Annotated in this window: 57 protein-coding genes and 1 other RNA gene (2 of these 58 cut by a window edge); 29 read left to right on the top strand and 29 right to left on the bottom strand. The window is 65.7% G+C overall.

What is annotated here, in order from left to right; all coding sequences use genetic code 11:
- The 8 genes from AC58D2_RS18165 to AC58D2_RS18130 all read right to left on the bottom strand — a co-directional run.
- Positions 1 to 407: the beginning of an aminotransferase class V-fold PLP-dependent enzyme gene (locus AC58D2_RS18165; RefSeq protein ID WP_497392516.1), read on the bottom strand. It extends 778 nt beyond the left edge of the window; only the first 407 of its 1185 coding nucleotides appear in the window; it begins with the start codon at positions 405 to 407; its stop codon lies beyond the left edge, outside the window.
- An 80-nt stretch (positions 408 to 487) separates the two neighbouring features.
- The gene (locus tag AC58D2_RS18160) at positions 488 to 1216 is read right to left on the bottom strand and encodes a SufD family Fe-S cluster assembly protein (protein ID WP_497392492.1); all 729 of its coding nucleotides are present in this window, start codon (positions 1214 to 1216) and stop codon (positions 488 to 490) included.
- Positions 1217 to 1394: 178 nt separating this feature from the next.
- Positions 1395 to 2231, bottom strand: coding sequence for a Fe-S cluster assembly ATPase SufC (sufC, locus tag AC58D2_RS18155; RefSeq protein ID WP_497392491.1), 837 nt, complete (start codon positions 2229 to 2231; stop codon positions 1395 to 1397).
- Positions 2218 to 2418: a hypothetical protein gene (locus AC58D2_RS18150; protein WP_497392490.1), complete on the bottom strand. Its 201-nt coding sequence runs from the start codon at positions 2416 to 2418 to the stop codon at positions 2218 to 2220. Before AC58D2_RS18150 ends, sufC begins: the two co-directional genes overlap by 14 nt.
- A complete protein-coding gene (gene sufB / locus AC58D2_RS18145) occupies positions 2418 to 3905 on the bottom strand; it encodes a Fe-S cluster assembly protein SufB (protein ID WP_497392489.1) in 1488 nt (495 codons plus the stop codon). Before sufB ends, AC58D2_RS18150 begins: the two co-directional genes overlap by 1 nt.
- Positions 3902 to 4411 (bottom strand): SUF system Fe-S cluster assembly regulator, encoded by a 510-nt coding sequence (locus tag AC58D2_RS18140; RefSeq protein WP_497392488.1) that lies wholly within the window; start codon positions 4409 to 4411, stop codon positions 3902 to 3904. The genes sufB and AC58D2_RS18140 overlap by 4 nt, the downstream gene beginning before the upstream one ends.
- Before the next feature lie 311 nt (positions 4412 to 4722).
- Complete coding sequence (locus AC58D2_RS18135) at positions 4723 to 5607, bottom strand: helix-turn-helix domain-containing protein (protein ID WP_497392487.1); 885 nt, start codon at positions 5605 to 5607, stop codon at positions 4723 to 4725.
- Between the two features lie 87 nt (positions 5608 to 5694).
- On the bottom strand, positions 5695 to 7515 hold the full coding sequence (locus AC58D2_RS18130) for a DUF885 domain-containing protein (RefSeq protein WP_497392486.1): 1821 nt from the start codon (positions 7513 to 7515) through the stop codon (positions 5695 to 5697).
- 85 nt (positions 7516 to 7600) lie between these two features.
- Between AC58D2_RS18130 and AC58D2_RS18125 the strand changes: the two genes are divergently transcribed.
- The 3 genes from AC58D2_RS18125 to AC58D2_RS18115 are packed head-to-tail and all read left to right on the top strand — an operon-like array spanning position 7601 to position 12296.
- Positions 7601 to 8671 (top strand): quinone-dependent dihydroorotate dehydrogenase, encoded by a 1071-nt coding sequence (locus AC58D2_RS18125; protein ID WP_497392485.1) that lies wholly within the window; start codon positions 7601 to 7603, stop codon positions 8669 to 8671.
- Between the two features lie 53 nt (positions 8672 to 8724).
- The gene (ggt, locus tag AC58D2_RS18120) at positions 8725 to 10419 is read left to right on the top strand and encodes a gamma-glutamyltransferase (protein WP_497392484.1); all 1695 of its coding nucleotides are present in this window, start codon (positions 8725 to 8727) and stop codon (positions 10417 to 10419) included.
- A gap of 47 nt (positions 10420 to 10466) precedes the next feature.
- On the top strand, positions 10467 to 12296 hold the full coding sequence (locus tag AC58D2_RS18115; protein ID WP_497392483.1) for an AMP-dependent synthetase/ligase: 1830 nt from the start codon (positions 10467 to 10469) through the stop codon (positions 12294 to 12296).
- 92 nt (positions 12297 to 12388) lie between these two features.
- On the opposite strand, the gene AC58D2_RS18110 is transcribed toward AC58D2_RS18115, so the two are convergent.
- The 11 genes from AC58D2_RS18110 to AC58D2_RS18060 form a co-directional block, all read right to left on the bottom strand.
- Positions 12389 to 12838, bottom strand: a complete 450-nt coding sequence (locus AC58D2_RS18110) for a hypothetical protein (RefSeq protein WP_497392482.1) — start codon at positions 12836 to 12838, stop codon at positions 12389 to 12391.
- A 67-nt stretch (positions 12839 to 12905) separates the two neighbouring features.
- Positions 12906 to 13634 carry a hydroxyacylglutathione hydrolase gene (gloB, locus tag AC58D2_RS18105; RefSeq protein ID WP_497392481.1) on the bottom strand — a complete coding sequence of 243 codons (729 nt, stop codon included), beginning with the start codon at positions 13632 to 13634 and terminating at the stop codon, positions 12906 to 12908.
- A gap of 89 nt (positions 13635 to 13723) precedes the next feature.
- Positions 13724 to 14161, bottom strand: a complete 438-nt coding sequence (locus tag AC58D2_RS18100) for a VOC family protein (RefSeq protein WP_497392480.1) — start codon at positions 14159 to 14161, stop codon at positions 13724 to 13726.
- A 9-nt stretch (positions 14162 to 14170) separates the two neighbouring features.
- On the bottom strand, positions 14171 to 14608 hold the full coding sequence (locus AC58D2_RS18095; protein ID WP_497392479.1) for an acyl-CoA thioesterase: 438 nt from the start codon (positions 14606 to 14608) through the stop codon (positions 14171 to 14173).
- A gap of 14 nt (positions 14609 to 14622) precedes the next feature.
- On the bottom strand, positions 14623 to 15390 hold the full coding sequence (locus AC58D2_RS18090; protein ID WP_497392478.1) for an alpha/beta fold hydrolase: 768 nt from the start codon (positions 15388 to 15390) through the stop codon (positions 14623 to 14625).
- A gap of 7 nt (positions 15391 to 15397) precedes the next feature.
- Positions 15398 to 15652: a DUF6356 family protein gene (locus AC58D2_RS18085; protein ID WP_497392477.1), complete on the bottom strand. Its 255-nt coding sequence runs from the start codon at positions 15650 to 15652 to the stop codon at positions 15398 to 15400.
- Positions 15653 to 15779: 127 nt separating this feature from the next.
- Positions 15780 to 16694 (bottom strand): alpha/beta fold hydrolase, encoded by a 915-nt coding sequence (locus tag AC58D2_RS18080; RefSeq protein ID WP_497392476.1) that lies wholly within the window; start codon positions 16692 to 16694, stop codon positions 15780 to 15782.
- Positions 16695 to 16698: 4 nt separating this feature from the next.
- The gene (locus AC58D2_RS18075) at positions 16699 to 16890 is read right to left on the bottom strand and encodes a helix-turn-helix transcriptional regulator (RefSeq protein WP_497392475.1); all 192 of its coding nucleotides are present in this window, start codon (positions 16888 to 16890) and stop codon (positions 16699 to 16701) included.
- The gene (locus AC58D2_RS18070; protein WP_497392474.1) at positions 16887 to 17480 is read right to left on the bottom strand and encodes a hypothetical protein; all 594 of its coding nucleotides are present in this window, start codon (positions 17478 to 17480) and stop codon (positions 16887 to 16889) included. Before AC58D2_RS18070 ends, AC58D2_RS18075 begins: the two co-directional genes overlap by 4 nt.
- 1 nt (position 17481) lies before the next feature.
- Positions 17482 to 17658 (bottom strand): hypothetical protein, encoded by a 177-nt coding sequence (locus AC58D2_RS18065; protein ID WP_497392473.1) that lies wholly within the window; start codon positions 17656 to 17658, stop codon positions 17482 to 17484.
- 105 nt (positions 17659 to 17763) lie between these two features.
- Entirely contained in the window at positions 17764 to 18195 is a 432-nt protein-coding gene (locus tag AC58D2_RS18060; RefSeq protein WP_497392472.1) for a MerC domain-containing protein, read from the bottom strand.
- A gap of 148 nt (positions 18196 to 18343) precedes the next feature.
- On the opposite strand from AC58D2_RS18060, the gene thrS reads away from it, so the two are divergent.
- From thrS to AC58D2_RS18045, 3 genes are read left to right on the top strand one after another with little or no spacing between them, the layout of a single operon-like run.
- Positions 18344 to 20347, top strand: coding sequence for a threonine--tRNA ligase (gene thrS, locus AC58D2_RS18055; RefSeq protein WP_497392471.1), 2004 nt, complete (start codon positions 18344 to 18346; stop codon positions 20345 to 20347).
- The gene (locus tag AC58D2_RS18050; protein ID WP_497392470.1) at positions 20344 to 21201 is read left to right on the top strand and encodes a metallophosphoesterase; all 858 of its coding nucleotides are present in this window, start codon (positions 20344 to 20346) and stop codon (positions 21199 to 21201) included. Before thrS ends, AC58D2_RS18050 begins: the two co-directional genes overlap by 4 nt.
- Positions 21198 to 21959, top strand: coding sequence for a sulfite exporter TauE/SafE family protein (locus AC58D2_RS18045; RefSeq protein WP_497392469.1), 762 nt, complete (start codon positions 21198 to 21200; stop codon positions 21957 to 21959). Before AC58D2_RS18050 ends, AC58D2_RS18045 begins: the two co-directional genes overlap by 4 nt.
- On the opposite strand, the gene AC58D2_RS18040 is transcribed toward AC58D2_RS18045, so the two are convergent.
- Both AC58D2_RS18040 and AC58D2_RS18035 read right to left on the bottom strand, forming a co-directional pair.
- Positions 21956 to 24457: an ABC transporter permease gene (locus AC58D2_RS18040; protein ID WP_497392468.1), complete on the bottom strand. Its 2502-nt coding sequence runs from the start codon at positions 24455 to 24457 to the stop codon at positions 21956 to 21958. The genes AC58D2_RS18045 and AC58D2_RS18040 overlap by 4 nt on opposite strands.
- Positions 24457 to 25161, bottom strand: coding sequence for an ABC transporter ATP-binding protein (locus AC58D2_RS18035; protein ID WP_497392467.1), 705 nt, complete (start codon positions 25159 to 25161; stop codon positions 24457 to 24459). The genes AC58D2_RS18040 and AC58D2_RS18035 overlap by 1 nt, the downstream gene beginning before the upstream one ends.
- Positions 25162 to 25178: 17 nt before the next feature.
- Between AC58D2_RS18035 and AC58D2_RS18030 the strand changes: the two genes are divergently transcribed.
- On the top strand, positions 25179 to 25883 hold the full coding sequence (locus AC58D2_RS18030) for an arylesterase (RefSeq protein WP_497392466.1): 705 nt from the start codon (positions 25179 to 25181) through the stop codon (positions 25881 to 25883).
- Between the two features lie 6 nt (positions 25884 to 25889).
- On the opposite strand, the gene AC58D2_RS18025 is transcribed toward AC58D2_RS18030, so the two are convergent.
- Entirely contained in the window at positions 25890 to 26789 is a 900-nt protein-coding gene (locus AC58D2_RS18025) for a LytTR family DNA-binding domain-containing protein (protein WP_497392465.1), read from the bottom strand.
- A 68-nt stretch (positions 26790 to 26857) separates the two neighbouring features.
- On the opposite strand from AC58D2_RS18025, the gene AC58D2_RS18020 reads away from it, so the two are divergent.
- The 3 genes from AC58D2_RS18020 (at position 26858) to AC58D2_RS18010 (ending at position 29555) form a co-directional block, all read left to right on the top strand.
- A complete protein-coding gene (locus AC58D2_RS18020) occupies positions 26858 to 27970 on the top strand; it encodes an acyltransferase family protein (RefSeq protein WP_497392515.1) in 1113 nt (370 codons plus the stop codon).
- Positions 27971 to 28022: 52 nt separating this feature from the next.
- Positions 28023 to 28220, top strand: coding sequence for a hypothetical protein (locus tag AC58D2_RS18015; RefSeq protein ID WP_497392464.1), 198 nt, complete (start codon positions 28023 to 28025; stop codon positions 28218 to 28220).
- Positions 28221 to 28313: 93 nt separating this feature from the next.
- Positions 28314 to 29555 (top strand): S41 family peptidase, encoded by a 1242-nt coding sequence (locus tag AC58D2_RS18010; RefSeq protein ID WP_497392463.1) that lies wholly within the window; start codon positions 28314 to 28316, stop codon positions 29553 to 29555.
- Here AC58D2_RS18010 and AC58D2_RS18005 read toward each other — a convergent pair.
- From AC58D2_RS18005 to AC58D2_RS17985, 5 genes are all read right to left on the bottom strand, one after another.
- Entirely contained in the window at positions 29509 to 29988 is a 480-nt protein-coding gene (locus AC58D2_RS18005; RefSeq protein WP_497392462.1) for a GNAT family N-acetyltransferase, read from the bottom strand. The genes AC58D2_RS18010 and AC58D2_RS18005 overlap by 47 nt on opposite strands.
- A gap of 57 nt (positions 29989 to 30045) precedes the next feature.
- The gene (gene mtgA / locus AC58D2_RS18000) at positions 30046 to 30753 is read right to left on the bottom strand and encodes a monofunctional biosynthetic peptidoglycan transglycosylase (RefSeq protein ID WP_497392461.1); all 708 of its coding nucleotides are present in this window, start codon (positions 30751 to 30753) and stop codon (positions 30046 to 30048) included.
- A gap of 42 nt (positions 30754 to 30795) precedes the next feature.
- Complete coding sequence (locus tag AC58D2_RS17995) at positions 30796 to 31911, bottom strand: M23 family metallopeptidase (RefSeq protein WP_497392460.1); 1116 nt, start codon at positions 31909 to 31911, stop codon at positions 30796 to 30798.
- 44 nt (positions 31912 to 31955) lie between these two features.
- The gene (gene rpoH, locus AC58D2_RS17990) at positions 31956 to 32858 is read right to left on the bottom strand and encodes an RNA polymerase sigma factor RpoH (RefSeq protein ID WP_497392459.1); all 903 of its coding nucleotides are present in this window, start codon (positions 32856 to 32858) and stop codon (positions 31956 to 31958) included.
- A gap of 80 nt (positions 32859 to 32938) precedes the next feature.
- On the bottom strand, positions 32939 to 33895 hold the full coding sequence (locus AC58D2_RS17985; protein ID WP_497392458.1) for an RluA family pseudouridine synthase: 957 nt from the start codon (positions 33893 to 33895) through the stop codon (positions 32939 to 32941).
- Positions 33896 to 34023: 128 nt separating this feature from the next.
- On the opposite strand from AC58D2_RS17985, the gene AC58D2_RS17980 reads away from it, so the two are divergent.
- The 9 genes from AC58D2_RS17980 to AC58D2_RS17940 all read left to right on the top strand — a co-directional run bounded on the left by AC58D2_RS17980 (position 34024) and on the right by AC58D2_RS17940 (position 41697).
- Positions 34024 to 34668 carry a histidine phosphotransferase family protein gene (locus AC58D2_RS17980; RefSeq protein ID WP_497392457.1) on the top strand — a complete coding sequence of 215 codons (645 nt, stop codon included), beginning with the start codon at positions 34024 to 34026 and terminating at the stop codon, positions 34666 to 34668.
- A gap of 60 nt (positions 34669 to 34728) precedes the next feature.
- Entirely contained in the window at positions 34729 to 37128 is a 2400-nt protein-coding gene (locus AC58D2_RS17975; RefSeq protein WP_497392456.1) for a chemotaxis protein CheA, read from the top strand.
- Positions 37125 to 37562, top strand: a complete 438-nt coding sequence (locus AC58D2_RS17970; protein ID WP_497392455.1) for a chemotaxis protein CheW — start codon at positions 37125 to 37127, stop codon at positions 37560 to 37562. Before AC58D2_RS17975 ends, AC58D2_RS17970 begins: the two co-directional genes overlap by 4 nt.
- Before the next feature lie 78 nt (positions 37563 to 37640).
- On the top strand, positions 37641 to 38015 hold the full coding sequence (locus AC58D2_RS17965; RefSeq protein WP_497392454.1) for a response regulator: 375 nt from the start codon (positions 37641 to 37643) through the stop codon (positions 38013 to 38015).
- An 8-nt stretch (positions 38016 to 38023) separates the two neighbouring features.
- Positions 38024 to 39133 carry a chemotaxis-specific protein-glutamate methyltransferase CheB gene (gene cheB, locus AC58D2_RS17960; protein WP_497392453.1) on the top strand — a complete coding sequence of 370 codons (1110 nt, stop codon included), beginning with the start codon at positions 38024 to 38026 and terminating at the stop codon, positions 39131 to 39133.
- On the top strand, positions 39130 to 39981 hold the full coding sequence (locus AC58D2_RS17955) for a CheR family methyltransferase (protein WP_497392452.1): 852 nt from the start codon (positions 39130 to 39132) through the stop codon (positions 39979 to 39981). The genes cheB and AC58D2_RS17955 overlap by 4 nt, the downstream gene beginning before the upstream one ends.
- Before the next feature lie 82 nt (positions 39982 to 40063).
- Positions 40064 to 40753 (top strand): N-acetylmuramoyl-L-alanine amidase, encoded by a 690-nt coding sequence (locus AC58D2_RS17950; RefSeq protein ID WP_497392451.1) that lies wholly within the window; start codon positions 40064 to 40066, stop codon positions 40751 to 40753.
- A gap of 326 nt (positions 40754 to 41079) precedes the next feature.
- An RNA gene (gene rnpB, locus AC58D2_RS17945) (RNase P RNA component class A) lies at positions 41080 to 41466 on the top strand.
- Positions 41467 to 41541: 75 nt separating this feature from the next.
- Positions 41542 to 41697 carry a hypothetical protein gene (locus tag AC58D2_RS17940; protein WP_497392450.1) on the top strand — a complete coding sequence of 52 codons (156 nt, stop codon included), beginning with the start codon at positions 41542 to 41544 and terminating at the stop codon, positions 41695 to 41697.
- A 4-nt stretch (positions 41698 to 41701) separates the two neighbouring features.
- Here the strand turns inward: AC58D2_RS17940 and greB are convergent, their stop codons facing one another.
- Positions 41702 to 42184, bottom strand: coding sequence for a transcription elongation factor GreB (gene greB, locus AC58D2_RS17935; protein ID WP_497392449.1), 483 nt, complete (start codon positions 42182 to 42184; stop codon positions 41702 to 41704).
- A gap of 5 nt (positions 42185 to 42189) precedes the next feature.
- Positions 42190 to 44223, bottom strand: coding sequence for a lytic transglycosylase domain-containing protein (locus tag AC58D2_RS17930; protein WP_497392448.1), 2034 nt, complete (start codon positions 44221 to 44223; stop codon positions 42190 to 42192).
- 101 nt (positions 44224 to 44324) lie between these two features.
- Between AC58D2_RS17930 and dapA the strand changes: the two genes are divergently transcribed.
- From dapA to alaS, 10 genes are all read left to right on the top strand, one after another.
- A complete protein-coding gene (gene dapA / locus AC58D2_RS17925) occupies positions 44325 to 45200 on the top strand; it encodes a 4-hydroxy-tetrahydrodipicolinate synthase (RefSeq protein WP_497392447.1) in 876 nt (291 codons plus the stop codon).
- Between the two features lie 11 nt (positions 45201 to 45211).
- Positions 45212 to 45697 (top strand): SsrA-binding protein SmpB, encoded by a 486-nt coding sequence (gene smpB / locus AC58D2_RS17920; protein WP_497392446.1) that lies wholly within the window; start codon positions 45212 to 45214, stop codon positions 45695 to 45697.
- A complete protein-coding gene (locus AC58D2_RS17915) occupies positions 45694 to 46278 on the top strand; it encodes a DUF2062 domain-containing protein (protein WP_497392445.1) in 585 nt (194 codons plus the stop codon). Before smpB ends, AC58D2_RS17915 begins: the two co-directional genes overlap by 4 nt.
- An 82-nt stretch (positions 46279 to 46360) precedes the next feature.
- Complete coding sequence (locus tag AC58D2_RS17910; RefSeq protein WP_497392444.1) at positions 46361 to 48421, top strand: M13 family metallopeptidase; 2061 nt, start codon at positions 46361 to 46363, stop codon at positions 48419 to 48421.
- Between the two features lie 90 nt (positions 48422 to 48511).
- Entirely contained in the window at positions 48512 to 50899 is a 2388-nt protein-coding gene (locus AC58D2_RS17905) for a hybrid sensor histidine kinase/response regulator (protein WP_497392443.1), read from the top strand.
- A complete protein-coding gene (locus AC58D2_RS17900) occupies positions 50889 to 51242 on the top strand; it encodes a response regulator (RefSeq protein WP_497392442.1) in 354 nt (117 codons plus the stop codon). Before AC58D2_RS17905 ends, AC58D2_RS17900 begins: the two co-directional genes overlap by 11 nt.
- Positions 51243 to 51368: 126 nt before the next feature.
- Positions 51369 to 52448 (top strand): recombinase RecA, encoded by a 1080-nt coding sequence (gene recA, locus AC58D2_RS17895; protein WP_497392441.1) that lies wholly within the window; start codon positions 51369 to 51371, stop codon positions 52446 to 52448.
- Between the two features lie 284 nt (positions 52449 to 52732).
- Positions 52733 to 53359, top strand: coding sequence for a glutathione S-transferase family protein (locus AC58D2_RS17890; protein ID WP_497392440.1), 627 nt, complete (start codon positions 52733 to 52735; stop codon positions 53357 to 53359).
- A complete protein-coding gene (locus AC58D2_RS17885) occupies positions 53349 to 53945 on the top strand; it encodes a hypothetical protein (protein WP_497392439.1) in 597 nt (198 codons plus the stop codon). The genes AC58D2_RS17890 and AC58D2_RS17885 overlap by 11 nt, the downstream gene beginning before the upstream one ends.
- A 71-nt stretch (positions 53946 to 54016) precedes the next feature.
- A protein-coding gene (gene alaS / locus AC58D2_RS17880) for an alanine--tRNA ligase (RefSeq protein WP_497392438.1) crosses the window boundary here: on the top strand, positions 54017 to 56074 show its 5' portion. The gene runs 588 nt beyond the window's last position; 2058 of the gene's 2646 nt are visible here — the first part of the coding sequence; the start codon lies at positions 54017 to 54019; its stop codon lies off the right edge, out of view.

Raw genomic sequence — 56074 nt, 5'->3', positions numbered from 1 at the left:
GGGCAGACGTCGACCTGCCATCCCGCGAGCTGCCAGGGCACGATATTGCTGTGATGTTCGAGCACCGACAGCAGCACGCGTCCCTTTTTCGGATGCGAGTAAGCGACGAGGTTGATCGCCTCGGTCGCGCCGCGCACGAAGGTGACCTGGTCCTCCTTCGCGCCGACGAAGGCGGCGATCCGCCGCCGCGCCGCTTCATACGCAAGCGTCATGTCGGCCGAGCGCGCATAGACGCCGCGGTGGACGGTCGCATAGTCGCGGCCCATCGCATTGACGGTGGCGTCGATCACCGCTTGCGGTTTTTGCGCGGTCGCCGCGGTATCGAGATAATGCCAGCCGGGGGTCAGGCCGGGGAAGTCAGCCCTGATATCCCCCTCCCGCAGGCGGGAGGGGTTAGGGGAGGGCATGTCGAGGTCGGGCGCTGACGAAACAGGCCCTCCCCCGATCCCTCCCGCCTGCGGGAGGGGAGAAGAGATGTCGGCATTCGTCACACCAGCTCTCCCAGCTTTGCGAGCGCCAACTCCTGCAATCGCGATTCCTCCTCGGCGCCCTCGAACACGCCGGCGACGAACGCTTGCAACATCAGCTTCTTCGCCTCCGCCGGCGGCATCCCGCGCGACTGGAGATAGAAAAGCGCCTCGGCATCGAGTTCGCCGATCGCGCAGCCGTGCGCGCATTTGACGTCGTCGGCGAAGATTTCGAGTTCGGGCTTGGCGTTCGCGGTCGCGCTGCGGTTCAGCAGCATCGCCTTCACATCCTGCTCGCTGTCGGTTGCCTGCGCGTCGCGCGCAACCGCGACCTTGCCCAGATAGGTGCCCGTCGCGGTGCCGCCGAGCACCGAGCGCACGACCTGCCGCGACGTCGCGCCGGGTTCGGCGTGGATCACCGTGGTGATAATCTCGAGCGTCTGTTCGCCGCCGCCGATCTGCGCCGCGCCGAGCGTGAAGTCGGCGCCTTCGTGCAGCGTCACGGTCAGCTCGATCCGGCCATAGGCGCCGCCGATGTTGAGGATGTGCAGCGCGGCCTTTGCGTCCTTGCCCACGCTTATCTCGATCTGCCGGATCGCGCCTTCATCCAGCACGATCGCCCGCTTGAAGTCGCCGCCCGCGGGCACGACGATGCTCTCGGGCGCGGGCAGCGGCCACGCCGCCGTTACCGCGTCGATGTCGGCATAGCGCCATGCTTCGTCGCGGCGGGTTGGGAGGGGGGTCACCATATTCCCTCTCCCATTGGGAGAGGGTTGCGATAGCTTGGCAACTTGTTGCCTAGCTGAAGCTGGGTGAGGGGATGTCTGCTGTCGGCGACAGACACCCTCATCCAACTACGCCTAGCCGGCAAGCCGGCAAGGCTCCGTATCCTTCTCCCACGGGGAGAAGGTTTGCGAAGCACCATCCTCACGCCGCAATCTCCGCATAACCGTGCGCTTCCAGTTCGCGCGCCAGTTCCGGCCCGCCCGACTTGACGATCCGCCCGTCCGCGAGGACGTGGACGAAATCGGGCTCCACATAGTCGAGCAGGCGCTGATAGTGCGTAATCAGCAGAACCGCCTTGTCGGGACGCCGCATGATCGCGTTGATCCCGTCGCCGACGACGCGCAGCGCGTCGATATCCAGCCCTGAGTCCGTTTCGTCGAGGATCGCGAGCCTGGGATCGAGGATGCCCATCTGCACCATCTCGTTGCGCTTCTTCTCGCCGCCCGAAAAGCCGACGTTCACGGGGCGCTTGAGCATGTCCATGTCGAGCTTCAAGAGCCCCGCCTTCTCGCGCGCCAGCTTCAGGAAATCGCCGCCCGACAGCGGCTCCTCACCGCGCGCCTTGCGCTGGGCGTTCAGGCTTTCGCGCAGGAACTGGACGTTCGACACGCCGGGAATTTCGACCGGATACTGGAAGCCGAGGAACAGGCCCGCCGCGGCGCGTTCGTGCGGCTCGAGGGCCAATAAATCCACCGTTTGCCCTGAACTTGTCGAAGGACTGTTCTTTCCTCCTTCCGTCGTCGAAGAAAAGGACGGGCCTTCGACAAGCTCAGCCCGAACGGGGGTGGAGGCAAAGGTCACCGACCCTTCGGTGATTTCATATCCAGGCCGCCCGCCGAGCACATAGGCGAGCGTCGACTTGCCCGCACCGTTGGGGCCCATGATCGCGTGGATTTCGCCCGCGTTTATGGCGAGCGACAGGCCTTTCAGGATCGGCTTGTCGGCGATGGTGGCGTGGAGGTTTTCAATTTTGAGCATGGGATTGGTCTATCTTATATTCATTGGATTCCAGCTGAACCGGACTGCCGTTGATGGAGAGGGACTGGTCCTGCGGGACGCGGACGAATTCGTGCGATCCGCCGGTCTGATTGGCCGCATTGGGCACCAGTTCGGGTTCGGACCCGAGCGGCCTCGCGGCGCGCTTTCCAAAGAGCCAGCGCAGCATCACCCCACGCTCCCCTCAAGGCTGATCCCCAGCAATTTCTGCGCCTCGACCGCAAACTCCATCGGCAGTTGCTGCAGCACTTCCTTGGCAAAGCCGTTGACGATCAACGCCACCGCCTCTTCCTGCCCCAGCCCGCGCTGCATCGCGTAGAACAGCTGGTCGTCGCTGATCTTGCTCGTCGTTGCTTCATGCTCGACGGTCGCGCTGGGATTACGGACTTCGATATAGGGGACGGTGTGTGCACCGCAGTTGCTGCCGAGGAGCAGGCTATCGCACTGGGTGAAGTTGCGCACCCCTTCGGCATTGGGCGCGACGCGGACGATGCCGCGATAAGTGTTGTTCGATTGGCCCGCGCTGATCCCCTTGCTGACGATGGTCGAGCGCGTGCGCTTGCCATTGTGGATCATCTTGGTGCCGGTGTCGGCCTGCTGGTAATTGTTCGTCACCGCGACCGAATAAAATTCGCCGACGCTGTCGTCGCCATTGAGGACGCAGCTCGGATATTTCCAGGTGATCGCGCTGCCGGTCTCGACCTGCGTCCACGATACCTTGCTGCGCTTGCCTTGGCACAGCGCGCGCTTGGTCACGAAATTATAGATGCCGCCCAGCCCCTCGGCATTGCCAGGATACCAGTTCTGCACCGTCGAATATTTGATTTCGGCATCGTCCAATGCGACGAGTTCGACCACGGCGGCGTGAAGCTGGTTTTCGTCGCGCATCGGCGCGGTGCAGCCTTCGAGGTAGGAGACGTACGCGCCCTTGTCGGCGACGATCAAAGTGCGCTCGAACTGCCCCGTATTTTCGGCATTGATGCGGAAATAGGTGCTCAGTTCCATCGGGCAGCGCACGCCTTCGGGCACATAGACGAACGTCCCGTCCGAAAAGACCGCGCAGTTGAGCGCCGCGAAATAATTGTCGTGCTGCGGCACCACCTTGCCGAGCCACTTCTTCACCAGCTCGGGATATTCGCGGATCGCCTCGCTGATCGACAGGAAGATGACGCCCGCCTTTTTCAGCTCCTCGCGAAAGGTCGTCGCGACCGAAACGCTGTCGAAGACCGCGTCGACCGCGACCTTGCGCGCACCCTCGACGCCGGCGAGCACCTTTTGCTCCTCGATCGGGATGCCGAGCTTTTCATAGACCTTCAGGATTTCGGGATCGACCTCGTCGAGGCTCTTGAGCGCCTCCTTCTTTCTGGGCGCCGCATAATAATAGGCGTCCTGGTAATCGATCGGCGGGACGTTGAGCTTCGCCCAGTCGGGCGGGGTCATCGTCAGCCAGTGGCGATAGGCCTTCAGTCGCCAGTCGAGCATCCATTCGGGCTCGTTTTTCTTGGCGCTGATGAAGCGCACTGTGTCTTCGCTCAGCCCCTTGGGCGCAAAGTCGGTCTCGATGTCGGCCGACCAGCCATGCTCATAGTCGGCAACCCTGGCGGCGGCATCGTGCGCGGCTTGGTCCTTGATGCGGGTTTCGGTGTTGTCGGTCATTGCAAAATTCCGTTCGCCTCGAGCGAGGTCGAGAGGCCCGTCGGCCGTGCGCTGTCGAGGGGGGTCTCGACTGCGCTCGACAGGAACGGGGATGGTGTCTTCGGTGTGGTTGCAAGGCTCGCCAGGCTGATCTGCGCCAGGGCGCCGCGCACCGCGCCGTTGACGACGCTCCAGTGCGGCTGGACCTTGCAATTGCCTTCGAGCGCGCAATCATGGCGCCCCTCTTCGACGCAACTGGTCAGCGCGATCGGTCCTTCGACCGCTTCGATGATATCGGCAACGCTGATCGCCGCCGCGGGGCGCGCAAGCCGCACACCGCCCCCGGTGCCGCGCGTCGACACGAGCAGTCCGGCGCGCGCGAGGCCGCTCACCAGCTTTTGCGCGGTCGGCCCCGGAATGCCCGTTTGCTCGGCGAGCAGCCCCGCGTGCAGCGGCACCGACCCGCATTGGCGCGCCGCGGCGCTCATCAGCACCACGGCATAATCGGCAAGGTTGGACAGGCGCATGGCTGGGTCCGGGCTCTTTCCCGTTCGAATTGCGAACGATTCTTAACTGGAGTAAATTACTCCACTTATATAGAGAAGGGCCTCCCGCGGTGCAACCCGTGCGGCGTCGTATGCAGCTGCAAAAAAAATGGCACCCATCCGGCCGAAACCGAATGAGTGCCAAGATGAAGGTCTCGATCCTCGTCAAGAGGAAGAGCTCTTCTGGGTCGCGGGGTTCGAATATTCCTGCGCGGCGATTCGCGATTGGACGAAAACGCCAAATCGGCATTTTGCGCAATTTTAATTGGTTAACGAACGCTTGCGCTTTTGTTTCAAGTTTCTGACACGAGCGGGCTGACCTTGCCCGCAAGCTGCTTGCGGCCCTTGGTCGTCGCCTCGGTATAGCGCGTGGGGTGCGACAGCTGGCCGGGGGTCGCCCCCGCGAAGCGCTTGACCTCGCGGATCAGGTGCGACTGGTCGTAAAAGGCTTCGCCCAGCATCGCTTCGTCGAGCGTTTCGCCCCGCGCCAGGGCCGCGGCGGCGCGTACCGCGCGATATTTGCGCGCGAGCATGCGTGGAGGCAGCCCGTAATAATGTTTGGTCATGCGCTCGACCGAGCGGATCGACATGCCGGTCGCTTCGACGAGGTCGGAAACCTGGGGCGAGATCGATTCGCTCAGCCACCGATCGACGGTATGGATGAACCACATCGGCGCCGCGTCGTTGCTCTTCAGCACTTCGCGCACGAAATTGTTGAGGATGACGAGCCGCTCCTCGGCGCTGGCCGCGCGTTCCAGCGTCGCCGCGACATCCTCGACCCACGGACCGAACAGGTCGGCCGCGTTGATCGCATCGTCGGTGAGCCGTTCGGCTTCGTCGCCTATCAGGGCCGCCCAGCCCGCGGGCAGCATGCCGAAGCCGAACAGGCCCGTCGGGCGCCGGCTGATCGCGCGCACGCGGCCGCTGGTCGGGCCGATGATATTGGCACGGCACGCGTCGGCGCGATGCCCGTTCGTAAAGACATATTCGCCGTCGGCATCGGTCATGAAGCGAAACTGCGGCCGGTCGGCGCGTTCATATTCGTCGAACGACGCCATGTTGATCCGCGCGATATAGAAGCTCGAGACCATCTCCGCCAAATCGGAATCGGGCGGGTAATAATGCAGCTCGAATGGCGTATCGCCGTCCCCCGACGGCGGCGGTGTATTTTGCGTCATGACGAGACCGACCCCGACAGCCTGATGCTGCCTTGTTGATATGTAACAAAGCATTTGCTTTTCAGGGCGGCGCGTCAAGAGGCAATTTTATGGCGCGGACCGGCCCTTTTCGGCATTGATCCATGCGTCGACGCGCCGTTCGAGGATGTCGAGCGGCACCGGCCCCGATTTCAGCACGACGTCGTGAAAGGCGCGGATGTCGAAGCGATCGCCGAGCGCCGCCCGCGACCGTTCGCGCAGTTCCATGATCTTGAGCTTGCCGATCAGATAGGCGGTCGCCTGACCGGGATAGACGATATAGCGCTCGATGGCCTTTTCGATGTCGCCGTCGGGGTTCGGGGTATTCTGCTTCAGATAGGCGATCGCCTTTTCGCGGCTCCAGCGCCGGTCATGGATGCCGGTGTCGACGACGAGCCGGCAGGCGCGCCACAACTCCATGCCGAGGCGCCCGAAATCGCTATAGGGGTCGGTATAGGCGCCCATGTCCTTGGCCAGTTCCTCGGAATAGAGGCCCCAGCCTTCGGTATAGGCGGTGAAGCCTCCGAAGCGGCGGAACGCCGGCAGGTCGTCAAGCTCGGTCTGCACTGCGCGCTGCAGGTGATGGCCGGGAATACCCTCGTGATAGACGAGCGCTTCAAGCTCGGTCTTCGACATGTCGCGCAGGTCGTAAAGGTTCACATAATAGGTGCCCGGACGCGAGCCGTCGGGCGAGGGCGATTGGTAAAAGGCCTTGCCCGCCGACTTCTCGCGAAACGCCTCGACCGCTTTCACTTGCAGATGCGCCTTGGGCAGCGTGTTGAAAAAGGCGGGGAGGCGGGCCTCCATCGTCTTCACCTTCGCATCGACGTCGGCCAGATAGGCTTCGCGGCTGGTGTAATAATATTGCGGGCTGGTGCGCAGATGCTCGAAAAACGCCTGCAAATCGCCCTTGAAACCGACCTTGCGTTTGATCGCCTCCATCTCTTTGTGGATCCGCGCGACTTCGCGAAGACCCAGTTCGTGAATCTGGTCCGCGGTCATGTCGGTCGTGGTGTAATTGGCCAGCAACGCCTGATAATAGGCGGCGCCGTCGGGGAGGCGCCACACCCCGTCCTCGGTCGGGGCGACCGCTTCCTGCCGCTTCATTTCTTCGAGAAGGCGTGTATAGGCGGGGCGGGCGCTGTCGGCCCAGGCCGACCTGGCCTCCGCCATGATGCGCGCCTTTTCTGCGGGCGTGACGTCGAGCTTCGCCGTCTTCGCCGCGATATCCTCGATCACCGCATTATCGTCGCGCAGCAGGTTTTCGATGTCCGAGATGACATAGGGATAGACCCATTTGGGCGGCTGAATCCCCTTGGCCGCGCGCGCGGCCGATTGCGCCGACAGCGCGTCGATCACCGGACCCATGCCCCGGATGCGCGACACATAGGCTTCGGCCTCGGTCGGGTTCGACACGCGGTGGATGTTGATCAGGAAGGCGGGCATGCGGCTTTGCGCGCCGTTCATCTGGTCGAAGATATAGCCGTGGTCGCGAAAGGCGAACAGCCGGTCGTCGCGCGCCGCTTGCGCGTTGAACAATTCGAACGAAAGCGCGTCTTCCTTCGACAGCCTTTCCGGATCGAAGCTGCTGCGCATTGCGGCCGCCGCGGCTTGTTGCAGCGTGTGTTCGGCGACTTCGGCTTCGTCGCTGACGTCGTTCCATTTGCCGTAATCATCGTCGCGAATGCCGCGATAGGCCTTGCCGAGCGGGCTCAGCGACAATTGGGCCTGGTCGTATTTTTCGAAGAATTCGGCGAGTCCGGCACCGGCGGGCGCGGGGGCTGGCGAAGCGACATCGCGTGGCGCGTCGACCGCGGCGAACGTGCATCCGGCGGCGGCCAGAAGGACAAGGCAGCTCGACAAGCTGACGGCAAGGCGACGACGTGACACGATTTACTCCCCGTTTTGCTATGTTTTTTTGCTGGCCCGCCGCGGGGCTTGCCATAGCGTCCGGCGCGGCGCAATGGCAGGCCCCATGTCGCTGTTCGCTTCCGCCGCCGATACCGCTTATGCGCTCGTCCGTCCCTTCGTTCACGCAAGCGATGGCGAGGCTGCGCACAACTTGACGCTCCAGGCGCTCCAGCCGTTGCCGCGCGCGCGCTGCGCGCTGACCAGCCCCGTGCTCGCGACGCGAGTGGCGGGCATCGATTTTCCGAACCCCGTCGGGCTCGCTCCGGGCTTCGACAAGGACGCCCGCGTTGCGCACGCCATGCCGCACTTCGGCTTCGGCTTCGTCGAAGTCGGGACGCTGACGCCGCTGCCGCAAGCGGGCAATCCTCGCCCGCGCCTGTTCCGGTTGGTCGAGGATCGCGCGGTGATCAACCGCATGGGCTTCAACAATGGCGGGCAGGACAGCGCGGCGGACCGCATCGCACGCCTGCGCCGCTTTGGCCTGCCGGTGCCGCTCGGCATCAATATCGGCGCGAACAAGGACAGCGCCGACCGGATCGCCGACTATGCGAAGGGCGCGGCGGCAATGGCGCCGCTCGCCGATTATCTGACGGTGAATATATCCTCGCCGAACACGCCGGGACTGCGCGCCTTGCAGGACAAGGCTGCTCTCGAGGCGTTGCTCGACGGGGTGGCGGCGGCGCAGGCCGGTTCGGCGGCGAGGCCTGTTTTCCTGAAGGTCGCTCCCGACCTGGCGCCCGCCGACATCGACGACATCGTCGCGGTCGCGATCGACAAGGGTCTTGCGGCGGTCATCGTGTCGAATACGACGATAGAAAGACCGGCGCTGACGTCGCGCCATGCCGATGAAGCGGGGGGCCTGTCGGGCGCGCCGCTGGCTGAACTCGCGCTGCAACGGCTCCGCGACTTTCGGGCCGCGAGCGGCGGGCGGGTGCCGCTGGTCGGGGTGGGCGGCATCGCCACCGCCGAGCAGGCGTGGGACCGCATCCGGGCGGGTGCCAGCCTGGTGCAAATCTATTCGGCGATGGTGTTCGAAGGGCCGGGACTGGCGGCGCGGATTGCGCACGGGATCGAACGTCTGGCCGAGCGCGAGGGTTTCGCACGCGTTGCCGACGCGGTGGGCACCGCGGGCTGACCCCGAACCTTGCGGGGTTGCACTCGGTACGACGCCACGCCAATGTCGCGCGCATGATCAAACGACTCTTTGCTGTGCTCAGCCTGTTCGTCATCGCGCTCCCGTCGCTTGCCGCGGCGCAGGGCGTCACCTCTTCCGCCGATCCCCGCGCGACCGAAGCGGGGCGCGAAATCCTGATGAAGGGAGGCTCGGCGGCCGATGCCGAGATGGCGATGATGCTGGTGTTGACGCTTGTCGAACCGCAATCGAGCGGCATCGGCGGCGGCGGCTTCTTCATCTACCACGATGCGAAGACCGGGCAGATCCTGACGATCGACGGGCGTGAGAAGGCGCCCGCTGCGGCGACGCCCGACCGCTTCCTGGGCAAGGACGGGAAGCCGCGCGGCTTCATGGACGTCGTGCCCGGCGGCCTGTCGGTCGGCGTTCCGGGGAATATTCGCCTGATGCAGGACGTGCACAAGCGTTGGGGCAAGCTCCCCTGGGCGGATATCTTTCAGCCCGCCATCGCGCTCGCGGACAAGGGTTTCAAGGTGACGCCGGTCCTTAACAGATACATGACGCTCTACGCCGACGTGTGGAAGGATTTCCCGCAGGCCCGTGCGATCTATTATGTCGATGGCAAGCCGGCGCCGGTCGGCACGGTGATCCGGAATCCCGCCTATGCGAAAATCCTCCGCGACATCGCCGCGCGCGGACCCGATGCGTTCTACACCGGCACGAATGCGCAGGCGATCGTCACTGCCGTAACACAGGCACCGCGCAATCAGTCGAAAATGACGCTGGCCGATCTCAAGGCCTATCAGGCCAAGGAGCGCCCCGCGGTCTGCACGACCTATCGCGTCTACAAGGTTTGCGGCATGGGGCCGCCCTCGTCCGGGGCGACGACCGTGTTCGGGATCTTGGGTATGCTCGAAGCCTATGACATGAAGGCGATGGGCAAGGATAATGTAATGAGCTGGCACCTGCTTGCCGAGGCGATGCAGCTCGCCTACGCCGACCGTGGCCAGTATCTCGGCGACAGCGACTTCGTCGACGTGCCGGTCAAGGGGCTGCTCGACAAACAATATCTTGCCGACCGCCGGATGCTGATTTCGCCTTTCGCGGTGCGCAGCGACTATCCCGCGGGCTCGCCCCCGGGTGCGGAACCGCGCACCGCGTCGGGTCCGGTGAACGAACATGGGACGACGCATTTCGTCGCAGTCGACCGCGACGGCAATGTCGCGACGATGACCTCGACGGTCGAATCGATCTTTGGCAGCCAGCTCGTCGCCAATGGCTATATCCTTAACAACGAACTTACCGATTTCACCTTCGTCCCCGAGAAGGACGGCAAGCCCGTCGCCAACCGGGTCGAGGCGAACAAGCGCCCGCTGTCGTCGATGTCGCCGACGATCGTGTACGGCCCCGACGGAAAGGTCGTGCTCGCGCTCGGTTCGGCGGGCGGGAAGCGGATCATCATGCACGTGACGAAAACGCTGATCGGTGTCCTCGACTGGGGCCTGTCGGCGCAGGATGCGATCGCGCTTCCCAACCTGTTCTTCGACGATCAGGGCGCGATCATCGAAGATAATGCGATGGGGCAGAAAATCGCGCAGGAATCGGCGGTCTTCGGCAAGCCGATCCGGCCCGAGGACTTCGGGTCGAAGGTCAATGCGATCGAACGCACGCCGACCGGCTGGCGCGGCGCCGCGGACCCGCGGACGCCGGGCAACTGGGCCACCGACGACCCGACGGCGGCGGCCGAATAACGACAGACAACATAATAGACGCAGCATCCTCCCGGGAGAGAAGAGGCATGAAGCTCGACAACCCGCATCTCGACCAATTTCCCAGTCTGGTCGCGATGTTCTTCGACCGCGCCGAAAAGGGCGGCGAAGACCCGTTCCTGTGGCGCAAGGCCGATCGCGCCTGGCAGCCGCTCAGCTGGCGCCAGGTCGCCAATCAGGTCGCGGCGCTTGCGAACAATCTGCGACGGCTTGGCCTGAAGGAAGGCGACCGTATCGTGCTCGTCAGCGAGAACCGGCCCGAATTCTGCATCGCCGACCTCGCGATCATGGCGGCGGGCTGCATCACGGTTCCGACCTATACGACCAACACCGAGCGGGACCACCAGCATATCCTCGACAACAGCGGCGCGCGCGCGGTGATCGTTTCGACCGCGAAGCTTGCGCGAACGCTGATGCCCGCGGTGATGCGGTCCGACGCGCATATCGTCATCAGCATGGAGCCGCTGCGCGTCGGCCAGCAGGGCGAGGTGGAAGTGCACGACTGGGCGCCGCTCGTTACCGGCGGCGAGGCGCATCTGGACGAAATCAAGGCGCGGGGCCTTGCGATGTCGCGGGACGATGTTGCGTGCCTTATCTATACCAGCGGCACGGGCGGGGCGCCGCGTGGGGTGATGCAGCACCATGGAGCGATCCTGCACAATGCGGCCGGGGCGGCCGAAATACTGGTCAATGATTTCGGCATCGGCGAGGAGGAAGTGTTTCTCTCCTTCCTGCCGCTCAGCCACGCCTATGAACATTCGGGCGGGCAGTTCCTGCCGATCATGGTCGGCGCGCAAATCTATTATAGCGAAGGCCTTGAGAAACTCGTTTCGAATATCGAGGAAACAAAGCCGACGATCATGGTCGTCGTGCCGCGATTGTTCGAGGTCATTCGCGCGCGGATGATCAAGTCGGTCGAGAAGCAGGGCAAACTCGCGAACTGGATGCTCCGCCAGGCCCTGCGCGTCGGCGAGAAGGATTATGAACGGCGCATGGGGCTGGCCGACCGTCCGGTCGACCTGCTGCTCAACAAGCTGTTCCGGCCGAAGATCCAGCAAAGGTTCGGCGGCCGGATGAAGGCCCTCGTATCGGGCGGCGCGCCGCTCAATCCCGAAATCGGGGTATTCTTTCATTCGATCGGGCTGACGCTCTTGCAGGGCTATGGCCAGACCGAGGCCGGGCCGGTGATCAGCTGCAACCGGCCGAAGACCGGGCTCAAGATGGACACGGTCGGGCCGCCGCTGATGAACACCGAAGTGCGGATCGCCGACGATGGCGAAATCTGCGTGCGCGGCGAACTGGTGATGAAAGGCTATTGGCGCAACGAGGCCGAGACGCAGCGCGTGCTGGTTCCCGACGTCGCCGATCCCGACGGCGCGCCCTGGCTGCATACCGGCGACATCGGCCATATCGACGAAGCGGGGCGCATCGTGATTACCGATCGCAAGAAGGACCTGATCGTCAACGACAAGGGCGACAATGTCTCGCCGCAGCGGGTGGAGGGTATGTTGACCCTGCAACCCGAAATCCTGCAGGCGATGGTCTATGGCGACAAGAGGCCGCATCTGGTCGGCATTCTGGTCCCCGACCCCGAATGGATGGCCGAGTGGGCCGAAGCGGAGGGGCTGCCGAAGGATCTCGAACGCCTGCGCGAACACGACAAGTTTCGCACGGCGATCCGCGAAGCCGTCGATCGGGTCAACGGCCAGCTGTCGGTGATTGAAAAGGTGCGCAAGTTCGACTTTGCCGACGAGCCCTTCACGATCGAAAACGAACAGATGACCCCGTCGATGAAAATCCGGCGCCACGTGCTGAAACAGGTCTATGAAGGCAAGATCGCCGCGCTGTATCGGGGTTAGGCCGGCGCGCGTTCCGGGTCAGATGACGGGCAGGGGCGCGACCCGAAGAGCTCGGTGCAAACCGGAACCCCGCCCGTCGCCGAGCGCAGGGCTCAGCCTTTGTCCCCCGCCGGTTCGCGATAGGGGACGAAGTCGCCAAAGACGCAGGTCGGACCGCGAATGCCGCTCGACCGGTCGACCAGGTGGAAGAAGTCGCCGTTGCAGACCTGCGACCCGAATTGCTCGACGACCATGATGTCGCTGTCGCGCGCCAGGCCGGGGCAACTGCCTTTGAGATCGTTGCGATAGACGAGCTTGCCGCCCGAGCGATAGAGCAGGATATTGTCCGAAACGCGGATCGTGTCGGTCGTGCGATAGCTCGGCAGACAGCTTACCGGTTCGCCCGCGACCTTGCCCGCCAGCTGCTTTTCCAGGGTCTTCGCCTGTTTCGGGGTCAGACCGTTCGCGCCGGCGTCGGCGGTGCCCGACGGTGTGCAACCGGCGATCGCGCCCGCCGACAGGGTCAGCAAGGCGGCGGCACGGAACGGGAAACTCATGGCCATGGCTAAACTCCTTGCGATGATACGCTTCCTAGACGGAGCGCGATGAACGCAGCCTTACGGCCTCCGGTCAGGCCGCGTCCTTGAGCGCGCGAATGCGACCGAGTTCGGAGGCGCTCGGCGCGCGCAGGAAGGGATTGGTGGCGCGTTCGGCGCCGATCGTGGTCGGGACGGTCGCCTTGCCCGCTTCGCGCGCGGCCTCGACTTCGGCGAGCCGCGCGTTCAATGCGGCATTGTCGGGCTCGACCGTCACCGCGAAGCGCGCATTCGACAGCGTATATTCGTGCGCGCAATAGACGCGCGTCGCGTCGTCGAGTGTGCCCAGCCGCTGCATGTTGGCGAACATCTGGTCGGCGGTGCCTTCGAACAGCCGGCCGCATCCCATTGCGAACATCGTGTCGCCGACGAAGATCGCGCCGTCCTCGGGGAAATGATAGGCGATATGGCCCGCCGTGTGCGCGGGCACGTCCCATATCTCGGCGACATGCGCGCCGAGGGCGACCGTGTCGTCGCCGCGCACCAGCCGGTCGGCGGTCGGAATGCGCTCGCGCTCGGCCGCGGGCGCGATGATTTCGCAACCGGTCTTCGCCTTTATCTCGGCATTGCCGCCGGTGTGGTCGGGGTGCCAATGGGTGTTCCAGATCGCCCCGATCGTCCAGCCGCGCGCGTCCGCTTCGGCGAGCACCGGCGCGGCGACCGCGGGGTCGACGACCATTGTTGCGCCGCTGGCGGCATCGTGGACCAGCCAGACATAATTGTCGCTGAGGACAGGGATGCGTATGATTTCCAGCGGCGTCACGGAAAGCCTCCTCTTGTGCCGGCCTCCTGCGATCGCGCCGGAGCCGGTTGCTGACCTGGTCCCACTATGCCGCCTGCCGGGCGCCTTGGCTACCAGCTGCCCGTGTTCGGCATCGAAGCCCAGGGTTCTGCGGGATCGAGATATCCGTCCTGAAGAAGTTCGACCGAAATGCCGTCGGGCGAGCGGACGAACGCCATATGGCCATCGCGCGGCGGGCGGTTGATCGTCACCCCGGCGTCCATCAGCCGCTGGCAGATGTCGTAGATATTCTCGACCCGATAGGCGAGGTGGCCGAAATTGCGCCCGCCGGCATAGGCCTCGGGGGCGCTGCCGTCCTCGGGCGGCCAATTATAGGTCAACTCGACTTCCGCGACGCCCTCCTGCCCCGGGGGAGCGAGGAAGATCAGCGTGAAGCGGCCGCCTTCATTGTCGAAACGGCGGACTTCCTCGAGCCCGATGAGCTTGAAGAAATCGATGGTGGCATCGGGATCCGACACGCGGATCATCGTGTGGAGATATTTGGTCATCGCGCCAATCTAGGCGCGAAGGCCGCATCCTTCAAATGCTTCGAACAAAGATACGAATTCATCGGGGACCGGCGCGGGCGCCCCGCGCGCTTCGCCGACATGCACGTTGACCAGAAGTCCGCCGGCGCGCAGATCCTCGCGGCCCTTGCCATGCAGTTCGAACATATAGGTCATCGACGAACGTCCGACGCGTGACGCGCGTACGCAGATATCGATTTCCTCGTCCAGAAGGATCGGCGCCTTGTAGTCGACTTCGGCCCGCGCGACGTGGAATTCGGGGCTCGCGTGGTGCGGCCAGCGGTCGTGGACGCCCGCGGCGCGCCAATATTCGGTGATGCCGATGTCGAAATATTCGAGATAGCGGCTGTTGAACACGACCGCCTGCGCGTCGATTTCGGCGTAGCGCACGCGCTTGGTGATGTGGAAGCGAAAGTCGCTCCGGGCCATGGACGATCCTTTGGTTAGCGATGGGGCGCGGCAAGCCGCGCGACGGTGTCGATCAGAAGCGCGACGTCGCTTTCGCGCGAAAGCCGGTGGTCGCCGCCCTTGACCAGCGTCACCTGTACGTCGTCGCTCGCGAGCGCAGCGGCCAGGCGCAGGCTGATGTCGGGCGGAACGTCGCCATCCTCCTGTCCGTGGAGCAGGCGAACGGGACAGGCGAGCGGGATGTCGCCGCCAAGCAACCGGTTTGCCTCGCCCGACTGCCAGAACAGCCGCGTCGTGACATAGGGTTGGTCGCTATAGGGAGTCTCTTCGCGCAGTTCGCCCTCGGCCTGGAGGATCGCCTTTTCCTCGCTGGTAAAGCCCCAGTCGGTGAAGTCGGGCGCGGCCGCGATGCCGACGAGCCCCGCGACGCGCGCCGACCCGTCGCGCTGCGTCAGCGCGAGCGCCGCAAGCAGCATCAGCCAGCCGCCCATCGAGGACCCGACGATCAGCACCGCCCCCTCGGCCTTCGCATCGATCAGGTCGAGCACGTCGCCGCGCCAGTCGGGCAGGCTTTGGTCGATGAACAGGCCATCCGATGCGCCGCATCCGGCATAATCGAGCAACAGGCAGGCCCGACCCTCGGCGGCCGCCCAGGCGAAGAGCGCGCTCGCCTTGCCGCCCTCCATATCCGACATATAGCCGGGGAGGAACACGATCGTCGGCCCGCCGCCGCGCACATGCCGATAGGCGAGCCGGGGGCGGCCGGTTCTTTCGAGATAGTCGGGCGGCGCGAGGTCGGTCACGGCGCGGTCAGATCACCCAGTCGACGGTCTGCATTTGCGCGACCGCCTGGCCCTTGGCGCGGCGCTGTTCGACCATGATCTTGTTGAGCCGCTGGATCGTGTCGCTGCCCGTCGTGATGCACCAGCCCGGGACGAGCGCATGGACGAGCGCGCACAATCCGCCCCAGATCATCGTCAGGCCAAAGCGCGAGGCGACCCCGAAATGCTCGAGGTAATTTTCATCGACGCTCTTTGGGTGGTCGACGAACAGGCGCTTGAACATGGCGGCTCCTTTCCGGTTGCCGCCGCCCTAGCGGGGGCAGGCGATTCCGGCAAGAACGCGCGCGCATCGACTGCGCATCGACAGGGCGAGCGGACCGAAGCCATCCACGAGGGTGTTCGGGCGATACCTACTCGCTCAGAAACGCATCGACCGCTTTCGCAAAGGCGTCCGGCTGGTCGAGCATGACGAAATGGCGGCTGCCGTCGATGCGGACCAGCGTCGCGTCCTTCACCGGTGCGAAGGCGCCCTTGTAGAGTTGGTCGACTTGATCGGCAGACAGGACACTGGCGTCGAGTGGATACACGATCGTCACCGGCGACAGGATCGCGCCCAGTTCGGGCCGAAGATCGGTCGTCATGTCGTCGTACATCAACTGCGCCGCGACCTTCGCATCGGCGGCCGCCGTCCAGGCCTTGACCTGCGCGCGGCCGGTTTCGGTCGCCGACATGATCTGCAGCGTCCGTGCATCGGCTTCGGCATTGTCGCGCGCGCTCATCATCGCCCGCATCGTCGCGGCCTGCGGTTCGACGGTTTCGACTGTTGCCGTCGGACCGAACAACATGCCGAAAAAGGGCAGGCTGTCGACGACCATCAGCTTGCCGACCTCTTGCGGCGCGCGGGCCGCGATCATCAGGCCGGTCAGCCCGCCGAGCGAATGGCCGATGATCGCGGGCGCAGGACGGCCGGCGTCGGTGATGCAATCGTCGATATAGTCCGCAACTTCCTTCATCATCGGATCGAGCACCGGGCCGTCTGCATTGGGACCGGCATCGCCGCCGTCAAAGCCCCGCACTTCGACCAGGTGCAACCGGTATCGTCCTTTCAGACGCTTGGCGGTCGTGTCCCACACCGCGCGCGGCGAGGACAGGCCCGGGATCAGCACGACGTCGGGCCCGCTGCCTTCGACCTTTACGGTAATGCGTTTGCCCGCGACCAGCGGTGCGGAACAACTCGCTTCCGGCTCGGCCGCGCGGGCGTGGCCGACGATGGGGTCGGCGACGCACAGGGCAAGGAGCGCCGCGATAACGAATGATGCTCTCATGGGGTCAATCCTTCAGGAATATCTCTTCGATCCGCAGGCCGAAAACATCGGCGATGCGAAAGGCGAGGGGGAGGGAGGGGTCGTATTTGCCGGTCTCGATCGCGTTCACCGACTGGCGGGACACCTCCAGCCGTTCGGCAAGGTCGCCCTGGCTCCAGTTCCGCTCGGCGCGCAGAACCTTCAGGCGGTTCCTCACGAACCGCGTACCCGTTGCGCGATCTGCGCGAGACCGAGGCCGATCGCCCACACGGGGACGACCATCCAGCTTTCGACGTGCGGCACGACCTTGAAGCTTTCGAGGAAACCCCACACGGTCGCGACGATCAGCAGAAGCCCGAGCCCGAACAGGGCCTGGCCGACATAGCGCATCCGCAGATATTCGTCGGTTTCCTCGACCAGATAGCGATGGAGCGACCAGACGAAATAGACGATCGGCAGCGCCGGCAGCACCGCGATCAGCCACAGCAAGGGCCCTTCGGGCTGCCATGCCTTGTTGACTGAAATCGCAAAGAACAATGCGCCCACATAACTGAAGGCCCATATCAGTCCGCGCCGATTGTATTTTTTGAGCGCGGGGGACGTACAGCCCCCGAAATCACCGCCGCGTTCGGTCGAGCGCACGAGCGGGATCAGCAGCAGCATCGGCGGCAGCATGACGAGCATCGTCCAGAAGCCGGCGAGGCCCGCGAACCGCGCGCCGAACCCCGCTCCGAACATTGCCGTGACGAACGCGAGTCCCCAGTAAAGGGGCGCGCGATTGCCCGGTACTTCGGCATCCTCTGCCATGTCAGGCAACCTTGCGGCGACGCGTGCAGGGCTTGCCGTTCAGCGTCGTCACCATGAGCGCCGGAAGGACCACGATCATCGTCTGCGCCAGCGATCGGGGGATCAGATCGAAGATACTGGCCAGCGCGAAGAACAGGCTGGCGGTGATCCAGGGCAGGGCGCGGCGGATGGATGGCATGGGTCAAGCTCCCTTATTAATGAGTAAAGGAACATTGACATAACTTGGCGCTGTTGTCAAGGTTAGTTTACACAAAGACAAGGGTGCTAGTCCGGGCTCGGGGCTTTAGTCGTGGTCGCCGGCGCCATTCCTGTCTCTCGCCCCATGCCGCATCCGCCAGTTGACAAGGTGTGCGCTGGCAAGGCCGATGGCGCCGGCGGACGTAAACCACCGGTCGGCGATTTCCGGATCGGCCACTCCAAGCCATCCGCCGTGCGCAAGCAGGCCCAGCACAAGCAGCGTCAGCCCGCCGGCCGCGAGCGCTGCCGGCGCAATGCGCCGGTGACCGCGCCAGCCGTCCGACATCGCAATGGCCGCAGCCGGCGTCGCGAGCAGCAGGATCGCGGCATGGGTCCATTCGGGCAGCGACAACCAGGCACTCAGCGCAGGCGCGAGCAGCAACAGCAAGGGGAGCGCAAGACAATGCACCAGACAGGCGAAGGACAGGCCGACGCCGACGGCGTCGGACAGCCGCGCGCGGGGGGAGGGAAGGCACATGGGAAACGCTTTCTCGATTGGGCTCGCGGGCCCACATAATGTTACACTATATCATTGCAAGCGCGAATTGCGAAACCAGCCCTTGCCGCCCATATCGCATGCTGGCAAAGGAGCCCGGCAAATTTTGCCCAGAAAGGCCTGTTTTTCGATGTCCGACATGATCCGCGTCACCCTTCCCGACGGCTCTGCCCGAGAAGTCGTGCGCGGCACTACCCCGGCAGAGATTGCCGCCGACATCGGACCCGGCCTCGCGAAAGCCGCCCTGGCGGCCAAGGTCGATGGCGAAGTGCGCGACATTACGCGTCCGCTCGATGCCGACGCGAACCTTGCCCTGATTACCGGCCGCGACGAGGCCGATGCGCTCGAACTCGTGCGCCACGACTATGCGCATATCCTCGCCGAGGCGGTGCAGGCGTTGTGGCCGGGAACGCAGATCACCTTTGGCCCGGCGACCGATGACGGCTTCTACTATGACGTGAAGGCGCCCGAGAGCCGCGATCCCTTCTCGATGGACGATTTGCCCGCGATCGAGGAAAAGATGCGCGAGATCATCCGCGCCGACAAGCCGCTCCGCCGCGAGGTGTGGGGCCGTGACGCGCTGATCGCCAAATGGGAAAAGGACGGCGAGGTCTTCAAGGCCGAGTGGGCGAAGGAACTGCCCGAGGGCGAGGATCTGACCGTCTATTGGTCGGGTGACGACTGGCTCGACATGTGCCGCGGCCCGCACCTTGCGAGCACGGGCAAGGTCGACCCCCAGGCCTTCAAGCTGATGCGCGTCGCGGGGGCCTATTGGCGCGGCGACCAGCGCAATGCCCAGCTCACGCGCATTTATGGCACCGGCTGGCTCAACAAGAAACAGCTCGACGCGCATCTGCACAAGCTGGAAGAGGCGGCGAAGCGCGACCACCGCAAACTCGGACGCGAAATGGACCTGTTCCACCTGCAGGAAGAGGCGCATGGCAGCGTTTTCTGGCACCCGCACGGCTATATCGTGTGGCGCGAGCTGGAGGCCTATATGCGCCGCGCGATCGACGGCGCGGGCTACAAGGAGGTCAAGACGCCGCAGGTGATGGACGCGCGCCAGTGGGAGGCGTCGGGTCACTGGGGCAAATATCGCGAAAACATGTTCGTCATCCCCGACGAGGTGCCGAATATCGAGGACGAAGGTCCGCTCGTCTCCGACGCCGCCGAATGGATGGCGTTGAAGCCGATGAACTGTCCCGCGCACGTCCTGATCTTTCGCCAGGGGATCAAGTCGTACCGCGACCTGCCGCTGCGTATCTACGAGAATGGCTGCTGCCACCGGAACGAGCCGCACGGCGCGCTCCACGGGCTGATGCGGGTGCGCCAGTTCACGCAGGACGACGCGCACATCTTTTGCCGCGAAGACCAGATCGTCGACGAGGTTCAGTCCTTCTGCAAGCTCGCCGACCGCATCTATCGCGACATGGGTTTCGACGGCTATGCGATCAAGCTCGCGCTACGCCCCGACAAGCGTTTCGGCAGCGACGAAATGTGGGACCAGGCGGAGGCCGAACTGCGCGATGCGGTCGTGCGTGCGGGGCTGGCGACCGACGATTATGGCTGGGAGGAACTGCCGGGCGAAGGCGCTTTCTATGCGCCCAAGCTCGAATGGCATCTGACCGATGCGATCGGCCGGACGTGGCAGGTCGGCACGATCCAGTCCGACCGCGTGCTTCCCGAGCGGCTTGACGCCTCTTACGTGGCCGAGGATGGCGAGCGGCATCGCCCGGTGATGCTCCACCGCGCGATCTTCGGCAGCTATGAACGCTTTATCGGCATCCTGATCGAGCATTTCGCCGGTCGCTTCCCGACCTGGCTCGCACCGGTGCAGGCGGTGGTCGCGACGATCGTCAGCGATGCCGACGGCTATGCGAAGGATGCGGCGGCGCAGCTGGAGGCCGCGGGAATCCGCGTCGAAACCGATCTGCGCAATGAGAAGATCAACTACAAGGTGCGCGAGCACAGCCTCGCCAAAGTCCCCTACCTGCTCGTCGTCGGCAAGCGCGAAGCCGACGAGGGCACGGTCGCGATCCGTACGCTCGGACAGGAGGGGCAGCGCATCCTGCCGCTCGCCGAGGCGATCGCGATGCTGAAGGGCGAAGCGACTCCGCCGGACCTCAGGGATTGAGCACCCGCCCGCGGCGCGGCTGGCTACGCTGGGCGGCGCTCGTCGCGCTGCTCGGCACTGCGCTGCTTGCGAAGGGCTATTGGAACGCGACGCGCGATCCGATCGTGCGCAAGGCGTCGGTGGAGGTCGCAAGCTGGCCGGTGGGGCAGCCGCCGCTCACCATCCTCCTGCTGTCGGATACGCACGTCGCCGGTCCCGACATGCCGCCCCGGCGGCTCGCGCGGATCGTCGCCGATCTCAACCGGTTGCGGCCCGATCTCGTGCTGGTCGCGGGCGATCTCGTCAGCGAAAAGCGCGCCGCGACGCACATCTATACCGCCGCCGAAGCGGTCGCGCCGCTTGCGAGGCTGCGCGCGCCGCTCGGCGTCGTCGTCGCGCCGGGCAATCACGACCATTGGTTCGCGCCCGACGCGCTGCGCAGCGAATTGGAGCAACAGGGGCTGCGCGTGCTGCAGAACGAGGCGGTCAGGCTCGGTCCGCTGATCGTCGGCGGCGTCGATGACGATTATTCGGGGCACGATGATGTCCCGGCGACGCTTGCGGCGATGGACCGGCTCGGGCCGGGCGTCCCGCTGCTCCTCACCCACAGTCCCGACATCGTCCCCTCGGTGCCGCGACCGGTTGCGGCGATCTTTGCCGGCCATACCCATTGCGGGCAAATCCGCTTCCCGCTCGTTGGTGCGATCAGCTATGTCTCTCGCTATGGCGACCGCTTCGCCTGCGGCGATATCCACGACGGGGATCAGCGCGTCTTCGTTGGCGCCGGGCTCGGTACCAGCATCCTGCCGCTCCGCTATCGGACTCCGCCCGATGTTTGGCTGGTGACGATCGGGCCCAAGGCGCGAGCCGGGTGACCGCTCTGCACGCGATCCTCGGCATCGCGCCGCTGACGCTTGCCGGGGCGGCGGCGATGACCTTCGCGGCCGCCTATGTGCGCGGGCTTACGGGCTTCGGGATGGCGATCATCCTCGTGCCGCTGCTCGGCCTGATCATTCCGCCGGCGCAGGCGGTCGTGCTCGGCATTCTGCTGCAACTGTTGATCGGGCCGGTGGGGATCGGGTTGATCCATGCCGATGCCGACCGGGCGACGGCGATCCCTATCGGCCTGACGGCGATGGCGACGACGCCGCTCGGAATGGCGGTGCTCGATGTGACGCGGCCCGATGTCGCGCGGCTGCTGATTACCGCGGTTGCCGTTGGCGCCTTCGTCGCCGTGCTGCTGCCCAAGCAGCCCGAGGGGCACCGGCCGGGCCGCGGGGCGGTGTTCGGCACCGGGATCGCCTCGGGGTTGCTGACCGGCTTTGCGGCGATGCCCGGACCGCCCGTGGTGCCTTTCTACCTGCGCCGCTCGCTCGACCCCAAGGTAGCGCGTGCATCGATGCTCCTCATTTTTTTCCTGACAGCGATTGCCGGAACGCTTGCGGCGCTGTGGGTCGGGATCGCGACCGCCAGGCTGTTTCTGTTCGCGCTGCTGCTCTTTCCGCCGATGTGGCTCGGCAATCGCGTCGGCGGCAGCCATTTCGGCCGCGTGCCGCCGCATGTCTGGCAGGCGATGGTCGCCGTTGTGCTGGGATTGGCCGCACTCTCGGCGGTGGTGCGGATCATCGACTAGAGGCTCCTGAGCGCGCGCGCCGGGCGCGCTGAAAGGAGCGGCCAGCTTCCGGCTATCCCGATCAGAAAGGACAGGCCGGCGCCGCCAAGCAGCGTCAGGCCGACGATCACCGGGTCGGGGGCGAAGGTGAAGTCGAAGATCTGCGTCACGACATACCACGCCGCCGCGAGGCCGAGCGCGAGCGACAGCAGCGCGAGGATCGCCGCGAGCAGGCCGTATTCGACGCCCTGCGCGCCCAAGATCTGCCCGCGCGTCGCGCCGAGCAGCTTCAGGATCACGCTGTCATAGACGCGGCGTTCGCGGCTCGCGGCGATCGCACCGATGAGCACCGCGATGCCGGCGAGGATGGCGATGCTCGCGGCCGCAGCGATGGCCTGGCTCATCTGCGTGAGCAGTGTCGTGACCTGCGATACCACGTCGCGTACCTGGATCAGCGAGGCCGAGGGGAAGGCGCGGGGGAGGCTGCGGGCGAGTTCGGTTTCGGCCCGCGGGCTGACCGCCACCGTCGCGACCATGTTGTGCGGCGCCGCGGCGAAGGCGCCGGGCGAGAAGACGAGGACATAGTTCAGCCCGAAATTGTCCCACTCGACGGTACGGAACGAGGCGACGGTCGCCTGCACCTCGACCCCGAGCACATTGACTGTCAGCGTGTTGCCGATCTTGAGGCCCAGCGTTTGCGCGACATCCTGTTCGACGCTGACGAGGGGCGGCCCCTGATAGTCGGCGGGCCACCACGTACCGCCGGTCAGCGTGCTGCCCTTTGGCAGGTCGGGGCTGTAGGTCAGCCCGCGGTCGCCGCGCAGCACCCACGCACCTTCGGGCAGGGTTTCGAGTTCGTCGACGCGCTGGCCGCCAAATTCGGTGATGCTGCCGCGCAGCGCCGGAATCATGTTGACCTCGGCTTTCGGATCCGCCTGCGTGACGAGCGACCGGAATTGCGCCGCACCATCGCGCGGAATGTCGAGGATGAAGAAGCTCGGCGCGCGCTGCGGCACGGTGCGCGCGATCTCCGCCGTGATGCTCGTCTGGACGGCGGCGAGGGTAACGAACAGCGTGAGGCCAAGGCCGAGCGCGACGACGAGCGCCCCGGTCGCCGCGCCAGGGCGGTGGAGGTTGGCGAGCGCGAGGCGTAGCAGCGGGCGCTTGGGGCGCGGCAGCCGGCTCGCGAGGCGCCGCACCAGCCAGCCGAGCCCGACAAGGATAGCCAGTAGCGCAGCCGCCGCGCCGATGAAGCCGAGCGCGAACAGCGGCTCGCGCGCGGTGCCGACCGCGAGCGCGACGATTGCGGCGAGCGCGGCGCCGACGGCGATCACCGTCCGCCTTTCGGGGCGCGCCATGCCGTCGATGGTGGCGCGGTACAGCCCGGCGGCGGGCACCTGCCGCGCTGCCGCGAGCGGCGGCAGGGCGAAGACGATCGCGATGAGCAGGCCATAGGCTGCACTGACCGCGAGCGGCAGCGGATAGACGGCGAGGCCGGGCTTCACCGGCAGCACGTCGCCCGCGACCCCGGTAATCAGGCTCGGCGCCAGCGCCCCGGCGACCAGTCCCGCGCCGATCGCTGCCGCCGCGACCGTCAGGATCTGCAACGCATAGATGCGCATCACCGTACCGCTGTCGGCCCCGAGCACCTTCAGCGTCGCGAGGCTGGGCCGCTTACCCGCGAGATAGCTGGCGACGCCGTTACCGACACCGATGCCGGCGATCACCAGCGCCGCGAGCCCGACGAGCGCGAGGAATTGGCCCATGCGTTCGATGAAGCGCCGCGTGCCGGGGGCGCCGTTGCTGCGGTCGTTGACGTCCCAGCCGGCGTCGGGGAATTCGGCCGACAGCCGCTTGCCGACCGCGGCGGGATTGGCGCCGCCGGGCAGACGAACGCGATATTTGCTTTCATAGAGGCTGCCGGGCTGGATCAACTGCGTCGCGGGCAGGTCGTCGATGCCGATGATCGCGACGGGCCCGAGCGTGAATCCTTCGCCGAGGCGGTCGGGCTCGTCGGCGATGATGCCGTCCACAACGAACGCTTTTTCGCCGAACTTCACGCGCGATCCGGCTTTCAGCGCCAGTCGCGAGGCGAGATCGGCGCCGATCCACACGCGCCCCGGTGGCGGGGGTCCGCGCCGCGAGCCGGCCGCCAGCCGCATGGTGCCATAGAGCGGATAGGCGGCGTCGACCGCTTTCAGCTCGGCGAGCAGGGCATCGCCGCCGGGCACGGTTGCCATCGCGCGCATTCGCACCGTCGCCGACGTCGTTCCGGCACGGCGGAAAGCGGCCATTTCGGCGGGTGTGGCTTCGCGCTGCGGCAGTTCGAATTCGACGTCGCCGCCGAGGATCGTCTGTCCGCGGGTTTCGAGTTCGGAGGTGATGCCGCGCGTCAGGCTGCCGATCGCGGCGAGCGTCGCGACGCCGAGGAACAGGCACACCGCGAGCAGCCGCAGCCCGCGGATGCGCGTCGCGAGATCGCGGCGGGCGACGCGCCAGAGGGTCGCGAGCGGGAGCATCAGCTGCGCGACCGTTCCTCGATCCGCCCGTCGTGCATCGTGACGACGCGGTCGCAATGGTCGGCGAGTTCGGGGTCGTGGGTGATGATGAGCAGCGTCGCGCCGAGTGCGGCGCGGCGCGCGAAGATCAGCTCGATGATCGCGTGGCCGGTCGCGGTGTCGAGATTGCCGGTCGGCTCGTCGGCAAAGATGATCGCGGGTTCGCTCGCCATCGCGCGGGCGATCGCGACGCGTTGTTGCTCGCCGCCCGAAAGCTGGGCGGGATAGTGGGTCAGGCGATGGCCGAGGCCGACCGCCTCGAGCTCGGCCGCCGCGCGCCCGAAGGGATCGGCGTGTCCCGCAAGCTCGAGCGGGACTGCGACATTTTCGAGCGCGGTCATCGTCGGCAGGAGGTGAAACGCCTGGAGCACAATGCCGATGCGCCCGCGCCGCGCCCGCGCGAGCGCGTCTTCGCCCATCGCGCCGAAATCGAGCCCGGCCACCTCGATACGGCCGCCGTTCGCGCGTTCGAGCCCGGCGAGCACTGCCATCAGCGAGCTTTTTCCCGACCCCGACGGGCCGAGCAGCGCGACCGAGGTGCCGGCCGCGACCTCCAGATCGACGCCGCGCAAAATTTCGACGGGGGCCTTGTCGCTCCCCAGCGTCAGCGTCACATTATGGGCGGCGATCGCCAGGCCTGGCGAAGGTCGGAGCGCGTCGGACAAGGAAGGACCCTTTGGATATGAAAACCGCCGGATGGCGTTCGGCCTTCATATATGGTTGCGCCGTGGCGCTTTGCCAACCGCTTGCCGCGTGTGGCGGCGCCGATGCACCTGCGGCGAAGAGCGAACGGGCCGATGCAAAGGCCGCGATTCCCGACGATGCGCCGCTGGTCATCGCGTTCGGCGACAGCCTCTATGCGGGCTATCAGCTTGGCCCCAGGGAAGGGCTCGCGCCGCAGCTTCAGGCCGCGCTCGCCGCCGATGGCGTCGCGGCGCGGGTGCAGAATGCCGGCGTGTCGGGCGACACGACCGCGGCCGGGCGTCAGCGGCTGGGCTTCGTGCTCGACAATGCGAAGACCAAGCCTGCGCTCGTGCTGCTTGGGCTCGGCGGCAACGACATGCTGCGCGGGATCGATGCGGGCCAGACGCGCGCCAATCTCGACGCGATGCTCGCCGAGCTCAAGCGGCGCGACATTCCGGTGCTGCTCACCGGCATGGTCGCCGCGCCCAATCTCGGCGCCGATTACGCCCGGAAATTCAATCCGATCTACTCCGAGCTTGCGACCAAATATGACGCGAGCCTCTATCCCTTCATCCTCGACAATGTGGTGACCGACCCGTCGTTGATGCTCGGCGACCATATGCACCCCAATGCCAAAGGCGTGGCGGTGATCGCGAAGGGCCTTGCGCCGCTGGTCGAGGAGCAATTGCCCGACAGCGAATAGCGCGCATCAGCCCTCAATATTCGGCCGATAGCGCCGGCTGCCGCGCAGCGTCTCGCCGCTGTCCATCTCGACGTCGAAGTCGCCGCTCTTGTGCGTGAGGACGCACCGGATCGCAGCCCTGCGGACGAGCCGGCTCCGGTGGATGCGCGCGAAGCCCGCGGCCGCGAGTTCGGCCTCGATTGCGCTCAGCGTCGCGCGGTGGAGCAGACGCTGCTCTTTCCATGCAATCTCGACATAATTGCCCGCTGCCGCCACATGCTCGATCTCGTCGACGGGCAGGTGGTGGGTGACCGAGCCGTCGCCGACCGCGAGTGTCGGGCGCACCGGCACCGAAGCCGGGGGAGCCGCATAGCGCGCGACGAGCCACTGGACGAGGAAGAGGATGAAGACGAGTTCGACATAGGCCGACACGTCCTTGCGCATTTCATAGAGCAGCGGGCTGCCGTCGGGCGAGGTGAAGTGATAGGTTTCCCCGATCGCCCACCACGCCGCGGTGCGAAAGGCCACCATCAACGCGATATGACCGAGCGAGACCGGGATCGCGAGCAACGCGTGGATCGTCGCGGTGGCGGCGAGCCCGAAGCGCGGCGGGCGGATATGGCGCACGCTGAACCAGCAGGGGATCATCATCACCGCCCAGGCGAGGAGGCTGCACCCCTCGAGCAGCCACGCGATCGTCGGCGATGTTGCGAGGCCCGCGCCTTGGCGGTCGGCGATATAGGAATAGACGTTGGCGGCGATGCGGACGACGCCGAAAAGGAACATGGCCGCGAGCAGCAACAGGGTCAGCGTCCGCGCGCTGAGTCCGCTCGTCCCCGCTCCGCCGCCGCTCGTCCCTGACCGCTGCTCGTCCGTCACTGTCGCTCCGCCATTCGTCCCGCTGGTCTCGCCCGGCGTCCGTCCCATCGCTTAGCCGCTCGACGTGGCCCCGGCAAAGGAGATCGAAGGTGGCGCGGACGACACGGCATTATGGGATGGACTGGCTGAGGATCGGCGCGTTCGCGCTGCTGATCTTTTATCATATCGGCATGTATTTTGTGCCCTGGGGGTGGCACGTCAAAACGCCGCACCCGATGGACTGGGTGCAAATCCCGATGATGGCGACGAATAGCTGGCGGTTGCCTCTGCTCTTCCTCGTCTCGGGTTACGCCAGCGCGGCGTTGTTCGCAAAGATCGGCGGCATTGGCTCCTTCTTGCGCTCGCGCAGCGCGCGGCTGCTCATCCCGCTCGCCTTTGGCATGATCGTCGTCATCCCGGTGCAGCCGTGGATCGAGCTTGTCACCCAGCACGGCTATGTCGGTGGCTTCCTGCATTTCTGGCTGGCCGACTATTTCCGTTTCGGTTCGCTGGACGGGATCGTCCTGCCGACGTGGCAGCATCTGTGGTTCGTCGTCTATCTTTATGCCTACACCTTGCTCGCGGCGATCCTGCTGGCCGCGATCCCCGAGCGGACGCGGGCACGGTTTGCCGACGGTGCGGTGCGGCTGCTCGCCGGCTGGGGACTGTTGATCGTGCCGCTTGCGGTGTGGCTGGCCATCCTCTTCGCCTTTCCAGGCCATCGCGAGACGCACGCGCTGGTCGACGACGGGCCGAACCATCTCCATTATCTTGTACCCTTCTTCATCGGCTGGCTGCTGCGCGTCCGGCCGGTGCTTTTCGATGCGGTTGCACGCTGCTGGCCGGCGGCTGCGGCCGCTGCCGTCGCGGCCTATGGCTATGTCGCGTGGGCGCTGTGGGCCGCGCCGGGCGAAGGGCCGCCGCCCGAAGGCGTCGTGACCCTCTTCATGGTGGTGCGGCTGGTGCAGGGCTGGATGGCGATCGTCGCCCTCGTCGGGATCGCCGATTGCTTCGCCAACCGCGACCATCCGCAGCGCGCGATGCTCGCCGAAGCGGTCTTTCCTTTCTACATCATCCACCAGACAATCATCGTGCTTGTCGGATACTGGCTGCTGATCGGGCGGGTCGGGGTGGCCGCGTCCTTCCTGCTCTTGATCGTGGCGACCGTCGCGGGGTGCTGGGCCTTCTATCTCGGCGGGCGGCGGGTCGGCTGGTTGCGGCCGCTGATCGGATTGCAGCGCCGCGCGTGACAGGCGTGCGGCTTTGTGCCAGCGTCGCCGTACACGGATTGCGGAGGATGACATGGGTATCATCAAGGGACTTGCGGCGATCGTCGGCGTGGCGGCGATCCTGATGGGCGGCCTGTGGATTTTGCAGGGACTCGACATTGTGCACTGGCCGTCGAGCAGCTTCATGCTCGGCGATACGCTATGGACGCGAAACGGGGCCATCGTGGCGATCGTCGGGGTTGTCCTGATCTGGTTCTCGCGGCGGCCATGACCGGATTTGTCTTGCGACTACAAATGTAGTTGATCTGTATTGCCGATCTGATACAGTCTGCTCCCGCCGGGGGTTGGAGTGGAGATCGACAGCATGCAACTGCACAGTATTTTTGGCGCCGCGCTGCTCGCCGCGGCAGGGCCGGCGCTCGCTATTTCGTCGGGGCCGGCCGCAGCGCGGCAAGCGGACGCGGCGGTCGATGCCAACGCGATCGCCGAACATTATGCCGCGTTGCTGGAGCGCGACTATGTCTATCCGGACACCGGGGAGCGTTATGCCGCCGCGCTTCGGGCGGCGATCGCGGCGGGACGCTATGCCCCGCTGTCCGGGGCTGCGCTGGCAAAGGCCATCGATGCCGACATCGACTCGGTCCAGCCCGACGGGCATCTGCGTGTCCGGCCGCCCGAAAGCGCGGAGCCGGCATCGGGCGGGCCGGCCGGGATGCCGCGCGGTCCCAAGCCGCCGGTCGAGCAGGCGGGGTGGATCGCGCCGGGGATTGCCTTCATCCGCTTCAATCTTTTTCCCGACGATGCGGCGGTGACCGCGGTCGCCGCGAAGTTCATGGCGGACCATGCCGGGGCGAAGGCGATCATCTTCGATATCCGTACCCATAATGGCGGGGGTATCGAGCAGATGAACACCATCTTTCCCTGGCTGTTCGCCAGGCCGACGCGGCTGGTGACGATGGCGACGCGCGCCTCGGTCGACGAATCGGGGGAGGGACCGCTCGGCGCCGATTCGGGGCTGCGGCTGGTCGCCGGCGATCCCGGCATGGTGACCCGCGAACATTGGGCGACGCCGAACGACGATGCGCGGCTGCGCGACGCGAAAGTCTATGTCCTTACGTCCGAAGCGACCGCCTCGGCCGCCGAACATTTCGCGCTGGCGATGAAGCATACGGGTCGCGGCGTGCTGGTCGGCAGCGCCACCGCCGGCGCCAATCATTTCGGCCGCGGCGAAGAGCTGGGAGGTGGATTCCGCGCCTTCATCCCGGTCGGGCGCACCTATGATCCGATCACGGGCAAGGATTGGGAGGGTGACGGGGTGCAGCCGGACATCGCGGTGCAGCCCGCCGATGCCCTGATGCGCGCGCTGATCGAGCTTGGCGTCGAACCCGGGGAAGCGCAGCGTCTCGGCGACGNCCGCCGATGCCCTGATGCGCGCGCTGATCGAGCTTGGCGTCGAACCCGGGGAAGCGCAGCGTCTCGGCGACGCGTACAAGCCCGCGTGGTCCATGGAGCGGCGGCGGCCGCGCGCGGCGCGCTGATGGCGTCCCGGATGACCGTGGTCAGCACCCCGCCAGTGCCGGCAGCGCGTCGCCGTCGACGCGCATGACCGTCCATTCGTCCATCATCCTGGCGCCGAGGCTCTTGTAGAAGCCGATCGAGGGCGCGTTCCAGTCGAGTACGGACCATTCGAGCCGCGCGCAGTCGCGCTCCATGCAGAGCCTGGCCAGGTGGGCGAGCAGCGCCTTGCCGAGCCCCGATCCGCGCGCCGCCGGACGCACGAACAAATCCTCCAGATAGACGCCTGGCTTGCCTTCGAAGGTCGAGAAATTGTGGAAGAAGAGCGCAAAGCCCTGTGCCGTCCCGTCGATTTCGCCGATCACCACTTCGGCATAAGGCCGCACGCCGAACAGCTTGTCGCCTAGCGTCGCTTCGTCGAAGCGGACCTCGTGCAGCAATTTTTCATAGTCCGCGAGTTCGCGGATAAAGGCGGCGATGAGCGCCAGGTCGGCGGGCGTGGCGGGGCGGATGGTCAGGGTCATGTCCGCGCTCTGTCGGGTTGGATGCGCGCTGTCAAATCGCCGCGCCGCACGGTCCCATTATTTGTAGACGCACGCGTCGAGCCCGTCGCGACGCACGACGCCGATGCGAGCGCGGATCGTGTTGCCATAGCGGCGGGTGAAGCCCGAGGGGCTGATCGCTTCGCGCTTTTTGGGCAGCGGCAGGATCGCGGCGATCCGCGCTGCTTCGGCGGGCGCGAGCTTGCCCGCGCCATGCTTGAAATAGCGCCGTGCCCCCGCTTCGACCCCATAGGTGCCGATCCCCGTTTCGGCGACGTTCAGATAGACTTCCATGATCCGCCGCTTGCCCCAGATCGTCTCGATCAGGAAGGTGAACCACACCTCTGGCACCTTTCGCACGTAGCGGGTCCAGCCGCTGCCTTGCCACAGAAAGACATTCTTTGCCGTTTGCTGGCTGATCGTGGATCCGCCGCGCAATTTCTTGCCTGTGGCATTGCGCTCAAGCGCGTCTTCGATCGCGTCGCGGTCGAAGCCGTTATGGCTACAGAATTTGCCGTCCTCTGCCGCGATCACCGCGCGCACCATGTTGCGGTCGATGTGCGAGAGGCCGGTCCAGTCCTTGGTGATGCCATTGGAATCGGCCAGCATGGTAAAGGTCACCGGCGGCGGAACGACCGCATAAAGCAGCACCCACAGCGCGCTGATCGCCATGAACCAGGCCAGCCATTTGAAGGGCCGCAGATACCAGGGAAGCTTGCGGCGGCGGGCTTTGGTCGCGGGGCTCATCGCCGCGTCTCTATCGCAGCGCGGGGCGATCGGACAAGCGGCTCATTCGGGAAAGCGCACGACGCTGTTCGCCGGCGGCAGCGCCGGACCGGGAGCGAGCGGCGGTGCCGGCTGCCACGGCGTTCCCAGGTCGTCGATCGACCGATAGCCGCCGATCCGCGTGGCGCCCTCGATCAGAAAGGGCAGGCCCTCGGCCGCGAGCGGCGAGGGCGCCGACGCGACGTGAAAATGGAGGTGTGGGGCGGTGCCCTGACCCGTCAGGCCGAGGTGCCCGATCACCTGTCCGCGCGTCACCCGGTCGCCGGGTTTGACGAGCAGGCCCGGTTGCAGATGCTCGTAAAAGGCATAGCGGCCGTCGCCGAGGTCGAGCGCGATATAATTGCCGCTCGCATCGCCGATCGTTACGTCGGGAATGTCGGCGCGCAATTCGGGCTCGGCGAAATCGTCGCGCGTTGCGGACACCACCGCATCGGCGACGGCGAGTACCTCGGCCCCATAGCTCAGCGAATCGGCGAGCGTCTTGCCGTCCGAGCGGTCGAAACGCCCTTTGGCGTCGATCTTCATCCAGTCGATCGCGAAACGGCCCGGGATCGTCGCGTGCCCGGCGACGGCATAGGGCACCCGACGATGGCCGCGCTCCATCTCGGGCGCATAGACGGCAACCCATGGGCCTCCGCGCAGCGGCGGGCCGAGACGGGGGAGGGGGTGCGCGTCGATCGCGACGCGCCCGGCGTTGACGATGTGCGGCCCCGTCGGGCGCGCCAGCGTCACACGGTGCGCGAGCGCGTCGGGCGTGCGGCCGCCCGTCAGCGGAACGTCGAGATAGGCGATGACGCGTTCGCCCGGCGCGATCGCCGGCCCTTTCAGGTCGCGTCCAGACGGGACGTGGCCAAGCGCCGTCGTCAGCGCTTCGCCCGACAGCGCAAGCAGGACCGTCCCGTTCGCGGCATCCTCCACCGCGATGCGGACCAGCGTCAGCGGCTCCGACGCGAAATTCGTGAGGTGCAGCTCATAGACGAGGTGGCGGGCGTCGCCGATCCGCACCACGCTGGGCCGATAGGGGATGTCGGCATCGAAAGCGTCGATGACGGCGTGCTCCGGCGGAACCGGAGCTGCGATGGGCGCGGCGAGAGCTGCGAACAGGGGAAGAAGCCACATGGCGCCACCTTAGGTCAGGCGGCGCCACTCGCAAATGGTCCGCGTCAGGCGCCGATCAGTCGGCGCTCGCCGGCGAGCTTGAGCATCGCCTTTTGCAGCTTTTCGAACGCGCGCACCTCGATCTGGCGGACGCGTTCGCGGCTGACGTCGTAAACCTGGCTCAGATCCTCGAGCGTTTTCGGATCGTCGGTCAGGCGGCGCTCGGTCAGGATATGACGCTCGCGCTCGTTCAGCGTTTCGAGGGCTTCGTTGAGCAGGTCGTGGCGCACGTCGCGCTCTTCGGCGTCGGCGACGCGCTCGTCCTGCAGCGGTTCCTCGTCGCCGAGCAAATCCTGCCATTGGCTGTCGCCATCCTCGCCCATCGGAACGTTGAGCGACGTATCCCCGCCCATCGCCATGCGGCGGTTCATGCTGACCACCTCATCCTCGGTAACGCCCAGATCCTTGGCGATCTTCGCGACATTTTCGGGGCTAAGGTCACCATCCTCGAACGCTTCGAGGTTGTTCTTCATCCGGCGAAGGTTGAAGAACAGCTTCTTCTGTGCCGCGGTGGTGCCCATCTTCACAAGGCTCCACGAGCGCAGGATGAACTCCTGGATCGACGCGCGAATCCACCACATCGCATAGGTGGCGAGGCGGAAGCCGCGTTCGGGATCGAACTTCTTCACCCCCTGCATCAGCCCGATATTCCCTTCGGAAATCAGTTCGCTGACCGGCAGCCCATAGCCGCGGTAGCCCATCGCGATCTTCGCGACGAGACGAAGGTGCGACGTGACGAGCTGCGCCGCCGCCTCGCTGTCGCCATGCTCCTGAAAGCGTTTGGCGAGCATATATTCCTGCTCGGGGGTGAGGAGCGGGAATTTGCGAATCTCGGCCAGATAGCGGTTCAGGCTGGCTTCGCCGCCCAGCGCAGGCACTACGGCCGGAACATTGCTCTTGTTAGCCATTGAAAGAGTGTCTTCCCTAAAACCTGAAATCATCCTGCCGCGGTTGCTGTCCGCGGTCAAAATAGATTTTCATTCGAAACCTAAACGCGCAATTCATCGATCAGTTCCCGCATATCGGCTGGGATTTCGCTGTCGAGCGCGACTTCGTTACCGGTCACCGGATGAATAAAACCCAAATGGGCCGCATGCAATGCCTGGCGCACGAAATTCCGCGCCTTCAGTGTATCGGACAACGGCTTGCGGGCGCGGCCGTACACCGGGTCGCCGACGAGGGGGTGTCCGATATGCGCCATGTGCACGCGAACCTGGTGGGTCCGCCCGGTTTCGAGCCGGCATTCTATCAGGGTCGCGCCGTTCAGCGCCTCGACCGTGCGGTAATGGGTCACCGCGCGCTTACCGCGCCCCGAAGCGACCACCGCCATCTTCTTGCGGTTCGTGGCTGAACGGCCGAGCGCGGCGTCGACGGTGCCGTTCGTGGGCACCGGACGCCCGGTCGCGAGCGCACGATAGCGGCGGTCGATGCTGTGCGCGGCGAATTGTTTCGCCAATCCCTCATGCGCCCGGTCGTGCTTGGCCGCGACGATCAGCCCGCTCGTATCCTTGTCGATGCGGTGGACGATTCCGGGCCGCGCAACCCCGCCGATCCCCGAGAGCTGCCCCGCGCAGTGATGGAGCAGCGCGTTGACGAGCGTCCCGTCGAGGTTGCCTGCCGCGGGATGGACGACCATGCCCGCGGGCTTGTCGACGACGATCAGATGCTCGTCCTCGAAGGCGATGACGAGATCGAGGTCCTGCGCGACATTATGCGCCGGAGCGGGGGCGGGCAGGCGGATTTCCAGCGCCGCGGACCCGGCTGCCTTCGCCGCCGGGTCCCATAAGATGTCACCCCGCGCATCGGCGACCCGGCCGCCCTTTATCAGCGTCTTCAACCGTTCGCGCGACAGGGTGGGAAGCGCCTCGGCGAGCGCCCGGTCGAGCCGTAGCCCTGCCGCGCCGTCCGCCAGCGTCACGCTCAGAATCTCGTCGTCCCCCTGCATCGCTCGGGATGTGGCCCCGAAACAGCCAAATTCAAGGGGGATCGCCCTTGCCCTCGCGCCCCAGACTGCCCTAGGAGCGAGCCCGGCCGGAAATGTCCGGACGCCGCGCTGGGGAGCCATCCAATATTATGACCGATGATCGCGTCGATTTCGCCTCCATGCTGGCTTCGCGCCTGTGTCACGATCTGCTCAGCCCGGTGGGTGCCTTCGCCAACGGTCTCGAACTGCTGGCCGACGAAAAAGACCCCGAAATGCGGGCGCGCTGTATCGACCTGCTCGAACAGAGTGCGCGGACATCGGCGGCGAAGCTCAAATTCTTTCGTCTCGCCTTTGGATCGGCAGGCGGGTTCGGCGAGGCGGTGCCGCCCGCCGAGGCGAAGTCGGCGATCGAAGGAATCATGGCGGACCGGCCGATCGAGCTTAACTGGATGATCGGCGACGATCCTCTGCCCAAGCCCGCGGTGAAGATCATCCTGAACCTCGCACTGATCCTGGTCGACGCGCTGGTGCGCGGCGGGCGGCTGGATATCGGGTGCGAAAAACAGGGGGAGGGGATCGAGATCGCCCTCCACGCCGAGGCCGAGCGTATCCTGGTCGACGCCGATGTCGAACGCATCCTGCGGGACGGTGAATCGAGCGCCGCCATGACGTCACGCACCGCTCCGGCCGCGCTGGTGCAAGCGGTGGCGGCGCAGAACGAGGGGCAGGTCATGCTGGCGCGCGAAACGCCGAGTTCGCTGCTTGTCGGAGCCGTGCTCAAAGGTCGCGGGTAAAGTCCTCCTTAACCATTGTCCTTCATGGTGGCGGCTGGATTAGGGGCGCCGGTTACCGCGATGGACGATCTGCTGAACGACTTTCTTGCCGAAACGGCGGAAATCCTTGCCGAAGCGAGCGGTGCGCTCGTCGCCTGGGAGGGCGATCCCGCCGACCGCGAGCGGCTCGATGCGATCTTTCGTTCGGTCCACACCATCAAGGGCAGTTCGGGCTTCCTCTCGCTGCCGCGCATCACCGCGCTTGCCCATGCCGCCGAGGATGCGCTCGACCAGGTGCGGCGCGGGCATCGCGCCGCGGATGCGGCGCTGGTGACCGCGGTACTTGGCGTCGTGGATCGGCTGCAGGAGCTTTGCGCCGCACTCGGGAAGAGCGATGTCGAACCGCAAGGCGACGACAGCGCGATCATCGACGCGCTCGCCGGGACCGGAGAGACGCCGGCGTCGACGCGGCCGGTCCCGTCGGACCGGGAACCGGACCGCTTCGAGGAAGAGGATTTGTCGCTCGACCTTCAGGCCTGGCGTTCGATCCGGGTACCGCTGCCGCTGCTCGACAGCGTGATGACGGGGGTTACCGACATCGTCCTGGCGCGCAACGAATTCGGCCGGATGCTGCGCGCGAGCGGTGTCGACGCGTCGGTCGCCGCCGCCTTCGACCGCCTGTCCGATTCGATTGCGGCGATGCGCCAGTCGGTCAGCCAGATGCGGATGCAGCGGATCGACAAGCTGTTCGCGCCGCTGCCGCGCATCGTGCGCGACCTGGCACAGGATCTTGGCAAGAAGGTGCAGTTCACGACCAGCGGCGGCGAGGTCGAACTCGATCGCGAGATGATGGAGAATATTCGCGATCCGCTGATTCATATCGTCCGGAACGCGATCGACCACGGGATCGAGCCGCTCGATCAGCGGGTCGCGGCGGGAAAGGGCGTCACCGCCCACCTGACGGTGCTGGCGCGCCAGTCGGGTAACCAGATCGAGATCGAGGTGCGCGACGACGGGCGCGGCCTCTCGCCGGACGCGCTGGTCGCAAAGGCGGTCGCCTCGCGCCTGGTATCCGCGGCCGAGGCGCGCGCCTTGACGCCCAAACAGAAGCTCGAGCTGATCTTCCGTCCCGGCTTTTCGACCGCGGCAAAGGTCACCTCGGTGTCGGGGCGCGGCGTCGGCATGGACATCGTCAAGGCCAATCTGGAAAAGATCGGCGGCATCGTCGAACTGCGCAACGAGGAGGGGCGCGGCCTGTCGATCGTGCTGCGGATGCCGATGACGCTGACGATCATTTCCGGGCTGATGGTTCGTGCGGCGGGGCAGTATTTCGCGATTCCGCGTGGCGCCGTGCGCGAAATCCTGCTCGAAAACAGCGACAGCGTCCGCATCGACCGCGTCGGCGGCGGCGAACTCGTCACCGTGCGCGGCGAACAATTCCCGCTGCTACGGCTTGAGGCGATCCTCGATTGCGAGGCCGGGGAGGACGAGGATGCCGACGAGCGTGCCGTGGTGATCGTCCGGCCGGGACAGGGCCAGAGCTATGCGATCAGCGTCGCGGCAATCCACGACCATGAAGAACTGGTCATCAAGCCCGCCGCCCCTCCCATCATGGCGACCGGGCTCTATGCCGGGACGACGCTTCCCGACAGCGGGCAGCCCGTGCTGCTGCTCGATGTGCAGGGCGTCATGGCGGCGGCCGCGATCGATGCGTCGGACGTGGAGCGCAGCGAGGGCGACGGCCCCGGCGCCCCCGAGGACGAGGTCCGCGAAATGGCGCAACTTCTGTTGTTCCGCGACACCGACCAGCGCCTTCGCGGCATCCGGTTGTCGGTGATCGAGCGCGTCGAGGAGGTTCCGGCTGCGGCGCTGTTCGAAAGCGGGGGTGCGGTGCGGGCGCAGATCGGCGAACGGATATTCCCGGTGCACGCGGCGCGCCTGCCCGAAACCGACGCGGCGGTCAAATTGCTCCGGCTGTACGACGGGCGTTCGATCCTCTGCTATCCGATCGACGCGGTGATCGACATCGTGCGCCTTCCCGACGCGATCCAGCCCGCTGCGACGCCGGGCCTGATTGCCGGCGTGGTGCTGGTCGGGGGCGATCCGGTCGAGCTGATCGATCCCTTCTGGCTGATGGAGCGTTGCGATCCCGCGACGTCGATTGCGGCGGTCCCGCAACGCCAGCCGCTGTGCAGCCTGGCTGGCGACGAGGACGGTTGGGGCAATAATTTCCTCGCGCCGCTACTGCGACAGGCCGGATATCGCGTCGCGGGCGCCGATGACGCGCATGCCGAGCGTCCCGACGTCCTGCTCTGTCTGGCCGACGATCCGGCCCAATGCCGTATCGACGGCGACGTTCCGATGATCCGGTTGCGCGCCTCGCTCGCGGCGGCCGGTCCGGAGGACGAGACCGTCTATCGCTACGATCGGCAGGCGCTGCTCGAAGCGTTGCACGCGCGACTCACGAAAGGGGCGGCATGATGGACAATCTTTATCTCGTCGCGCGAATTGCCGACACGCGCGTCGCGCTGCGCAGCCGCGCGATCAACTCGGTGGTCACGGTCGGAACGCCGGTACGCGTGCCGGCGGCGCCGCCCTATGTCGCCGGACTGTTCGCGCTTCGCAGCCGCGTGCTGACGCTGATCGATCCTCATGTCGTCGTCGGCCTGCCCCCGGTACCGGTGGTCGAAGGACAGCGGGTGATCGTCGTCGATGTCGCGGGACACGGCTATGCGCTGCTGGCCGACGAGATCGAGGATGTGTGTTTCATCGATGCTCCCGAACGGCGCATCGCGGGAAAGCTGCTGCCGGGATGGGCGCGCGTCGCCGACGCGGTGATCGAGCATCGGGGCGCTTCGCTGCTGGTGGTCGATCCTGCCGAACTGATCGTGCAGCCGGTCGCGCACGCAGCATGAAACCTATGGGTTATTAACGGGCTGGACACTCCTTTGGGTTACCACGGCGCGAACCTCGGGGGGGTCGGAGGGATATATATGTCGAAATCTTGCCTGGTCGTCGACGACAGCAAAGTCATTCGCAAAGTCGCGCGCCATATTCTTGAAAGCATGGCTTTTGCGGTCGAGGAGGCCGCGGACGGCCAGGAAGCGCTGAGCTTCTGCCGCGCCAATCGTCCCGACGTGATCTTGCTCGACTGGAATATGCCCGTGATGAGCGGAATGGAATTTCTGGGCGCTTTCAACGATCTGGACTATGGTCTTGAGGAGCGGCCGCGCGTGGTCTTTTGCACGACGGAGAACAGCATCGACCATATCCGCGCCGCCATCGAGGCGGGCGCCGACGAATATGTGATGAAGCCGTTCGACCGCGAAACGCTCGAAGGAAAGCTCCAGCTCGTCGGCGTCGCCTGAGGAAGACGGTGACCCGCTACCAGCCCGACCTGCCAGACCCCGCCGCGGCGACCGAGGTCGCCTCCCCGCGCAGCGTGCGGGTCATGCTCGTCGACGACAGCCTCGTCGTGCGGAGCATCCTTGAACGGATCGTCGAGCAGCGACCCGAGCTCAAGATATGCGCCTCGGTTGCGTCGGCCCGCGAGGCCCTCGCCTATCTTGCGTGCGAGCCGGTCGACGTCGTGGTACTCGATATCGAAATGCCGGGCATGAACGGCATCGACGCGCTGCCGCATATCCTGGAACGCGCGCAGGGCGCTCGCGTCCTGATCCTTTCGTCGAACTGCGTCGAGGGCGGCCCGGCGGCGATCGACGCGCTGGCGCTCGGGGCGAGCGATACACTTGCCAAGCCCGGACGGGGCAGTTTTTCGGGGCGCTTCGCCGAAGTGCTGACCGACCGAATCCTGACCCTGGGACAGCAACAGGTGCCGCTGCCCATATTGTGCGCGCTGCCGCAGGTGACATCGCCGTCGCCGGCCACGGTCGACGCAGTCCAGTCGGTCGACTGCATCGCGGTCGCCGCGTCGACCGGTGGCATCCCGGCCTTTTCCAACTTCCTGGCGCATCTGGACCCCCGGGTGACCGCGCCCATCCTGCTCACCCAGCATTTGCCCGACGCCTTCATGGAATTTTACGCCCGCCAGATCGCGACGATGACCGCGCGGCGCGTCCTGGTGGCCGAAGCCGGGACGAGGATTCAGCCCGACCATATCTATCTGGCGCCCGGCGACGCGCACCTGCTTGTCGTCGCGGGCGCGCACGGCGCGGAGATTGCACTGGATCGGCGACCGGTCGCCAACGGCTGCTGCCCGTCGGCCGATCCGATGCTCGATTCGGTCGCCTCCTTCTATGGCAAGGGCGGGGTCGCGGTGATCCTGAGCGGCATGGGACGCGACGGCGCGCAGGGCGCCGCCCGACTGAAGGCCGAAGGCGGCACCGTCTTTGCCCAGGCGCCCGAAAGCTGTGTGATCTGGGGTATGCCCGGCGCCGTCAGCAAAGCGGGTATCGCGGCCGCGACGCTGAACCCGGACGCCATCGCGCTGATGCTTGGGACGTTTCGCGGGAGCCGCGGGCGATGATGGGCGGAGGCGGAAGCGATTCGGCGTATCGCGTGCTGATGGGCGTGCTCGAATCGCGCACCGGCCAGACGCTGTCGCCAAGCCGCATCTGGCGGATCGAAATGTCGCTGAAGCCCGTGATGCAACGGCACGGCATCGGCGATCTCGACGCGCTGGTTGCGGCGCTCGTGACATCTACGAGCCGGCAATTGCTCGACGACACGGTCGACGCGATGTTGAACAACGAGACGTTTTTCTATCGCGAACACAGCGTGTTCGACGATATCGCGACCAAGGCGCTCGACCATGTTCGCCGGGCCAATGCCGCCTCGCGCCGCCTGACCATCTGGCATTGCGGCGTGTCCACGGGTCAGGAAGCCTATTCGCTGGCGATGCTGCTGGCAGAACAGGCAGGGACATGGGCGGGCTGGACGATCCAGATCGTCGGAACCGACGTCAGCTATCATGCCATATCGCGCGCGCGGATCGGCCTCTATTCGCAGTTTGAAATCCAGCGAGGCCTGCCGGTGCAGCGGATGGTCAACTGGTTCGACCAGACCGACGCGGGCTGGCTCGCCAAGGCCGACCTGCGCCGCCGCGTCGATTTTTCGGTCCAGAACATGCTTGTCGACCGTCCGCCGCTTGCCGCGCCCGCCGACCTGGTCTTCTGCCGCAACCTGCTGCTCTACTTTGCGAAGCCGATGCGCGAAAAGGCGTTTGCCCGGCTGCGTGCCGCCGCGGCACCGCAAAGTTTCCTGGTCCTTGGCGCCGGGGAAACGGTGCTCGGCCAGACCGACCAGTTCGTTGCCAGCCAGCGCTTGCGCGGTCTGTACGAGCCCGCCGACCAGCGGACACGCTACGCCGCCTGACCTTGCAATTTGTCCGCCGCTGTCGCAAGCGGAGCGAAGGGCCGGGCGCCCGGGGCCGCAGCAAGGATGGACAGCGAGACGCATGAGCGATTTTATCGAACGCTGGTCTCCCAATTTCGATGAGCGTTTGCTGCCTATCTCGATGATCGTGCTGCATTATACCGGCATGAAGACGGGGGCCGAAGCGATCGACCGACTCGCCGATCCGGCAGCAAAAGTGTCGGCCCATTATGTCGTCAGCGAAGATGGCCAGATCACCCATATGGTGCCCGAAGACAAGCGCGCCTGGCACGCGGGCAAATCGCACTGGCGCGGGATCGGGGACGTCAATTCCGCAAGTGTCGGGATCGAGATCGTCAACCCGGGCCACGAATGGGGGTATGTTCCCTTTCCGGCGGAACAGGTCGCCTCGGTCGTCCGGCTCGTCCATCTGATCAAGGACCGCTACGCGATCACCCGCGGCAACATCGTCGGCCATTCGGATATCGCCCCGGCGCGCAAGCAGGACCCCGGCGAACTGTTCCCGTGGGGCGAACTCGCCCGCCGCCGACTGGCACTGCCGCGTCCGACGAAGAAGCTGACCGATCCGTTGTGGACCGACGCCGGATTCCTGCTCGCGCTCGAACGGTTCGGCTATGACGTGACCGATGGTTTCGCCGCGACGGTCGCGTTCCAGCGCCGTTTTCGCCCCGAACTGATCGACGGAACGATCGACGGCGAATGCCGCGCGATCCTGCTCGCACTGCTGCTGCCGCAGCCCGAGGGTGATTGACCGGCTGGGAGTGACCGGAGACGACCGAAAGCGACCCTTCCTCTTCTCGTCACCCCGGACTTGATCCGGGGTCCATGACTTCGGCGCTGCTATGGATCCCGGATCAAGTCCGGGATGACGAATATCAGTGAACGACCGGAAGTCGACAATCCACATCTTCAACTTTGTCGTTCCCGCGAAAGCGGGAACCCAGGGCGGAGTTGCGCAACCCTGGATCCCCGCTTTCGCGGGGATGACAAAAGTTGGCAATGGCCGCTTCCCACCCCATTTCCGCCCTTCGCGCAATCGCTCGCAATCGGCGCTCGTTCGCGCTATAGTAGTGGCAGCCAGAGGGTCGGGCGATCGCCGCCGCGCGTAAGCGCGGGGGAGGAAAGTCCGGGCTCCACGGAAACCACGGTGCCGGATAACGTCCGGCGGTCCCCGTGAGGGGATCAGGGAAAGTGCCACAGAGAGCAGACCGCCAAAGGCTTCGGCCCGGCGAAAGGTGAAAGGGTGCGGTAAGAGCGCACCGCGCGGACGGTAACGGACGCGGCACGGCAAACCCCACCGGGAGCAAGGTCGAATAGGGATGGCAAGAGGCAACTCAGGGCTGGTTCCGGCCCCGCCGTCCGGGTTGACTGCTTGAGCGTTCGGGCAACCGCGCGCCTAGAGGAATGATCGCCCATCCCCGGCAACGGGGTGGACAGAACCCGGCTTACAGACCCTCTGGTTTTTCTCTCCCGCCCCGATGCGGAACTGCCCGCGCGGACGGCGCGTTGCCATTGGAAGCAGACGAAAGGGAGACAGCGATGAAAATCGTCGAAGACCATGTCGAAGTCACCGACGAAGAAGCGTCCAGCGGCATCAAGGGGCAGGGCGTTCGCTACGTCCTCGGCATTTCGCTGGTGCTAGCGGTGATCATATTGTCGATCGTGTGGGTAATCCCTGCGCTGATGCAGCCATAAGCGGTCAGGGATAACGGATCGCGACGACTTCCCATTCCTTGGGTCCGCCGGGCAGGGTCACGGTGCGCAAGTCGCCGACCGCGGCGCCGCGCAGCGCCCGCGCAAGCGGGCTGTTCCATCCGATCCGGCCGGCGCCCGCATCGGCCTCGTCGTCGCCGACCAGCGTGACCGTGCGGCGCGCATCGTCCTCATCGGCGAGTTCGACCGTTGCGCCGAACCATATCCGGCTTTTGTCGGGCTGTTCGGCGGGATCGACGACCCGGGCCGCCTTCATCCGCCGCGCGAGAAAGCCGAGCCGCCGGTCGATTTCACGCAGTCGTTTGCGGCCATAGATATAGTCGCCATTCTCGCTGCGGTCGCCGTTGCCCGCCGCCCAGCTGATCACCTCGACCAGCTTGGGGCGTTCATCGCCGAGCAGCGTATCATATTCGGCGCGCAGCGCGGCGAACCCCGCCGGGCTAATGATGTTCGGCCTGTTCCCCGCCATAGCCTTCAGCCCGGATTGGGCTTGCCGAGGTAAAAGCTGAGCGGCGCGTCGGGCAGCGGTCTCTCGTCTTCGCGCAGCGTATCGTAGACGACGGCGTTTTCGAGCACCCGCTGGACGTAGTTTTTCGTTTCGAAAATCGGGATTGCTTCGATCCAGTCCACCATGTCGACCCCGCTCGTGCGCGGGTCGCCGTTCGCCCGAAGCCATTTGTTCACATTGCCGGGCCCGGCGTTATAGGCCGCAACGGCGAGCGGATAGCTGCCACCGAAATAGCGCAGCATCTGCATGAAATAGGTCGAGCCGAGCGTCATATTGTAGCTGCTGTCGCTGGTCAGCGCCGACGAATCGTAGCTGAGACCCAGCTTGCCGGCGACTTCGCGCGCGGTGCCCGGCATCAACTGCATCATCCCCCGCGCACCGGCGTGGCTGATCGCCTGGCGGTCGAACTGACTCTCTTGGCGGCTGATCGCGTGGATGAAGGTCCAGTTATTCTCGTGCCCCGCGGGGACGCGTACGGTGGGGAAGCCCGATACCTCGACGGCGTCGAGGCTGTTCGCCTGCGCGCTGCGACCGATCATCACGCCCAGGTCGGGGCGGCCGATCTGCTTGGCAAGCTGCCCTGCGAGGACATGGTCGGCGGGGGTCATCGCTTCCTGGGCCAACGCGCGCAGGAACAGCGACTGCTCCCGCCATGCGCCGATTTCACCGAGCGCCCGCGCCGCGCGCACAAGGCGGTCGTCCTCGAAGGCCGTCCGTTCGGCCGCCGTCACCTGGATCGTCGGTTCGGCGATTGGCTTGGGCTGCTGGCGGTGCAGCCGCTCGAGCGAGAGCTGGCCATAGAATTGGTCGTAATGCTGGGCCGCGTCGGCGAATTCGGCGTTTGCGGTCGGCTGGTCGCCGGCCGCGAGCGCCGCGCGCCCGGCCCAATAATAGCCCTTCGTTCGCGTCTGCGCCGAGCGTGCCGCGTCGCCATAAGCGCGGAACAGTCGCGAGGCGTCCGCGGGGCGACCGAGGTCGTGGAATGCGAGCTGGCCCGCGAGCCAGGCGAGCGAGGTGTAATCGTCGCGCACGCCGAGCGGCGTTTCCCGAACGACGGTGCCCGGTGGCAGCGCGTCGTCGAGCTTGCTCGCGATATTATAGGCGGTGAGCTTGTCGCCCGCCTGGTCGGCGAGACGGGCATTGGTCAGCAGCGTTTCGAGCCACTCCTCGGCATCGAGCGGGGCGCTTGCCAACTGGCGCGGCGCGGCGAGCAGCGCGCGGGCTTCGCCGACGCGGCCCGACTTGCGCAGCCAGGTTGCCTTCGCGGTGATGTAGCCGGGGTCCGTGCGCGTGATCGAGGGGTTGGCGGCTTCCACCGCGGCGGCCTGCATCGCGGCGTCGACGGCGCCGTTTCGCATGGCAAGCCGGGCGGCAAATATCGCGCGCTTGCCGGGTGAGGTGAAGCCGAGTTGGCGCGCCGCCGCGCCCATGTCGTTCGACCAGAGCAGCTTGTCCATCCGCGCATCATGGTCGGCGAGGGTCAGCGCGCCTGGGAAGAAGGACAGGACGCGGCTGATCTCGTCCTCGCTCAGCGGTCCGCCGACCCACGCGCGGCGCACTGCGGCATTGGCTTCGTCGCGGCGTCCCGACGCGTTGAGGGCCAGGGCCATGCGAAGCTGGCCGCTGGGCGTCTTCGGCGGATAGGCCGTGAAATAGGCGAGGGTCCGCGCCGGGTCGTAGCTGTCGATCGCGATCGCCTTTTCGGCCCGGACGCGCATCTTTTCCGCGTCGGGCCAACCCTTGTTCGCCATCAAGAAGCGCGACAGCCGATCGAAGGAGGCATTGTCGTCCTGCGTCAGCCGGCGCCATTCGATCAGCGCGTCGCCGACGGTGTTGGTTGCGGTGGGCGGCGTCGCCGAGGCCGTCGCCAGCCCCATCTGGGCGCGGTACCAGGCCATTTGTTCGGGAGTGAGCTCGCTCGCCGAGGCGATGCCCGGCATCAGCAGGGCGGCAGCAAGGGCGAGACGGGAAATGGAGGACAATCGGATCATGCCCGGCATGATAATGGCAAACTCCTTGCAGCGCGCTGAATAGGCGTCCATTAGGCGGCGCGCCGGCCGTTTCTATCGGATACCGGCTGAAATTTGTAAAGGAGCGCTACATGTTTTCGGGCTCGATTCCCGCCTTGGTGACGCCGTTTCGCGACGGGGCGTTCGACGCTGCCGCCTTCGCCCGGCTGGTCGACTGGCAGGTGAACGAGGGTTCGAAAGCGCTCGTGCCGTGCGGGACGACCGGCGAGAGCCCGACGTTGAGTTTCGACGAACATTATCAGGTGATCGATTGCTGCATCGAGGCCGCGGCGGGGCGCGTGCCGGTGATCGCCGGATGCGGCTCGAACGACACCGCGACCGCGATCCGCCACATGCGCCACGCGCAAGCCGCGGGCGCCGATGCGGCGCTGATCGTCGCACCCTATTACAACCGGCCGACGCAGGAGGGGCTGCTCGCACATTTTCGTGCGCTCGCCGACGCAAGCGACCTTCCGATCGTGGTCTACAACGTCCCCGGCCGCACCGTCACCGATATCGCCGCGGAAACGATGTGCCAGCTCGCCGAGATTCCGAGCGTGGTTGCGGTGAAGGACGCAAGCGGCGACCTCGCGCGGGTGACCGTCCATCGTGCCGGGGCGGGGCGCGACTTCTGCCAGCTTTCGGGCAATGACGATTTGTGGCTGCCGCATGCGGTTATGGGCGGGGCGGGCTGCATCTCGGTCAGCGCCAATGTTGCGCCGCGGCTCTGCGCCGATTTCGCAGCCGCCTGTGCCGCAGGGTCGTGGGATCGCGCGCTGGCGCTTCACGACCGGCTGTTCGCTCTGCACAAGGCGATGTTCTCCGACGCGTCGCCCGGACCCGCCAAATATGCGTTGTCGCGCGTGCACGACTGGTTTTCGCCCGAAGTGCGCCTACCTATCATTCCGGCGTCCGAAGCATCGCGCGCCGCCGTCGATGCCGCGCTGGTCGCGGCTGGAGTTCTCTAGGTACCTTCGCAATGGCCCGTCCGCAGTCCGCCGCCGAATTCGACAAGAAGAAGGTCGTCGCCGAAAACCGGCGCGCGCGCTTCGATTACAGCATCGAACAGGTGTTCGAGGCGGGCATCGCGCTGCAAGGAACCGAGGTGAAGTCGCTGCGCTTCGGCGAGGGAACGATCGCCGAGAGCTATGCCGAGGTTGCGGGCGGCGAAGTGTGGCTCGTCAACGCCAACATTCCCGAATTCAGCCATGGAAACCGTTTCAACCACGAACCCCGCCGACCGCGCAAACTGTTGCTCAATGCGCGCGAGATCAACAAGCTCCACGCCGCGGTCGCGCGGCAGGGGATGACGCTGGTCCCGCTGTCGGTCTATTTCAATGGCCGTGGCCGGGCAAAGGTCGAACTCGCGCTCGCCAAGGGCAAGAAGGCGCACGACAAGCGCGAAACGATCAAGGAACGCGACTGGAAGCGCGACAAGCAGCGGCTTCTGAAAGAACGCGGATGAGCCGCATCGGGCAATGGGTCGCGCGCAACCTGCCGCGCCGCGAGGATATGGCGAAGAGTCGCTGGATCCGGCCCTTTGCCCACCGTGTGCTGCGGCCCGAACTGTGGCGCTTCACGCGTCGGTCGGTGCCGCGCGGGGTGGCTTTGGGCGCGCTGGTCGGGATCATCATTCCCTTTGCGCAAATCCTGTTCGCGGCCATCCTTGCGCTGCCCTTTCGCGCCAATGTCCCCGTCGCCGCGCTCACGACCTTCATCACCAATCCGCTGACCACGCCGCTGGTCTGGATCGCCGCGTACGAGATCGGCAGCTTCATCCTGCGCGTCGATGCGATGACCTATGGCCGTCCCATCGGCACCGCGGTGCGGACCACCGATGTCGGCAACATGATGCAATGGCTGACCGGCGCCGCGTCGATCACCGCCTTTGGCCTGATCGTCCTTGGCGTCGTGACGGCGTCGGTCCTCTATGTCGTCACGGCCTTCGGCTGGCGCTGGTTCATCGGCGACAAGTGGCGCCGCAAGCGCCGCGCGCGGGGCGACCAACGACTTGAGTCATCGACAAGCGACACGCCCGCCGGTTGAACGGCGCGGCCACCCGATTATAGCTATCCCCATCGCGCCGGCCTCCTGAAGGCAGCGCCATCCATTCGAACTGGGGAATTTCATGACTCGTCCGACCAAATATTCGCGCCTGCTGGCGACGGCGGCGCTTGGCGCCATGCTTCTCGGCTCCGTGGCGTCCTCGCCGCTCGCAGCCCGGGAGGAAACGGCTGCGACCGCTTCGACCGACGCACCCGAAATCGGCAGCTTTGGCTTCGATGCCACGGGGATGGACCGCACCGTGCTGCCCGGCAACGACTTTTACGCCTATGCCAACGGCACCTGGGCAAAGAATACCCCGATCCCGGCCGACAAGTCGAATTACGGCATGTTCACCGCTCTGGCCGACCTGTCGCAAAAGCGCACGCAGGAAATCCTGGAGACCGCGAAAGGCGACCCCGGCAGCATGATCGGCCGCGCCTATGCCTCGTTCCTCGATGCACGGACGGTCGAGGCGAAGGGCCTCGCACCGATCGAACCGTGGCTGAACAAGATCCGCGCCGTCGACAAGGCGGGCCTCGCCGCGCTGCTCGCCGAGGCCGATCGCAACGGCGTGTCGCATTTCTTTGGCGGCTATGTCGGCCAGGACGACAAAAATCCCGAGGTCTATATCTATTCGCTCTACCAGGGCGGGATCGGCATGCCCGATCGCGACTTCTACCTGAAGCCGGGCGAGCGGAACGAGAAGCTGCAGGCGGCCTATCTCCAGCATCTGCAGAATATTCTGACTCTCGCGGGCGAGACGAACGCCGCGGCGCGCGCGCAGGCGATCTATGACCTCGAAAAGTCGATCGCGACGGTCCACTGGGACAAGAACGACAGCAGCGACGCGACGAAGACCTATAACAAGATGACGATCGCCGCGCTTCAGGAGGCGGCACCGGGATTCGACTGGGCAACCTTCATCCACGGCGTCGGGGTCCACGAGGATTCGGTGCTCGTCGCCCAGCCCACCGCCTTCACCGGCGAGGCGAAGATCATCGCCGCCGCGCCGATCGGCGTGATCCGCGACGCGCTGATCGTGCGCAGCCTCGACGGCTTTTCCGACGTGCTGCCCGATGCGGTGGCAAAGGAAAGTTTCGCCTTTTACGGCACCGCCCTGTCGGGCACGCCCGAAATGCAGGAGCGCTGGAAGCGCGCGGTCGATTTCACCACCGGCAATATGGGCGAAGCGGTTGGCAAGGACTATGTCGCCAAATATTTCCCGCCTGAAACCAAGGCGGCGATGGAGGAGCTGGTCCAGAACGTGCTGACCGCGCTGGGTCACCGGATCGACAAGCTGACCTGGATGCAGCCGGAAACCAAGGTGAAGGCAAAGAAGAAGCTCGCCAATTTCACGGTCAAGATCGGTTATCCCGACCGGTGGAAGGATTACAGCTCGCTGGTCATCAAGTCCGACGACCTGTTCGGCAACGCGCTGCGGTCGAACCAGTTCGCGCACGACGACAACATCAGTCGCCTCGGGGGACCGATTCGCCGGTGGGAATGGGGAATGACCCCGATGACGGTCAATGCCTATGCCAATTTCAGCATGAACGAGATCGTCTTCCCGGCTGCGATTCTGCAACCCCCCTTCTTCGACCCGAACGCCGATCCGGCGATCAACTATGGCGGTATCGGCGCGGTGATCGGCCACGAAACGAGCCACCATTTCGACGATCAGGGATCGAAATATGACGAGACGGGCAAGCTTGCCGACTGGTGGACCCCCGCCGACGTCAAGGCATTCGAGGACGCTGGCAAGGCGCTTGTCGCACAATATGATGCCTATGAAGTGCTGCCCGGCGAGCATCTCGACGGCACGTTCACCCTGGGTGAGAACATCGGCGACCTTGGCGGTCTCAACATCGCCTATGACGCCTATAAGGCTTCGCTGGGCGGCAAGGAGGCGCCGGTCATCGACGGAACGACCGGCGACCAACGCTTTTTCCTGGGCTGGGCGCAGGTGTGGCGGCGCAACTATCGCGAGCAGAATTTGTCGCAGCGCATCACGACCGATCCGCATTCACCCTCGATTCAGCGGACTTGGATCTCGCGTAACCTCGATCCTTGGTATAAGGCATTCGCCGTCAAGGACGGCCAGAAGCTTTATCTGAAGCCCGAGGATCGCGTCCGTATCTGGTAACGCCTAAAGGGAATCCCATCATTGGCCGCGACGACCCTGCCTTCCGCTGACGATCCTATCGGCAGAGCGGCGGCGGGGTCGGCCGGTCCGATGCCGGTTTCCGCGGGACTCTCGCGCACCGACCTCGCGTTGATCGGCGGCCTCGCTGCGGTGTCGGTGGCGCTGCTCTTTTGGACGACGCGCGACATACTGTTGGCCGGCGGCTTCATCGCCGGGCTGGCGCTGGCCGTCGCCGGCCTCCTGCTTGTCCGGCGCCTGTTTCCCGCTACCGCCGCGGGCGAGACCGCGGCGCCCGACTGGACGATGCTGCGCCAGGCGGTCGCGCACGACGATGTCGCGATCGCGGTTACCGACCGCGCCGGGCGGCTGGTGTGCGCCAATGACTTGTTCGCGACATGGATGGGCGGCTTCGTCACGCCCCCGGGACTGCCCTTCGACGGCCAGGGAGCGGATCGGCTCAAAAATGCCGGGCGCGGGGCCTGGCGCGATGGCGAGGGGGTCGCCGAGGACCTTGCGATCGGCCCCCTGCGGTTGCGCGCGCACGTGACGCGCACCGGTCAGGCCGAAGATTATCTGGTCTGGCGATTCGCGGCGCAGGAACGGATCGACCTCGCCACCGAGATCGTCCGGCATCTCGACGGACCGGCGGGTCGCACGCTGGGACAGGCCGGAATTATGGCAGCCCTCGTCAGCGCCGAAGGCCGGCTGCGCGTGGCCAATCAGGCGTTTCTGCTTCGCGCGCTCGGCGAGGCCGACCAGGCGCACTATGCCGGGCGCGACGCGGCGCAGATGTTGCGCCTCGACGATAGCGGCGCACTGTATTTTGCGCGGGAAGGCGACCGGGCGACGCCGGTGCGGTTGCTCCAGATTCCACTGGCCTCCGCCGATGCCGGCGGTCCGATGCTGCTGGCGCTGATCGACGAGGAGATCGGCCCGGCCGACCGGGGCACGGCGCAAAGCTATGTCGAAACCCTGTTGTCGCTACTCCCCTTCGGGCTCGCGATGGTCGATCGCGACGGTCGCTTTCTCTATATGAACCGTGCCTTCACGCGCGCGGCGGGGGTCGCGGACGGACGCATGCCGCGCTATCCCGGGGACCTGGTGGTCGGCGAGGATAAAGGCCCCCTTGCCGACATGATCCGCCGCCACAGCAGCGGGCAGCAGGTGGGCGGTGACCTGTCGATCCGGCTGGCCGGGCAGGGCGACGAGCCCGTGTCGATGCGCGTCGTGGGCGTGCGCGGGCTGGGCGAGGCGGCGGTGCTCCTCAGCCTCAAGGATTCGAGCGAGGAATCGCGTCTGAAGCGGCAGGTGGCTCAGCAATCGAAGATGCAGGCGGTCGGCCAGCTGGCCGGCGGCGTCGCCCACGATTTCAACAATATATTGACCGCGGTGCTCGGCAGCTGCGACCTGATGCTGATGCGCCACACCCCCGGCGACAGCGATTATGACGATATCCAGCAGATCCGCAGCAACGCCAATCGCGCGGCGAGTCTGACGCGGCAATTGCTCGCATTTTCGCGGCAACAGACGCTGCGACCCCAGATATTGCAGCTTCCGGACGTGATTTCGGAGGTGTCGCACCTGCTGAAGCGGTTGATGGGCGATACGGTGCAGCTCGCGGTGCATCATGGCCGCGGACTTGGCGCGGTCCGTGCCGACCCCGTCCAGCTCGAACAGGTGATCATCAACCTTGCGGTCAATGCGCGAGACGCGATGCCTGGCGGCGGAACGCTGACCATCGAAACCTATCCGGTTTCGGCGGCCGAGGTGCGGGCGATGGGCAGCGAGATCATGCCGCCGGCCGATTACAGCGCGCTGCGGATCAGCGACACCGGGGTCGGCATTCCCGCGGATGTCCTGCCCAAGATCTTCGAACCCTTCTTCACGACCAAGGACGTGGGCAAGGGGACGGGGCTCGGACTTTCGACGGTTTACGGCATCGTGAAGCAGTCGGCGGGCTTCATCTTTGCCGACAGCAAGCCGGGGGACGGTACGCGCTTCACCGTCTATCTTCCCGTCCATCGCGCGGCGGGCGACGCGCCCGCCACGCCGACGCCCGCGGCGAAGCCAAAAAAGAGCCAATGGGGAACCGGGACCGTGCTGCTTGTCGAGGACGAGGACATGGTTCGCGCGGTCGCGGAACGCGCGCTGGTCCGCGCGGGTTACAAGGTTGTAACCGCGCAACAGGGTGAAGAGGGACTCGAACGGTTCGGAACGATGGACACAATCGATCTGGTCATCAGCGACGTTGTGATGCCGGTCATGGACGGGCCGGCGATGGTGCGCGCGATGCGTGCAAAAACGCCGGGCCTGCCCGTACTGTTCATGTCGGGCTATGCCGAAGAGCAACTGCGCCAGTCGATCGACATCGACCATGTCGCCTTCCTGCCCAAGCCGTTTTCGGTCGCGCAACTTGCCGAGGCCGTGTCGGCGACTCTCGACGATGCGGCGCATCGCGGACGCGCGCATGCCGAATGACCGCCGTCTCCTGCTGGTCGAAGACGATGTGCTGATCGGCATGATGCTCGTCGACATGCTCGATGCGCTCGGATTTCCCGAACCCGCGCAGGCGACGAGCAATGAAGAGGCGATCGCGATTCTGGAGCGCGAAGCGATCGCCGGCGCGCTTGTCGATATCAATCTGGGCGAGGCAAAGGGGTGGGTGACTGCGGACGCCCTCGCTGCGCGCGGCGTTCCTTTTGCCTTCACATCGGGCGGCGGCGACGTCATTCCGCCCGCTCATGCCGGGCGCAAGCTGGTTACCAAGCCGTTCCGGATCAGCGAGATAGAGGCCACGATCGGCGATTTCTTTCGCGACTGAAACCGGATCGCTCGCAGCCCGGCGCTTTTTTCTGTTCCCCTCTTGTTCCATGAGAACAAATGCCGTACAGGATGGGCCGGGCGTTGCGATGCGTCTGCTGTCGCTCTAAGCAGGAAAGGGACGGTCATGGCCGGACAATTGTCACTCGTGGAATCGGGGAAATCAGTGAACGGAACGGACAGGCAGAAGGCGCTCGACGCCGCATTGGCGCAGATCGACCGCGCCTTCGGCAAGGGCTCGGTGATGAAATTGGGCTCGAAGGAAGCGATGCAGGTCGAGGCGGTCTCGACCGGTTCGCTCGGTCTCGACATCGCCTTGGGGGTCGGCGGCCTGCCGCGCGGCCGCGTCATCGAAATCTATGGACCCGAAAGCTCGGGCAAGACCACGCTGGCGCTGCATTGCATCGCCGAAGCGCAGAAGACCGGCGGCACCGCCGCCTTTGTCGATGCCGAGCATGCGCTCGATCCCGTCTATGCGCGCAAGCTGGGGGTCGATATCGACGAATTGATCGTGTCGCAGCCGGACACCGGGGAACAGGCGCTCGAGATCGTCGATACGCTCGTGCGCTCGAACGCGATCGACGTGCTCGTCGTCGACTCGGTCGCCGCGCTCGTGCCGCGCGCCGAGATCGAGGGCGAGATGGGCGACAGCCATGTCGGCTTGCAGGCGCGGCTTATGTCGCAGTCGCTGCGCAAGCTCACCGGTTCGATCAGCCGCTCGCGCTGCATGGTGATCTTCATCAACCAGCTGCGCATGAAGATCGGCGTGATGTACGGCAATCCCGAAACGACGACGGGCGGCAACGCGCTCAAATTCTACGCCTCGGTCCGCCTCGACATCCGCCGCACCGGCCAGATCAAGGATCGCGACGAAATCGTCGGCAACACGACGCGCGTCAAGGTGGTCAAGAACAAGGTCGCGCCGCCGTTCAAGCAGGTCGAATTCGACATCATGTACGGGCAGGGCATTTCGAAGATCGGCGAAATCCTCGATTTGGGGGTCAAGGCCGGTCTCGTCGAAAAGGCCGGGGCCTGGTTCAGCTATGATTCGGTTCGTATCGGCCAGGGCCGCGAGAATGCGAAGAATTTCCTGATGGAAAATCCCGAGTTGATGCAGCGTCTCGAGGCGGCGATCCGCGGACGGACCGAAGCGGTTGCCGAAGAGATGATGACCGGCCCCGATGCGGACGACGATGACGATCTTTGATCGACCCTGACGCCTTCCGGCCGGTCATGCCCCTCCCGACCGGCCGGCCGACGGCGGCGGGCCATGGAATCCGGCGGGCGATGTTAAGCCCGCGCGATTCCGCTCCTTGCGCCTGCACCCCTCTCGCAGGCCGGCCCGCCCGCCGTTGATCGCGGCTGTCGACCCAGTGGGCGCCCTTCTTCGGAAGTGGCGCCCAAACTTTATTGGCGTCGGTGCATTGCGTCGGGTACTCCGGCGATATCGCCAGATCGCCCGACACCGGGGCCGCTGCGAGGGAGAGCGCCATGACCCTGATCGTCCACCATCTCAACAACAGTCGTTCGCAGCGTATCCTGTGGCTGCTCGAGGAAATCGGCGCGGCGTACGAGATAAAATATTACGAACGCGACGCGACCACGAACCTCGCACCGCCCGAACTGCTCGCGGTTCATCCGCTCGGCAAGTCGCCCGTGCTCGAAGACGAGGGCCGCGCGATCATCGAATCGGGTGCGATCGTCGAATATCTGTGCGAACGCCACGGCGGCGGGCATCTCGTTCCGGCCCGCGGCACCGATGATCATGTCCGTCATCTCGAATGGCTGCATTTCGCCGAAGGCTCGGCGATGACGCCGATCCTGCTGCGCCTCTATACCGCGCGGCTCGGCGCCGCGGCCGAGCCGCTGGAGGAGCGGATCGCACAGCAGCTCGATTCGCATTTCGCCTATATGGAGGCCGGGCTCGGTCCCGATGGCCATTTCATCGGCGACGAGTTGTCGGCCGCGGATATCATGCTCAGCTTTCCGGCCGAGATTGCGGTGATGCAGGGCATGGCGCCCCGCTATCCCAAGCTCGCCGCGTTCGTGACGATGTGCCACGCGCGTCCCGCCTGGCAGCGCGCCCGGGAAAAGGGCGGGGCCTATTATGGCTATTGAAGGCCGGTATCGCGGCTGCATCCTGCTCGCTGCGTGCGCATTGGCCGTGGGGACGCGGGCCGCCGCCGCGCCGCCGGTGCTCGCGCCCGAAGTCGAGCGTGAGGTCGTCGCCCCCGCTGGCGTGGACTTCAAACCCGCAGCTTCCGACGATGAAGCGGCTATCGACCGCTTTGCCACCTACACGCTCGCGCTCTCCCGGCGCGACTATGGGGCCGCTTATGCAATGCTGCGTCCGTCGCTGCAGATATCGAGCCCACGCCTCGATTGGGAAGCCGACCTGCGCAAGCGCGATGGCCTGTGGGCCGACGGTACGATCCGAATCCTGCGCCTGACATGGTATCTCGATCCAGCGGGCCAGCCGCCAGGGATATACGCCGCCTTTGATTTTCGGGGCGATCGGCCGGACGGAACGATGGATTGCGGTTATGTCGTGGTCCATCGGGCAACGCCGGCCGCGCCCTTTACGGTCGTGCGGACCGACACGTCCGAAGTGCCGTCCAGCATGATGGAGGATGGGGTGCCGAAGGCCGATGTCTTGCACCAATTGCCCTGCTATCTTGGCAAGGGCATCGCCACCGCCTTCTGATCGCATGCACCAATAAGCCTGAGGGGCCTTTCCCGCTTGTCGGAAGGGGGCAAAGCCCTTAATTCGCGCGCATGACATCGACCAACGACATTCGCCGCTCCTTCCTCGATTATTTCGCGGGGGAAGGGCATCATATCGAACCGTCGGCGCCGCTGGTGCCGCACAACGACCCGACGCTGATGTTCGTCAACGCGGGGATGGTGCCGTTCAAGAATGTCTTCACCGGGCTCGAAAAGCGGCCGTACAGCACCGCGGCTTCGTCGCAGAAGTGCGTCCGCGCGGGCGGCAAGCACAACGACCTCGACAATGTCGGTTTCACCGCGCGGCATCATACCTTCTTTGAAATGCTCGGGAATTTCTCGTTCGGCGATTATTTCAAGGAACAGGCGATCCATCATGCGTGGACGCTCGTCCACAAGACGTGGGGGCTGCCTGCCGAGAAGCTGACCGCAACCGTCTATCACACCGACGACGAGGCGTTCGATCTGTGGCGCAAGATTTCGGGCCTGCCCGAAGAGCGGATCATCCGCATCGCGACGAGCGACAATTTCTGGTCAATGGGCGACACCGGGCCATGCGGGCCGTGCAGCGAAATCTTCTACGATCATGGCGACCATATCTGGGGCGGCCCGCCGGGATCGGCGGAAGAGGACGGCGACCGCTTCGTCGAAATCTGGAACCTGGTGTTCATGCAGTATGACCAGCAGCCGGGACGCGACCGCATCGACCTGCCGCGGCCGAGCATCGACACCGGCATGGGGCTGGAGCGCGTCGCGGCGGTTCTGCAGGGCGTTCACGACAATTACGACACCGACACGTTCAAGGCGTTGATCGCCGCATCGGTCGACCTGACCGGGGTTCCCGCCGACGAGGCGCGCAAGGCGAGCCACCGGGTGATCGCGGACCATCTGCGCGCATCGAGCTTTCTGATCGCCGACGGCGTCCTGCCGTCGAACGAGGGGCGCGGCTATGTGCTGCGGCGGATCATGCGACGCGCGATGCGCCACGCCCATCTGCTCGGCGCCAAGGATCCGTTGATGTACCGGCTGCTGCCGTCGCTGACCGCCGAGATGGGCGCCGCCTATCCCGAGCTGATCCGCGCCCAGCCCTTGATCGCCGAAACGCTCGAGCGCGAGGAGACGAAGTTTCGCCAGACGCTCGACAAGGGGCTGCGGCTGCTCGACGAGGCGACCGGTGGGATGGACGAGGGCGCGACCCTGCCAGGCGACGTCGCGTTCAAGCTCTACGACACCTATGGCTTCCCCTATGACCTGACCGAAGATGCGCTGCGCGCACAGGGCATCACGGTCGATCGCGCTGGGTTCGACGCGGCGATGGCGCAGCAGAAGGCGGCGGCGCGCGCCGCGTGGAAGGGCAGCGGCGAAAAGGCGTCGGACGAAATCTGGTTCGACCTCGCCGAGGCGCAGGGCAGCACCGAATTCACCGGCTATACCTCGACCGAAGGCGAGGGCGAGGTGATCGCGCTGGTCAAGGATGGCGTGCCGGTCGACGCGGCGCAGGCGGGCGACGACGTCGTCGTGCTGACCAACCAGACGCCCTTTTACGGCGAAAGCGGCGGTCAGATGGGCGACAGCGGCATGATCGCGACGCCGGCGGGGCTGAAGGCGTTGGTGCGCGACACCGGCAAGCCGCTTGGCCGGCTCCACACGCATCAGGCCGTGATCGAAAGCGGCAGCCTGAAGGTCGGCGACACGGTGCATCTGAGCGTCGACGCCGCGCGCCGCGACCGCATCCGCGCCAACCACAGCGCGACGCACCTGTTGCATGCGGCGCTGCGCAACCGGCTGGGCGATCATGTGACGCAGAAGGGTAGCCTGGTCGCCGAAGACCGCTTCCGCTTCGACTTCTCGCACCCCAAGGCGCTGAGTGCCGAGGAGATTGCGGACATCGAGGCCGAGGTAAATGCCCAGATCCGCGCCAACGAGCCGGTCACCACGCGGTTGATGACGCCCGACGATGCGATCGCTGCGGGCGCCATGGCGCTGTTCGGGGAGAAATATGGCGATGAGGTGCGCGTGCTTAGCATGGGCAGGGCCGACGACGCGACCTATTCGGTCGAGCTGTGCGGCGGCACGCATGTCCGCGCGCTTGGCGACATCGCGCTGTTC

It is taken from the genome of Sphingopyxis sp. CR5, assembly GCF_059693785.1.
Note: the sequence above shows the minus strand (reverse complement) of the source record. Positions and strands in the feature narration are given on the sequence as shown.

Bases quoted from the DNA above. Each gene is read 5' to 3' on its own strand.
- AC58D2_RS18080 (WP_497392476.1), bottom strand. From the start codon at position 16,694: ATGAGAGCATCATTCGTTATCGCGGCGCTCCTTGCCCTGTGCGTCGCC.
- AC58D2_RS17900 (WP_497392442.1), top strand. From the start codon at position 50,889: ATGCCGAATGACCGCCGTCTCCTGCTGGTCGAAGACGATGTGCTGATC.
- AC58D2_RS17985 (WP_497392458.1), bottom strand. From the start codon at position 33,895: ATGCAGGGGGACGACGAGATTCTGAGCGTGACGCTGGCGGACGGCGCG.
- AC58D2_RS18040 (WP_497392468.1), bottom strand. From the start codon at position 24,457: ATGCTCCCGCTCGCGACCCTCTGGCGCGTCGCCCGCCGCGATCTCGCG.
- AC58D2_RS18065 (WP_497392473.1), bottom strand. From the start codon at position 17,658: ATGCCATCCATCCGCCGCGCCCTGCCCTGGATCACCGCCAGCCTGTTC.
- AC58D2_RS17940 (WP_497392450.1), top strand. From the start codon at position 41,542: ATGAAAATCGTCGAAGACCATGTCGAAGTCACCGACGAAGAAGCGTCC.
- smpB (WP_497392446.1), top strand. From the start codon at position 45,212: ATGGCCCGTCCGCAGTCCGCCGCCGAATTCGACAAGAAGAAGGTCGTC.
- AC58D2_RS18115 (WP_497392483.1), top strand. From the start codon at position 10,467: ATGAAGCTCGACAACCCGCATCTCGACCAATTTCCCAGTCTGGTCGCG.
- AC58D2_RS17970 (WP_497392455.1), top strand. From the start codon at position 37,125: ATGATGGACAATCTTTATCTCGTCGCGCGAATTGCCGACACGCGCGTC.
- ggt (WP_497392484.1), top strand. From the start codon at position 8,725: ATGATCAAACGACTCTTTGCTGTGCTCAGCCTGTTCGTCATCGCGCTC.
- AC58D2_RS17930 (WP_497392448.1), bottom strand. From the start codon at position 44,223: ATGCCGGGCATGATCCGATTGTCCTCCATTTCCCGTCTCGCCCTTGCT.
- AC58D2_RS18025 (WP_497392465.1), bottom strand. From the start codon at position 26,789: ATGGGACGGACGCCGGGCGAGACCAGCGGGACGAATGGCGGAGCGACA.
- AC58D2_RS17885 (WP_497392439.1), top strand. From the start codon at position 53,349: ATGGCTATTGAAGGCCGGTATCGCGGCTGCATCCTGCTCGCTGCGTGC.
- AC58D2_RS17980 (WP_497392457.1), top strand. From the start codon at position 34,024: ATGACCGATGATCGCGTCGATTTCGCCTCCATGCTGGCTTCGCGCCTG.
- AC58D2_RS18060 (WP_497392472.1), bottom strand. From the start codon at position 18,195: ATGTGCCTTCCCTCCCCCCGCGCGCGGCTGTCCGACGCCGTCGGCGTC.
- AC58D2_RS17975 (WP_497392456.1), top strand. From the start codon at position 34,729: ATGGACGATCTGCTGAACGACTTTCTTGCCGAAACGGCGGAAATCCTT.
- AC58D2_RS17890 (WP_497392440.1), top strand. From the start codon at position 52,733: ATGACCCTGATCGTCCACCATCTCAACAACAGTCGTTCGCAGCGTATC.
- mtgA (WP_497392461.1), bottom strand. From the start codon at position 30,753: ATGAGCCCCGCGACCAAAGCCCGCCGCCGCAAGCTTCCCTGGTATCTG.
- dapA (WP_497392447.1), top strand. From the start codon at position 44,325: ATGTTTTCGGGCTCGATTCCCGCCTTGGTGACGCCGTTTCGCGACGGG.
- AC58D2_RS17965 (WP_497392454.1), top strand. From the start codon at position 37,641: ATGTCGAAATCTTGCCTGGTCGTCGACGACAGCAAAGTCATTCGCAAA.
- AC58D2_RS17995 (WP_497392460.1), bottom strand. From the start codon at position 31,911: ATGTGGCTTCTTCCCCTGTTCGCAGCTCTCGCCGCGCCCATCGCAGCT.
- AC58D2_RS17950 (WP_497392451.1), top strand. From the start codon at position 40,064: ATGAGCGATTTTATCGAACGCTGGTCTCCCAATTTCGATGAGCGTTTG.
- recA (WP_497392441.1), top strand. From the start codon at position 51,369: ATGGCCGGACAATTGTCACTCGTGGAATCGGGGAAATCAGTGAACGGA.
- greB (WP_497392449.1), bottom strand. From the start codon at position 42,184: ATGGCGGGGAACAGGCCGAACATCATTAGCCCGGCGGGGTTCGCCGCG.
- AC58D2_RS18135 (WP_497392487.1), bottom strand. From the start codon at position 5,607: ATGACGCAAAATACACCGCCGCCGTCGGGGGACGGCGATACGCCATTC.
- AC58D2_RS18100 (WP_497392480.1), bottom strand. From the start codon at position 14,161: ATGACCAAATATCTCCACACGATGATCCGCGTGTCGGATCCCGATGCC.
- AC58D2_RS18030 (WP_497392466.1), top strand. From the start codon at position 25,179: ATGAAAACCGCCGGATGGCGTTCGGCCTTCATATATGGTTGCGCCGTG.
- AC58D2_RS18015 (WP_497392464.1), top strand. From the start codon at position 28,023: ATGGGTATCATCAAGGGACTTGCGGCGATCGTCGGCGTGGCGGCGATC.
- AC58D2_RS18140 (WP_497392488.1), bottom strand. From the start codon at position 4,411: ATGCGCCTGTCCAACCTTGCCGATTATGCCGTGGTGCTGATGAGCGCC.
- AC58D2_RS17955 (WP_497392452.1), top strand. From the start codon at position 39,130: ATGATGGGCGGAGGCGGAAGCGATTCGGCGTATCGCGTGCTGATGGGC.
- AC58D2_RS18125 (WP_497392485.1), top strand. From the start codon at position 7,601: ATGTCGCTGTTCGCTTCCGCCGCCGATACCGCTTATGCGCTCGTCCGT.
- AC58D2_RS18020 (WP_497392515.1), top strand. From the start codon at position 26,858: ATGGACTGGCTGAGGATCGGCGCGTTCGCGCTGCTGATCTTTTATCAT.
- AC58D2_RS18160 (WP_497392492.1), bottom strand. From the start codon at position 1,216: ATGGTGACCCCCCTCCCAACCCGCCGCGACGAAGCATGGCGCTATGCC.
- rpoH (WP_497392459.1), bottom strand. From the start codon at position 32,858: ATGGCTAACAAGAGCAATGTTCCGGCCGTAGTGCCTGCGCTGGGCGGC.
- AC58D2_RS18085 (WP_497392477.1), bottom strand. From the start codon at position 15,652: ATGTTCAAGCGCCTGTTCGTCGACCACCCAAAGAGCGTCGATGAAAAT.
- AC58D2_RS18110 (WP_497392482.1), bottom strand. From the start codon at position 12,838: ATGGCCATGAGTTTCCCGTTCCGTGCCGCCGCCTTGCTGACCCTGTCG.
- thrS (WP_497392471.1), top strand. From the start codon at position 18,344: ATGTCCGACATGATCCGCGTCACCCTTCCCGACGGCTCTGCCCGAGAA.
- AC58D2_RS18150 (WP_497392490.1), bottom strand. From the start codon at position 2,418: ATGCTGCGCTGGCTCTTTGGAAAGCGCGCCGCGAGGCCGCTCGGGTCC.
- AC58D2_RS17905 (WP_497392443.1), top strand. From the start codon at position 48,512: ATGCCGGTTTCCGCGGGACTCTCGCGCACCGACCTCGCGTTGATCGGC.
- AC58D2_RS18095 (WP_497392479.1), bottom strand. From the start codon at position 14,608: ATGGCCCGGAGCGACTTTCGCTTCCACATCACCAAGCGCGTGCGCTAC.
- AC58D2_RS17910 (WP_497392444.1), top strand. From the start codon at position 46,361: ATGACTCGTCCGACCAAATATTCGCGCCTGCTGGCGACGGCGGCGCTT.
- AC58D2_RS18070 (WP_497392474.1), bottom strand. From the start codon at position 17,480: ATGGCAGAGGATGCCGAAGTACCGGGCAATCGCGCGCCCCTTTACTGG.
- sufC (WP_497392491.1), bottom strand. From the start codon at position 2,231: ATGCTCAAAATTGAAAACCTCCACGCCACCATCGCCGACAAGCCGATC.
- sufB (WP_497392489.1), bottom strand. From the start codon at position 3,905: ATGACCGACAACACCGAAACCCGCATCAAGGACCAAGCCGCGCACGAT.
- AC58D2_RS17915 (WP_497392445.1), top strand. From the start codon at position 45,694: ATGAGCCGCATCGGGCAATGGGTCGCGCGCAACCTGCCGCGCCGCGAG.
- AC58D2_RS18005 (WP_497392462.1), bottom strand. From the start codon at position 29,988: ATGACCCTGACCATCCGCCCCGCCACGCCCGCCGACCTGGCGCTCATC.